Here is a 54,898-nt window from a genome sequence, read left to right as displayed (position 1 = left end):
CTCGTCGGCCGTGTAGGTGTGGGACGTGTTGGTGTTGACCAGGCCGAACCGGGTGTCGGCGCGGCGCAGTCCGTCGCCCGCCGCGTAGAGCGACGGCTTGCCCACGCCCGGGTGGGCGTCACCGGCGAGCACGGTGGGCCGGCCGTCCAGGGCGCCGTCCGCGGAGAGCGGCAACAGGGACTCCGGTCCGCCGCTAACGACGGCGGTCGAGGAGACGGGGGCGACGCTCGCCCGGCCGGGACGCTCGGTGCCGGTGGGCGGCTCGTAGATCTCCACCGCCTCCTGGCGCGGGTAGAGGCCCTCGATCTGCACCGGGGTGTCGTCGGCTATGCGGCCACCGGTCATCACCGGGCCGAAGCCGGTGACCCGCTTGTAGCCGGACGCCTCCAGCGTGCGCTTGACCGTGGTGGTGGGGACGTACCCCAACTGGTCCGGGTCCAGGTCGTTGCGGACCACGACGTAGTGCAGACCCGCCCGGTTCAGGTACTCGCTCAGCCCGGGCACCTGGCCGCCGGAGGTCAGCGCCTGCTCGACGGCGTCCATCGCCCGCCGGTTGCCCGGCGTGCCGAAGGGGACGTAGTCGCGCTGGGCGTACGGCGTGTCGGCCAGCACGTCGAGCGGCTGGTCGATGGTGGAGCCCCAGGTGTAGATGCCGTGCGCGGTGGCGGGGACGACCAGGGCCCGGTCGTTCGCCGAGTTCTCCTTCAGCCAGCCCGCGGCCTTGGACCAGTGGTCCGGGATCTCCTTGAACGAACCCGGCTGCAGGATCGACCCGTTGACGTACGGCCAGGCGAGACCCGGCAGTACGAGCACGGCGGCGATCACCGGGGCCAGCCGGCGCGCCCGCACCGGCACCCGCTCGTCGCGCTCCGCCCGCAGCGAGGCGACGGCGGCGATGTGCGCCACGCCGAGCGCCAGGGCGAGGCCCAGACCGGTCTGGAACTTGTAGATGTTCCGGAACGGCACCAGCCAGGTGTCCAGCCACTCCTGCACGGTCCCGTGGAAGAGACCGCCCAGCGCACCGCCGTACCCGGCGAGCGTGATCAGCGCGACGGACAGCACGGTCAGCACCAGCCACCGGCGCTCGGGCACATCGCGCCGGGCCAGACCGGCCAGACCCAGGGCGGCGGCCAGCGCCGAGCCCAGGATGGTGACGGTCGCCGTGGCGACGGTCCACCCGGCGGGCAGCCACGGCTCGCCGAAGTTCAGATAGCCGACCCAGTTGCCCGCGCCGCGCAGCACCTCGGTCGCCGACATGGTCGTCGTCGTGGTGTACGACGACTCCACGTACGGCATGAAGTTCTCACCGAAGGTGCCCAGCAGCAGCAGCGGAACGATCCACCAGGCGGTCGCGAGGATCACGCCCGGGATCCACCAGAGCAGCAGCGCCCGCTTGCGGGGGCCGCCCGGCCGGGACAGCAGATAGAGCCCGACCGGCAGCAGCGAGGCCAGCGTGGACGCCGCGTTCACCCCGCCCATGAGCGGGATCAGCAGCGCGGAACGGGCGGCGGCGATACGCGGCGCGAGGCGCGGGTTCGTCAGCGGCAGCAGCACCCACGGCAGCAGCGCGCCGGGCAGGGCGGCGGCCGAGGTCGAGCCGACCACGATGGTGTACGTCGGCCACAGCGCGTACACGAGCGCGCCGAGCAGCCGGGTGGCCGAGGAGCCCACCCGCAGCCGCTCCGCCAGCCGCAGCGCACCCCAGAAGGCGGCCGCCACGATCAGCGAGAGCCAGAGGCGCTCCGCGAGCCAGGTCGGCACCCGCAGCAGGTCGGCCAGGCCGTAGTACGGCAGCATCGGCACGAGGTAGCCGACGTACTGGTCGGTGATCCCGCCGAAGCCGGACCGGCTGTGCCACAGCTCGCCCAGGTCGCCGAGGAACCGCCCGGGATCCACGACGACCCCGAGCTTGGTGTCGAACGTCACGCGTCCCGGCGACACCGCCAGGAACGCCACGAACACCGTGGCCCAGAACCCCAGCAGCCAGCGCCGCGAACGGGGCGCCGCCGGTTCGTCGACCGGTCTGCCCGGTGGCGGGTCGCCGCCGTCCGGGGACTGGTGGGGTGCGAGGTGGACTGCGCTGGTCATGAACACCGCCGGAGAATGAGAAGGAGGTTCCAGGTGGCGAATTCCCGCAGTCCGGGCACCCGGGTAACAAGTTCGGGCAGGACCGGCCAGTACCGCGACCGGGCGGACACGATGTCCACGTCGGTGCGGCCCCGCACATGGCGCAGTGTCGGGCCGACACCGATCCTGAAGAGGTTCTCGCCGAGGCGGTGCTTGGCCGGGTGGCCCGTGCGCCGCTCGTAACGGGCGCGGGCGCGCTCGGCGCCGGCGTAGTGCCAGGGGGCCCACTCGTGGCCGCCCCACGGCGAGTACCAGTTGGTGAACGAGACGTAGATCAGCCCGCCGGGGCGGGTGACGCGCGCCATCTCGCTGATGAAGGTGTGCGGGTCCGCGACGTGCTCCAGCACGTTGGAGGAGAAGGCGACATCGGCCGCCCCGTCCGCCAGGGGCAGCAGATAGCCGTCGGCGACGACCGTGTCCCGCGGCCCCTGGTCGGGCCTGGTGCGCAGCGCACCGCGGTCCGGCTCGAAGAGGTAACTCTGCGCGCCGCGCCGCCGGAACTCGCGGGTGAAGTAGCCGTCGCCGCCGCCGACGTCGACGACGACCTTCCCGTCCAGCGGTATGTACCGCTCGACCTGGTCCGCCGCGTCCCTGGCCAGCAGGGTGTAGACGGTGGCCGGGTCGTCCTCCTCGCGCATGAAGGCGCGGAACAGGGTGAGGGAGCGGCGGAAGGACGGGTCTTTCACGGGCGGGCACCCGCCGGCCAGGACCGCGTACCGCTGATCGCCTCGGCGGCCACGGCCTCCAACTGGGTCACACTGCTGCTCCACCGGTAGGCGGCGGCCCGCTCACGCGCGGCCTTGCCCATCGCCTCGCGGCGCTCCTCGTCGAGCGCCAGCGCGCACCAGGCCGCGGCGAAGGACGACTCGCCCCGGGCGAGGATGCCCGTGACCCCGTCCTCGACGGAGTCGCGCAGTCCGGGGACGTCGAAGCCGAGCGTCGGGGTCGACCGGGTCCCGGCCTCCGTGACGACCAGCCCCCACCCCTCGACGGCCGCCGGGTGCAGCAGCATCCAGGAGGCGCAGAGCAGCCGGTGCTTCTCCGCCTCGGACACATGCCCGGCGAACTCCACATCCGGGCCGGCGAGCTTCTCCAGCTTCTCCCGCTCGGGACCGTCACCGACGATCACGAGCCGGCCGCCGGTGACGGGCCGCACCCGCTCCCAGAGCTGGAGCAGCAGATCGATGCGCTTGTAGTCGACCAGTCGGCCGAGCGCCAGGAAGAGCGGGGTCGAGGACCGTTCGCTCTGCGGCAGCGGATCCTGGACGCCGTTGTTCACCAGCCGGATCCGCTCGTCCGGAACGCCCAGCTCACGCAGGGCGCCCGCGGTGGACGGCGATACGGCGATCATCAGATGGTCCCGGTAGGCCCGGGAGAGGGCCCAGTGTTCGAGCTGACGCCCGGCGCGGGCCACCGGCGCCGGGAACCGCATCTCCCACAGATCGGTGTGGACGTGGTTGACCAGGCACACGGTCGGACCGCGGTGCCACAGGGGCGCCAGGTACGGCATGCCGTTGCAGACCTCGATCAGCAGGTCGCAACTGCCGACCTGCCGGGCGAACGCGGAGCGCGCGCCGAGGTAGTGCCCCAGCTGCGATCCGGCGGAGACGACCCGGTAGGGCCGTCGCGCGGCCTGTCCGCCGCAGAGGAGGGTGACGTCGTGGCCCCGTTCGGTGAGGCCGAGGGCGAGCTGGTCGATGAGCAGCTCGGAGCCGCCCGCGGCCGGGTTGCCCAGGTCGCGGTGGGCGAGGAAGACGATGCGTCTCGGGGAGGCGGAAACCCTGGGGGAGACCTGGCCCTGACCCTGCGGCGCGGCTGCGGGAAGCAGCGGGGGAGGTACGTGCTGGGGCATCGGTGCTCCAACTCGGCTCGGGGAGCGGGGGACTCGGGGCGGGGGCTTGAAGAACACGGAGAAGGGACGGAGAGGGACGGAGAGGTACGGAGGAAGGGTGGAGAACGAACAGAACGAAACGGGAGGGGCTGGGGCACTACGGGAGCGGGACGAGCGGATTCGGGTACGGAAACGGAGAACGCGGCTGTGGGGCGCGCGAACAAGGGATGAGAGACCGGGGGCCGTGCTGTGGTGGGGATAGACAGTTTTCGGTACGGCTACGCCCCCGGCTACTCACCGATGCGACAACTTGCCGGTAACTCAGGTGGGCAAGTTCGTCATCATGTGAGTATTCGAGGCTTCCGGCTCCGTTCTGCGCCCCCGGACGACGAGCACGATGCCCACGGCCGCGAGGACGAGACCCAGTCCGACCGCCCCGGCCGGCGCGGTCCCGGAGAGCAGGGCCAGCCGGTCGCTGTCCGCCGACGCCAGCTCGACCTGCTTGAGCTGGGTCTCCTTGGTGAACTCGACCCGCTTGCTCTCCAGCAGCGTGACGGCGTCCTTCTTGGAGCCCGGTGCCCGCAGCGTCTTCTTCGGGCCGATCGCCGCGTTCATGATGCGGCCGGTCCGCCGGTCCACGACGAGCTCGATGCCGCTGTTGGAGTACCACTCCTCGGCCAGGATCTGCGGCGTACGGGGCCGGCCCACGAGCACGCCCGGCACCTGGCGCACCCCGGTGCGGGTCGGCTCGACGGTGCCCTTGAAGGCGTACCCCTCGTACCCCTGGACCTTCTTCCTGCCGGCGTAGTCCAGCCGGACGACGCCGCCGAGGGTGCCGTCCCACCAGCGGTAAGCACGTCTTTCGACATCGAAGGGGAACTTCAGATACGCCTCCCCGTCGAAGGTCGGCTTCTCCTCGCAGCAGTGCACCGGCTCATTGGTGGTCCGGTCGGTCACCCAGCGCTCCATGGTCCACTGGAGGGCGTCGCGCGGGTCGGAGGCGGGCAGTGTGCCCTCGTGGTCGACGGAGGTGGAGACGTCCCACACGGCGTTGCCGCTCTTGAGGCTGTCGGCCACGTCCCCGCGCACCTGGCGGGTGATCGTGATCTCCTTGCCCTCGACCGTCTCGACCTTCGAGGTGTCGAAGTAGCTGCCGGTCCCGGTGAAGACCGTGGTCGTATCGGTGTCTATGGGGGTGCGCTTCGCCTGCGGCTGGACATACCAGACAAGCAGGGGCGCGAGAACGAGCAGAAAGACCCCTGCACCCAGTAGAAACAGTGACAGAGGTGAAGCATTGCGGCGCATCCGGGCACTCCTGGGTCGAATCTCTTCGCGGGAGGTGCACGGGCCCCGGGCCGGTCAGCCCTTGATTGGCGTGAACAGTAAGCAAGGCCTTGACGGCATGTCAATGGACTACCGACACTGTGTGCCAGCCGGAGGGGCCCGGCCATCACGGAGTAGGGATCGACTCCAGCAAGGAGCTGACCCGATCATGCGCAGACTCATCGCCGCCGCGGCCACCACCCTGGTGGCCGCAGCACTCGCCTTCGGTGCCGCCTTCGGCATCGTGGCCCTGCTCGACGCCACGCCCGAGCAGCCGAACACACCCTTGATCAGTTACGACACCGCACCGGCGGGCTCGTGAAGTCTCATGCCTGGCAGGAGGTGCCCCGGTCGAAGGTCGAGCGGTTCGCCTCCATCGCCCTGGCCGAGGCGCCGGAGATCGCCCAGAAGATCCTCACCGAGATCCGGCAGGACTACCCCTACCTCCAGCTCGTCGAGGACGAGTCCGGTGAGCCGATGGCCCTGGTCGGCATCCGCCGCGCCATCGAGGGCTTCGTACGCCACCTCGCCTCCGGCGCCGCCGACCCGCGCGTGCCACCGGAGGTGTTCCAGGAGTTCGGCCGGGGCGAGGGGCTGCACGGCCGCAGCCTCGACTCGCTCCAGGCCGTCTACCGGCTCGGGGTGCGCCTCACCTGGCGCCGGTTCGCCGAGATCGGCCAGCAGGTCGACATCGCCGCACCCGCCATGTACGAGCTGGCCGAATCGGGTTTCGAGTATCTGGACGGCCTCGTGGAACAGTCGGTCCTGGGCTACGCCGAGGCGGCGGCCCGCCGCGCCAGTGAGCGGCTGCGCCTCCAGCGCCAGCTCATCGACCTGCTCCTGATGGAGCCCCGCGGCGACTCGGCCCGGACGCTCGCCGAGCGGGCCGCCCGGATCGGCTGGGAGCTGCCGGAGACCATCGCGGTGGGCGTGCTGATGCGCCCCGCCCGGGAGGCCGTCGCCCCGGCGGTCGGACAGGGGATCCTGCTGGAGACGGAGAGCGAGCAGCCGCGCATCGTCATCCCCGACCCGGAGACGGCGGGCCGGGCGGACACCCTGCGCCGGGCCACCGCCGGCTGGTCCGGCGCGATCGGCCCGTCCGTGCCGCTGGCCGCCGCCGCGACCTCGCTGCGGTGGGCCGAGACCGCCGTCCAGCTGATCAAGAAGAACCTGCTGCCGCAGGGCGAGGTGCTGCACTGCACCGAGCGCACGGAGGAGCTGGTGCTCCTGCCGTCCCGGGAGCTGATCGACGCGGCCGCCCGCCGCTGCCTCGCCCCGCTGGACGGCCTCGGCGCGACCGCGGCGAAGCGGCTGGCCGAGACCCTGCTCGCCTGGATCGAGACGCCCGGCGGCGCGCCCGAGGTGGCCCAGCGGCTCGGCATCCACCCGCAGACGGCGCGCTACCGGCTGCGCCAGATCCGCGAGCTGTGGGGCGACGCGATCGACGACCCCGACCAGCGCTTCGAGATGCTGCTGGTCCTCCGCTCGCAGCGGCTCAGAGGGGCGCTGGCGCAGGGGGCGGAGTAGGAGCTGTGCCCCCTGCGCGTACGGGTTGCTAGACCGGGGTGACGTACGCCCCGGCGATCCCGCCGTCCACCAGGAAGTCCGTCGCGTTGACGAACGATGAGTCGTCGCTCGCCAGGAACGCCACGGCGGCCGCGATCTCGGTCGGCTCGGCGAACCGGCCCACCGGGATGTGCACCAGCCTCCGCGCCGCCCGTTCCGGGTCCTTGGCGAACAGCTCCTGGAGCAGCGGGGTGTTGACCGGACCCGGGCAGAGCGCGTTGACGCGGATGCCGTCCCGCGCGAACTGCACCCCCAGCTCACGCGACATCGCCAGCACCCCGCCCTTGGACGCGGTGTACGAGATCTGCGAGGTCGCCGCCCCCATCCGGGCCACGAACGAGGCCGTGTTGATGATGGAGCCCCGGCCCTGGGCACGCATGTACGGGATGGCCGCCTTGCAGCACAGGAAGACGGAGGTCAGGTTGACCTCCTGCACCCGGCGCCAGGCCTCCAGGCCGGTGTCCAGGATCGAGTCGTCGTCGGGCGGCGAGATCCCCGCGTTGTTGAAGGCGATGTCGACCGAACCGTAGGTGTCGAACGCCGCCTTGAAGAGCGCCTCGACCTCCTCGGCGTCGGTGACGTCGGTACGGACGAAGAGCCCGCCCGCCTCCTCGGCGGCGGCCTTGCCGCTCACCTCGTCCACATCGGCGCAGACGACCTGGGCGCCCTCGGCGGCCAGCCGCCGCACGGTGGCCAGGCCGATGCCGCTGCCGGCTCCGGTGACGACGGCGGTGCGGCCGACCAGGCGGCGGCAGACAGGGGAAGTGTCGGTCATGGTGCTCAGGCCTCCGTGCTGATGAAGATGTTCTTGGTTTCGGTGAAGGCGGCCAGGGCGTCGGGCCCGAGCTCACGGCCCAGACCCGACTGCTTGTAGCCGCCGAAGGGGGTCGAATAGCGCACGCTGGAGTGCGAGTTGACGGAGAGGTTGCCCGCGCTCAGGCCCTGCCCGACGCGGAGGGCGCGCCCGATGTCCCGGGACCAGACGGATCCGGCCAGCCCGTAGTCGGTGGCGTTCGCCAGGCGCAGGGCCTCCTCCTCGCCGTCGAACGGCAGGACCACCGCGACCGGCCCGAAGACCTCCTCGACGGCCACCGGCGCGTCGGCGGCCACCCCGGCGAGCACGGTCGGCGGATACCAGAACCCGGGACCCTCAGGGGAGTTGCCGAGAATGGCCTGTACGCCGTCGGCTTCCCGTACGCCGTCGGTGAAGCCCCGCACCCGGTCGAGCTGGAGGGCGGAGATGAGTGGGCCCATCTGCGTCTTCTCGTCGGCCGGGTCGCCCACCACCACGGCGGCGACCGCCGGGACGAGCAGGTCGAGGAACCGGTCGTACACGGACCGCTCCACCAGGATCCGGGTCCGGGCGCAGCAGTCCTGGCCCGCGTTGTCCAGGAAGGACATCGGGGTGGCGGCCGCCGCCGCCTCCACATCAGCGTCGGCGAAGACGATGTTCGGGCTCTTGCCGCCGAGTTCGAGGGTGAGGCGCTTCACCCGCTCCGCGCACCGGGTCATGATGTGTTTCCCGGTCCGGGTGGAGCCGGTGAACACGATCTTCGCGACGCCCGGATGGTCGACGAGCGCGCTCCCGGCCACCGGGCCCTCGCCGGGCAGGACGTGGAACAGTCCCTCGGGAAGGCCTGCCTCCAGGGCGAGTTCGGCCAGCCGCAGAGCGGTCAAGGGGGTGGTCTCGGCCGGTTTGAGGAGGACGGCGTTGCCTGCGGCGAGCGCGGGGGCCAGACCCCAGGCGGCGATGGGCATCGGGAAGTTCCAGGGCGCGATGATCCCGATGACGCCCAGCGGCTCCAGGATCGTGAAGTCGATGCCGCCCGCCACCGGGATCTGCTTGCCGAGCAGTCGCTCCGCGCCGCCCGCGCTGTAGTCGAGGAGGTCGCGGACGTTGCCCGCCTCCCAGCGGGCGTTGCCGATGGTGTGTCCGGCCTCCCGGACCTCCAACTGGGCCAGTTCCTCGATGTGTTCGTCGACGGTGGCGGCGAAGCGGCGCAGCAGCCTGGCCCGGTCGGCGGGCGCGGCGGCCGCCCAGGGGCGCTGCGCGGCGGCGGCGCGGACGACGGCCGCGTCCACGTCGGCGGCCGAGGCGGCGGGCACGGTGGCGATGACCTCGGCGGTCGCCGGGTTCAGGACGTCCAGGGCGGACGCTGCGGGGTGCTGTGACACGTACGGACCTCGATCGGGGAAGCAGGCAGGGGGTGGTCGGAGCCGTTCTCGTGGTCAGAGGCGCTCGAAGGAGCGGCGCAGCTCCCAGTCGGTCACCGCGGAGTCGTAGGCGGCGAGTTCGACCTTCGCCATGTTCAGGTAGTGCGCCACGACCTCCTCGCCGAACGCCTCCTTCGCGATGGGGCTGGCCTCCCACAGCTCGGCCGCCTCGCGCAGGGTCGTCGGCACCTGGTCGTACGCGGAGGTGTAGGCGTTGCCCGTACACGCCTCCGGCAACGGCAGCCGGTGCTCGACTCCGTACAGACCGGCGGCGACCAAACCGGCGACGGCCAGGTGCGGATTGACGTCGCCGCCGGGCAGCCGGTTCTCGAAGCGCATCGAGCGGCCGTGGCCGACGACCCGCAGGGCGCAGGTGCGGTTGTCGACGCCCCAGGCGACGGCGGTGGGGGCGAAGGAGCCCGGCTGGAAGCGCTTGTAGGAGTTGATGTTGGGCGCGTAGAGGAGGGAGAAGTCGCGCAGGGCGGCGAGCTGACCGGCCAGGAAGTGGCGCATCAGCTCGGACATGCCGTCCGGCCCGTCCCCGGCCATCACGTTCTCGCCGTTCTCGTCGGTGAGCGAGAGGTGGATGTGGCAGGAGTTGCCCTCGTTCTGGTCGTACTTGGCCATGAAGGTCAGCGAGACACCCTCCTGGGCCGCGATCTCCTTGGCGCCGGTCTTGTAGACGGCGTGCTGGTCGCAGGTGGTCAGCGCCTCGTCGTAGCGGAAGACGATCTCGTGCTGGCCGGGATTGCACTCGCCCTTGGCGGACTCGACGGTCAGCCCGGCCTGCTGCATCTCGTTGCGGATGCGGCGCAGCAGCGGCTCGATGCGCCCGGTGCCGAGGATGGAGTAGTCGATGTTGTACTGGTTGGCCGGGGTCAGCCCGCGGTAGTCGCGGTCCCAGGCCTCCTCGTAACTGTCCCGGAAGACGATGAACTCCAGCTCCGTGCCGACCTGCGCCGTACAGCCGAGCGAGGCGAGCCGGTCGAGCTGGCGGCGCAGGATCTGGCGCGGTGCGGCCACGACCGGGCTGCCGTCGTGCCAGGCGAGGTCGGCGATCAGCAGGGCGGTGCCCTCGTGCCAGGGGACCGGGCGGAGCGTGGCGGGGTCGGCGACCATGCCGAAGTCGCCGTAGCCGTTCTCCCACGACGACATCGCGTAACCGTCGACGGTCCGCATCTCGGTGTCCACGGCCAGCAGGTAGTTGCAGCCCTCGGTACCGTGCTCCAGCACCTCGTCGAGGAAGAACCCGGCTGCGAACCGCTTCCCCTGGAGCCGGCCCTGCATATCGGGGAAGGCCAGCACCACGGTGTCTATCGACCCGTCCGCGACGCGTGAGCGGAGCTCGTCGACGGTGAGCGGGGGTGTGCGGTCTGCCACGGGATTCCTCCTTGGGTGAACCGGGAGGCTTAAGGTATGACAGAGAACCATTGATTGGGAAGGGAATCCGCGCGTGGTCACCAGAAGGAGAACCGACGGCACCCGCCCGGTGGCGGCGGAAGGTGCCCCGGATGCCGTGGGCGAGGAGGCGGCGGGTGGCGAGGTTGCGGCTGCGGAGGGCTCCGCGCCGCCGGTCTCCGTCCTGCGCCCCGTCCGCGCCGGCAACGGCTTCGAGGAGACCCTGGAGCAGGTCCTCCAACTGCTCCGCCTCGGCCTCGTCCCGCCCGGCGACCGGCTGCCCGCCGAGCGCGAGCTCGCCCAGCACCTGGGCGTCAGCCGGGTGACCCTGCGCGAGGTGCTCAAGGTCCTCCAGGACCAGGGCATGGTGGAGAGCCGGCGCGGCCGCTACGGCGGAACGTTCGTCCTGCCGCGCGCCTCCGCCGCCGACGGCAGCGACGAACTGCGGCGCCGGGTGGCGGCCGTCGACGTGGAGGACACCCTGCGCTTCCGCGAGGTGCTGGAGACCGGGGCCGCCGGGCTCTGCGCCGACGGGCTCGCGGCGGAGGGCGAAGGCCGGCTGCGGGCGGCGCTGGAAGCCACCCAGGGGGCCCGGCTGGAGGACTACCGCCGCCAGGACACCCTGCTCCATCTCACCCTCGCGGAACTTTCCGGCTCCGTGTCGCTCGCCGCCGGGTACGCCTCCGTACGCGCCACCCTCAACGAACTCCTCGACTGCATCCCGCTGCTGGTCCGCAACCTGGAGCACTCCCAGCAGCAGCACGCGGCCGTCGTCGAGGCCGTGCTCGACCGGGACGCGGAGGCGGCGCGCGAGATGATGCGCGAACACTGCGCCGGTACGGCGGCGCTGCTGCGGGGCTTCCTGGCCTGAGGTTCCGGGGGCCGGGTCCGGGCGGTGGCCGCGAGGGTGAATCCGTAACCACTCTTTAACGCAGGCCCCTTGCCTTTCGCGTCGACGTTCCACAAAGGTGTGCCGACGAACCTTTGATCGAAGCATCGAGGTATCGAAGCATCGCAGCAGTTCCATCGACGACGTCGACAGACATCTGGAGCGCCTCATGGCTCAGGGCACCGAAACCCCCGCCGGACCACCCGATTCCCCGAGCCCGGGGGCGACCGGCTCGGCCGCGTACCTGCGCCGCCGGACCCTGAGGCGCGGCAGCGCGGGCTGGCTGCTGCTGACCGGACTCGGCGTCGCCTACGTCGTCTCCGGCGACTTCTCGGGCTGGAACATCGGCCTCTCGAAGGGCGGCTTCGGCGGACTCGCCGTGGCCATGGTCCTGATGGGCGTCATGTACGCCTGTCTGGTCTTCGCGCTGGCCGAACTCTCCGCCATCCTGCCGACCGCGGGCGGCGGTTACGGCTTCGCCCGGCGTGCGCTCGGCACCTGGGGCGGCTTCCTCACCGGCACGGCCATCCTCATCGAGTACATCCTCGCCCCCGCCGCCATCTCGATCTTCATCGGCGACTACGTGGAATCGCTCGGCCTGTTCGGGCTGACCTCTGGCTGGCCGGTCTACCTCGCCTGCTTCGCGATCTTCATCTCCATCCACCTCTGGGGCGTCGGTGAGGCGCTCCGCTTCAGCCTGGTCGTGACCGCCATCGCGGTGGCCGCCCTCCTCATCTTCGCCGTGGGCGCGTTCACCGAGTTCGACGCGGGCCGCCTCAACGACATCCCGGCCGACCCCAGCGCCTTCGGCTCCAACTCCTGGCTGCCGTACGGGCTCCTCGGCATCTGGGCGGCGTTCCCGTTCGGCATGTGGTTCTTCCTCGGGGTGGAAGGCGTACCGCTCGCCGCAGAGGAGGCCAAGGACCCGGTCCGCTCGATGCCGAAGGCGCTGGCCATCTCGCTCGCCGTACTGGTCTTCCTGGCGCTCATCACCTTCGTCTCCGCCACCGGGGCCCAGGGCGCCGACGCCATCAAGGAGGCCGGGAACCCGCTCGTGGTCGCCCTCCAGGGCACCGGCGAGCCGACCGCCCTGAGCCGCTTCGTCAACTACGCGGGCCTCGCGGGCCTGGTCGCCTCCTTCTTCTCGCTCATCTTCGCCGGCTCGCGCCAGCTCTTCGCCCTCTCCCGGGCCGGGTACCTGCCGCGCTTCCTCTCGCTCACCAACCGCCGCAAGTCCCCCTACCTCGGCCTGCTGATCCCCGGCGTCATCGGCTTCACCCTGGCCGCCTGGAGCGGCAACGGCGGCCGGATGCTGAACGTCGCCGTCTTCGGGGCCACCATCAGCTACGCCCTGATGGCCCTGTCCCACATCGTGCTGCGCCGCCGTGAGCCGGACCTGCCCCGGCCCTACCGCACCCCCGGCGGCGCGGGCACCTCGGGTGCCGCCTTCGTTCTGGCATGCTCGGCGCTGGTGGCGACCTTCCTGGTGGACCGGGACGCGGCGTTCATCGCGCTCGGTGTGTACGCGGTGGCGCTGGCCTACTTCGCCTTCTACAGCCGCCACCGGCTGGTCGCGGCGGCCCCGGAGGAGGAGTTCGCCGCACTGGCCGCGGCGGAGGCCGAACTCAAGCGCGACTGACCGCCCCGCACAGCCCCGCCCCGCACCGTCGCGGATCCATGAGCAGGACAACCGTCCGTAACGAGACAACCGAAGGAGCCGTTCCATGTCCCGGCCCGTCATCGGCATCAGCACCTACCAGGACCCCGCCCGCTGGGGTGTCTGGGAGATGCCCGCGGTGCTCCTGCCCGCCGCCTACCCCCGCCTGGTCCGGGCGGCGGGCGGACTCGCGGTGCTGCTGCCGCCGGACGAGGCCGCGGACGCGGCCCGGGAGACGGTGGCCGCCCTGGACGGGGTGGTGATCGCCGGGGGAGCGGACGTCGAGCCGACCCGTTACGGAGCCACTCCCGACCCCCGTACGGGGCCTCCGGCCCGCGAGCGTGACGCCTGGGAACTCGCCCTGATCGAGGCGGCGATCGAGCTGCGCGTCCCTCTGCTGGGCATCTGCCGGGGCATGCAACTGCTGAACGTCGCCCTCGGCGGCACCCTGCACCAGCACCTGGACGGCCACACCGGCGGGCACGCGGTCTTCGGCGGCCACGCGGTGGACCCCGTGCCCGGGACGGCGTACGCGGCGGCCGTCCCGGAGCAGACCACGGTGCCCGCCTACCACCACCAGGCCGTCGACCGCCTGGGCACCGGCCTGATCGCCTCCGCCCACGCCCCCGACGGAACGGTGGAGGCGCTGGAACTCCCGGACCACGAGAGCCTGGTGCTCGGGGTCCAGTGGCACCCGGAGATGGGCGACGACCCCCGCGTCATGGCCGCGCTGGTCGACGCGGCCCGCCACCGCTCGCGGGTATCAGCGCCGGGCGTCGGGCAGCGGGGGTGATCCGGCGCCAGGAGTCCCGTGACCGGGCCCGGAGAAGCCCGGACCGGAGAAGCCCGGACCGGTGAAGTCGGGGCCGCTGAAGCCGGGGCGGGTGAAGTCGGGGGCGCTGAAGTCGGGGCCCGCGAAGGCCGGCGGGGTGAAGCGCGGGCCGCCGGGCGCCGCCGCCCGCCCCGCCTCGGCGAGTTCCCCGAGCAGGAACGGGCGGATTCCCTTGTCCCGCAGGGCGGTCCGCCAGGTCTCCCGGGCACGGTCCAGGTCGGCCGAGCGGTCCACCCCGGGCGGGGAGCCGGGCAGGGAGCCGGGCGCCGGCCGGAGGGCGGCGGTCCGGTAGACGGCGATGAGGCTGATCAGGGAGGTGGCGGCCGCGATGGCCAGACTGACCCAGCCCACCCGGACCAGGGTGTCGGCCAGGGCCGCCATGCTGTCGGTCAGGCGGAGCCCGTACCCCAGCAGGAGGAAGGTCGCCGCGGCGACGGCGGCCAGGATCGGGGTCAGTACCCCGAGGACCGCCAGGGCTCCGGCGCCCGGCCGCTCCTGGTCCCCCGGCCCGGACAGGGGAGCGGGGCCGCCGTCGCCGCGCCGGCCGTGCGACGCGCGCCGCAGGGCCGCGTACGCCCGGTACTCCGCCGCGGCGGCCGGAGCCGTACGCCCCACCGCGGCCAGGGCCCGGATCCGCAACCGGCCGCCGCTGACGCCGGATTCCTCCAGCAGCCGCCGGATCTCCGCCGAGGCGAGCACCTCGTCGACCACCTCCGCGTAGGCGGATCTGTCCTCGTCCCCCAGCGGGGAAGGCCTGCCCATACTGTCCCTCGATCGATGTGTCGCCGCCGTGTGGGGCACGGGGCTCCCGCGCCCCCACGCGGCGGTCACGGCGTTGGTGTCGTCACAGGTGCTGGGCGACGGCGGGCATCAGGTCCTGGAACGTACGCCCGTCGGCCGCGGCGCCGATGGCGGTCATCTGCCACCCCGAACCGGCCCGCTGGACCTTGGCCATGATCTGCGCGGTGTGCCGCCCGCCGCCGGTCAGCGTGTACCGCGCGAGCTCCTGGCCGGTGCTCTCGTCGACCAGACGGCAGAAGGCGGCCTCGACCTCCTCGAAGGTCTGGCCGGTGAACGAGTTGACCGTGAAGATGATCTGGTCGACGTGGACGGGCACGCGCCGCAGGTCGACGACGATGGACTCGTCGTCACCGCCCTCGCCCGCACCGCCGACCCGGTTGTCACCGGTGTGCTGGACCGAACCGTCGTCGCTGGTGAGGTGCTGGAAGAAGACGACGTCCTGCGGGTTCTGGCCGGCGAAGAGCACGGCCGAGGCGTCGAGGTCGATGTCCCGGGCGGTCAGCCGGGCCAGGAAGCCCTTGCGGGGCGCGGACTTCCAGCCCAGCCCCATCCGGACGACGCCGAGTTCGCCGCCGCCGGACTTGGTGAGGCTGACCTGCTGGCCCTTGGAGAGGTTGATCGTCATGGCTTCCGCCTTCGCTGTTTCGGTGAGGTGAGGTGAGGTGAGGTGAGTGCGTCCGGGCGGTGGGGCGGGGTCAGAGACCCACGCCGAAGTCGGCGACGATGCCGCTCAGCCCGGATGCGTAACCCTGCCCGACCGCACGGAACTTCCACTCGGCGCCGTGCCGGTACAGCTCGCCGAAGACCATCGCCGTCTCGGTGGAGGCGTCCTCGCTGAGGTCGTAACGGGCGATCTCCGCGCCGCCCGCCTGGTTCACCACGCGGATGTAGGCGTTGCGGACCTGGCCGAAGCTCTGGCCGCGGCCCTCCGCCTCGTGGATCGAGACGGGGAACACGATCTTGGCGACGGAACCCGGCACGGCGGAGAGGTCGACCTTGACGATCTCGTCGTCCCCCTCGCCCTCGCCGGTGAGGTTGTCGCCGGTGTGCTCGACCGAACCGTCCGGGCTCTTCAGGTTGTTGTAGAAGACGAAGTGCGCGTCGGAGAGGACCTTGCCCGACTCGTCGCAGAGCAGCGCGCTCGCGTCGAGGTCGTAGTCGGTGCCGGTGGTCGTACGGACGTCCCAGCCGAGGCCGACAAGGATCGCGGTCAGCCCCGGAGCCTCCTTGGTCAGCGAGACATTTCCGCCCTTGGCCAGGCTCACGCCCATGGTGTTCTCCCTACTGTGCGGTGACGGTGCGGGCACTCTGCGGCACCGCTGTAAAATCTACAACACTGTAGATTTTCCGGGCCAGGTGGGAAGCGGTCGGAGGTGTCACGGGAGGGTCGGTGGCTGGATACGATTTCCCGGTCGCCCGGCGGATGAACGGCAGGGACCGGGCGGCTGAGCGAAGCGGAACGAGAGGGGGGCCTGACGGTGGACACCGAAGGAGCCGGTGGCGAACGGGAAACGCCCGCTCGCAGGCGGGGCCAGGGCGAGCTGGAGGCCCAGGTGCTGTCCGTGCTGGGCGAGGCGACCGAACCGGTGACCGCCGCCTGGGTGCTGCAACGGCTCGGCAGCGGGCTGTCGTACAGCACCGTCATCACGATCCTTACCCGCCTGCACGCCAAGCAGGCCGTCACCCGGACCGGGCGGGGGCGCCCCGTCCTGTGGCAGCCCGTGGCGAACGAGGCCGGTCTCGCCGCGCTGCGGATGCGCAGCCTCCTCGACAAGCAGCGCGACCGGGACGCGGTGCTCGCCGGCTTCGTCTCCGTCCTGTCGGCGGACGACGAGGAGCTGCTGCGCTCGCTGCTCGCGGAGAGCGAGCCCGGGGGCGGGGGCGGGGGCGGGGGCGGGAGCGTGCCGGGGGGCGGCCCCGGCGATGGGCCTGATGGGCCTGGTGGGCCTGGTGGGCCTGATGGACGTGGTGGGCCTGATGGGCCTGGCGCGGCGCCCACGGACCGGCCGGAGGGCTGACGATGGGCGTCTTCGTGTATCTGCCCCTGGTCCTGCCCCTGACCGCGCTGCCGATCGCGCGGCTGGCCGAGCAGCACCTGCACCCAGGGAGAGCCGCACGCCTGCTGACCACCGTCGCCGTGATCCTCGCCTCCTGCAGCCTGGTCTGTCTGGGGCTGCTGGTGGTGGTCGGCACCGCGCAGCTGCCCGGCAACCCGCTGCCCGACGGCTGGTCCGACGACGAGGTACGGGAGGCCGTCCCGCACGACGCCTTCGCGGGCAGGGCCTCCATCCTGGCGCTCGTCGCCGTGACGATGGCCTGCGGGTTCACCCTCCACCGCCACTACCGCTTCCGCGCCCGTGCCCACCGCACCCTCGCCGGACTGCCGGGTGGCGGCGACCTCGCCGTACTCCCCGACGACCTGCCGTACGCCTACGCGCTGCCCGGTTCGCCGGGCCGGGTCATGGTCTCCACCGCCATGCTCGCCGCCCTGGACCCGGCGGAGCGCCGGGCGCTGCTCGCCCACGAACGGGCCCACCTGGACGGCCGCCACCACCGGCTGCTGCTCGCGACCCGGCTGGCCGGATGCGTCAACCCGCTGCTGCGGCCCCTGCAGGAGGCTCTCGTCTACTCCACCGAGCGCTGGGCGGACGAGGAGGCGGCCCGGGTCACGGGCGACCGACGGCTGACGGCCCGTGCGGTCGGCAAGGCGGCGCTCATCTCCGCCCCGGGCCCCCGGGCCGCCGCCGTGGCGGGCTTCGCCGCCGCGGGCCCGGTGCCGCGCCGGGTGGCAGCGCTGCTGGGTCCGGTGCCACCGGACCGGGGCTGGCCGCCCGCGCTCACCCCGGCCGGCGCCGCCGCGTTCGTCGCCGCCGCCGGCACGACCGTCTCCGCGCTCTCCGCGCTCAACGCGGCCGTCGCGCTCTTCCTCGTACTGGAGGCGGCGACGACGCCGCTGTGACCCCCGCGGAGAAGCCTCAGGGAGTAGGGGTGTCCCGCTCGGTCGTCTCCCCGCGGATCACGCGGGGAGCGGTCCGGGACGGGCCGCCACCCGCGCTCTCGTCCTTGCCCTCGTTCTTGAAAGCCTGCTTCTCGCTCTTGAGGATGCGCGCGGCCTTTCCGGCCGACCGTACGAGATCGGGGAGCCGTTTCACGGCCAGCACTGCCACGACGACCAGGAGAAGGATGGTGAGCTCGCCGATCCCGAACATGGCTGCTGCTTTCTCTGGGGCGGATGTGACGAGAAATCACCCGGATCCCTGACGGGCGGCCGGCAGAGGGCAATCTACAGGGCTGTAGAGTACTGGTTCCCCGGGTTCCCGGATCAGGCCGGTCCGGGCAACACCCGCACGGTGGCGTCCGGGAGGCGGCTCCACCAGTGGCCGTAGCGCCGGTAGACCTCCGGTTCACGGCCGGCGAGGAACCCCACCAGCGACCGGGCCTCGGCGGCGAGCCCGTCCCAGACCTCCTCGGGCAGGGGGTGGAACGCGGTCGCTTCGATGCCTCCGGCCACCGGGCGCCACACCCCGGCCACGTACCCGTCGACCAGCAGCGTCGGCAGCACATCGCCGTTCGCGCGGATCACGGTCCTGCGGTATGCCTCCGGGAGGACCCGGCCGCGATCCGCGTACGCCAGCAGGACGCTGTCCCACATCGCCATCAGCCGGGGCGATGCCGGCTCCGCCCCGTCCGGCCGCGGAGCCCCCGGCAGGTCGAACAGCTCCACGTTCTCCGGCCCCTCCAGCCGCTCCAGCCGCTCGGCGAGGTCCACCAGCGCCGCCCGCGCCCTGGTCCGCGTGACCATGGCGAACTGCGCCACGTCCGCTACCGAGGCGGGTCCGAATCCTGAGAGGTAGCGCAGGACCAGCGTGCGCAGGGACGCGGCCGACGCCGCCGGATCCGTACGCAGGGGTCCGGTCCGGGGCGCTATGTACGAGGGACGGTGGCCGAACGACCAGGGCGGGGCGGTGGGAGCGTGGAGCAGCGGCGTGTACTGCCGCAGCCCCCACCACGCCCCGGCCTGCGGCGGCGCCCCCAACTGCTCGCCCAGCCAGGCCTCGCACTCGGCGGTGGTCCGGGGCCGGTCGGCGAACTGCAGCAGCCGGGGGACCAGCGCGTCGGCGTCCGCCGCCGTCAGCCCGGACGCGGTGAACCGGCTCCCCAGTCGGGAGGCGCGCACCACCGGGTGCATGGCCTCCCGGAAGGCCGGGTGGTCGTCCGCGTGCACGGCGTGGAGGGTGAGCCGCATCATGGTCGCCTTCACCACACGGTGATCCGCGAACGCCGTGTCGAGTCCGGCCGGGTCGAAGGCTGTGAGCCGGTTCCACAGCGCGACGTACGGCGAGGCCGGCTGCTGGGCCTGGAGCGCGACCACACGCCGTACGCCCTCGGCCGCGCCCAGGGGCTCGCGCCGCAGCAGCAACTGCCGGGCGAGCGTGGAGCGGTTGAGCCCTCGCGCGGTGATCCTGGTGCCCGTCATCGGTGCGTTCCTCCGGTGGTCGTCCGCGATCCGTCCTCCGCCCGCCGTGCGGCGGTGGGGGCGGCGAACGACGAAACCGTACGCTGCCCATCCCGCCGGCCGGACGGCGCGGTCCGGGGCCTGCTTGGCGCGGGGGACCGCCGGGACCGCGGACACTTCACCGCGCCGCTCTCCTGAACCGTCCGGGGACGCGTCCCGGCCGCGGCGCCGGGACGATGCGGAACGCGGTGTTGAGGACATGGTCGATCACATCGCGTGAGGGCTTGTCCGTGAGGTCGGTGAGCAGCCGGGCCAGGGTGTTCAGGAGGAACGGCGAGTTCATGACGTACCGGTTGAGCACGGGCTGGAACCCGGAGCGGCTGAAGACCAGGTCGGCGGCCGCGTTGCCGAGGCGGTAGTAGCGGCCCCAGCGGCGGTTCATCTCCACCGGGTAGCCGCGCAGCACCTGTTCGCGGCGCGGGCCCTCGGGGTGGGCCAGGGCGAGTGCGGCCGTCTCCGCGGCGACCTCGCCCGCCTCCAAGGCCTGGCCGATGCCCTCGCCGTTCCACGGGCTGACCATGCCGCCGGAGTCGCCGACCAGCAGGAGTCCGCGCGCGTACAGCGGATGGCGGTTGAAGCCGAGAGGCAGTGCGGCGCTGCGGACCGGGCCCTCGGCGTTCTCCTCGCGCAGCCCCCACTCCGGCGGCGTCCGTGCCAGCCACTGGTCCAGGGTGGCCCGCAGGTCCGCCGTGCCGTGCCGGCGGTGGGGGAGCGCCCCGAGGCCTACGTTGACCCGCCCGTCGCCCATCGGGAAGATCCAGCCGTACCCGGGGAGGTACGGTCCCCTGTCGGGGAAGCGGAGGTCGGCCCAGAGCTCCAGGTACTCCTCCCGCGAGCGCTCCGGGCTGCGGTAGTAGCGGCGGGCCGCCGTGGCGATCTGCCGCCGGGGGTCCCGCTCCAGGCCGAGCGCCAGGGCGAGCCGGGCGGAGGCCCCGTCGGCGGCGACGACGACCGGCGCGCGGAAGTCGACGGGGCCCGGTATATCCGGCGCGTCCGAGGTCGCGGCCACCCCGATGACCCGGCCCGCCCGGTCGGTCAGCGGCCGCTCCGCCTTCCAGCCGCTGTACAGCCGCGCCCCGGCCGCCACCGCGTGGTGCGCCAGGATGTCGTCGAAGTCGTGGCGGCTGCGGGAGAGTCCGAAGTCCGGGTAGCGGCCCAGCGCGGGCCAGTCGATGTGCACCCGGTGCTCCCCGGCCACCCAGCGCATCCCGCGCGAACGCGTCCACCCCGGCGCGGAGATGTCCACGCCCATCCGGATCAACTGGTGCACCGCGCGCGGGGTGAGCCCGTCGCCGCAGACCTTCTCCCGGGGGAAGCGGGCCTTCTCCAGCAGGATCACGTCCACACCCGCCCGGGCCAGGTGGTACGCGGCCGACGAGCCGGCCGGGCCCGCCCCCACCACGATCACCTGGGCGTCCTCGCCCGCGCGCCCGTCCGCCGCTGCCGGATCCGCTGACATCTCCCGCATCACAACCCTTCTCGCCTGTTCAGGGACGGCCGGTGCTCTGCCCGGGGCGGTGGCCCCGGTCGACGAACATCATCGACCAGGAGGGGCCGGGGCGGAACCAGGCCTAGGGTCGCGGCGGTTGGCGGTGCAGGCCGGGGCAGAGGCAGGCCTCGTGCCTGGGTGGTTAGTTGTGTGGGCCGGGGCGGAGGCGGGCGTTGGGCGTGGGCGGTTGGTGTGCGGGCCGGGGGTGAAGGCAGGCGGTTGGGTCTCGGCTGTTCGCGGTACGGGCCGGGCCTTGGGCCCCGGCGGTTCGCCGTGCAAGCCCGGCGGCCGGAAACAGGCCCTGGGGTTGCCCGGACCGCCCGACAAGTCCTGTGTCTACGATCCCCGCGTGACCACACCTCCGCAGGAGCTCATCGAGGCCGCCCTCGCCCGCGCCGACGCCGGTCTCCTCGCCCGGCACATCGACGCCCGGACCTGTGCCCCGGAGCTGCTCGGCCGACTGGTCCGCCACGCCGAACCCCGCGTACGCCATCTCGGCCTCGCCCTCCTCGCCGAGCGCACGAGCACCCCGGCCGCCGGTTCCGGTTCCGCCGCCGGTTCCGGCTCCAGCTCCGGTCAACGGGAGCTGCTGGTAAGCCTGTTGCCCGGCTCCTCGGGGGCGACGCCGGAGGAGTCCCTCGCCCTGGCGGAGCTCCACGGGCGGCTACGGCCCGAGCCGGACCCGGCGTACGCGGCCCGCTCCTCGACTGGATGACCGCGCTCCAGCCGCTCGACGCACCGCCGTGGACCGTCGGCGAGACCCGGTCGGCGCCGGACAGGGGGAGGCCCCGCGATCCGGACGGGCCGCACTCCGCCGTCCGGCAGGCCCGGCTGCTGGCCCTGCTGGAGGCGGACGACCCGGACGACCGGAACGCCGCCGCCCGGGCGCTCGGCGGACGGCCCGAGCCGGAGGTGGCGCTCGCCGTCGTCCGGGCGTACCTGCGCGGCCGCGTCGACCAGTTGCCCGACGCCGGGGTCGACCGCCTCGCCCGTACGCCGGCCGGCCTCGGAGTGGCGGAGCTGGACGCCCAAGGGGTGGAGCCGGAAAGGGCGTTGCGTTGTGCCGGGCGCCTGCGCCCCTGGGACCTGCCGCCGCTCGTCCCGATGCTGCTCGACCGGTGGCAGCACGGCCCGCCGGCCGTGCACGCGGCCGCCCGAACGGTGCTGGACCGGGTCCCCGCCGACGCCCTGGCGCACCTGCTGGGCCCGCGCGTCGAGGCGGGCGGCCACGGCCTCCTGGAGCTGCTGGCGGGCCGCCCCCTGCTCCGTACGCCCGAACTGGACCGCGTACGGCGCCGGTTGCGCGACGAGGGCCGCGACGCCCTGGCCGACCGCCTCGTCCTGGTGGCGGGCCCCCTGCGCGGGCCGGACGCCGAGGCCGAGGACGCCGCCGCGCTGGACGCCCTGCGCGCCCCCGCTCCGGGCGTTCCGGCGGCACGGGCGCCCCTCCCGCCCCTGCCGGAGCTGCTCGACCTGGCCCGCACGGGCGCACCTGAGCAGATCCGCCGCGCCCTCGGCCGCCTGGTGGAGGAGCACACACCGCCGCCCGGCGGCGAGCCCGACCCGGCACTCCACGCCGTGATCGAGGAGCTGCTGCGCCACCCGCGCGCCGGGGTGCGCCTGCACGCCCACCGGGCCTCGCGCGCCCTCTTCGGCCGGGCCGGCCACGCCCGGTCCACGGTGATCCTGCTCTCCGACCCGCTGCCGGACGTGGTGCGCATGGCGGTGCGGACCCTCGGCCGGGCCTCGTGGGAGCCCGCTCTGCCGGAGCTGGTCCGCCTCCTCCAGCACCCGAAGCCGGTCGTCCGCAGCGCCGCGCGGGAGGCGGTCACCGGCTTCGGCCAGGCGGCGGTCCCCGTACTGCGCCGGGTGGCGGCCCGCGCCCGCCCCGACCGGCGGTCCCTCTACACGGACCTCCTCGCCCAGGTGGCGGCCTCCGACGCGACCACGTAGACGCGCCCCCCCGGAACCCCCAGCCCCTTCAGTCCCCGTCCCCCCGGGCCGCCGCCACCGCGACCTGGTGCAGCGTCCGACCCGTACGGGCGGACCGGGCGTGGTACGGGTCCGGTGAGCCGGGCCGGTCGCGCACGGCGAGGCGGTCGTTGGCCTTGATCAGCAGCCACGCCTCCTGGCCGCCGCTCTCCGGCTCGTCGCCCACCCGGAAGCGGGTGAGCGCGAACTCGCCGTGCAGTTTGGACCCGTGGAGCCAGAACGTGGCATGGCCGAGGGCGAGCGAATCCGCGAAGGGGACCGCGTCCCCCTCCCCGTCGTGGCCGAGCGGTTCGTACGTGCCCTGGTCCCAGACGATCACCGTGCCGCTGCCGGACTCGCCCTGCGGGATGACCCCCTCGAACTCGCGGTACTCCAGCGGGTGGTCCTCCGTCTCCACGGCGAGGCGCCGGTCGCTCGGGTTCTCCGAGGGGCCTCGGGGGACCGCCCAGGACTTGAGTACGCCGTCGACCTCCAGGCGGAAGTCGAAGTGCATGCGCCGCGCGTCATGGATCTGCACGACGAAATGAGGCCGCGGTACGCCGTCGAAACGGGGCCGCGGTACGCCGTCGTTCCGCATGCCGTGCTCCCTCCGCCCGCACCGCCCGGTCCCGCCGCGCTGTCCGGTGCAGCTCGGCCGGGCCGCCGGGTCGATAACTCCACTCTGCCGCCGTCCGGAAGGAACCGCACGGCGGGCCCTGCCGACTTCAGATGCATATGCCAGAAGCATGGTCCGTTCGCTCTCCGGTCTGGACCAGGTTATTGACGGCTCCTGTGGCACTCCCTTAAATCAAGAATTGAAATATGCACCCGAGGTGTTCGCCCCAACCGTTCACCTCTCGGTGTCGACCTGTCATGCACATGTCCCCCCACGAAGCGATGTGATGACCGTGCACCTCCCGGCCAAAGCCGTACCCAGCCGCTCCCGGCGCCGCCGCCGCACCGCGCTCTACGCGGCCTCCCTCCTCTGCTGCTCCGCCCTCCTCGCCACCCTGCCCGGCGGAGCCTCCGCCGCCCCCGGATCCGTCTCCGCCCCCGGTTCCGCCCCCGCCGTCGGCACGGCGGCCGTCTCCTTCGAGGACACCTTCGACGGACCGGCCGGCGCGGCGGTCGACGGCTCCAAGTGGCAGTTGGAGACCGGCGACAACGTCAACAACCACGAGCGGCAGTTCTACACCGGAGGCAACGACAACGCCGCCCTCGACGGCCAGGGCAACCTGGTGATCACCGCCCGCAAGGAGAACCCCGGCAACTACCAGTGCTGGTACGGCACCTGCGAGTACACCTCCGCCCGGCTCAACACGGCGGGCACGTTCGCCGCCGCCTACGGACACGTCGAGGCCCGCGTCAAGGTCCCGCGCGGCCAGGGCATGTGGCCCGCGTTCTGGATGCTGGGCGACGACTTCGGCGACGTCGGCTGGCCACAGAGCGGTGAGATCGACGTGATGGAGAACGTCGGCTTCGAACCCGGCACCGTCCACGGCACCCTGCACGGCCCGGGCTACTCCGGCGCCGAGGGCATCGGCGCCGGCTACACGCTGCCGGACGGTGAGGCCTTCGCCGACGACTTCCACACCTTCGCCGTCGACTGGGCCCCGGACTCCATCACCTGGTCCGTCGACGGCACCGTCTTCCAGCGGCGCACCCCCGCCGACCTGGGCGGCAAGGAGTGGGTGTACAACAAGCCCTTCTTCCTCATCCTCAACCTCGCGGTCGGCGGTTACTGGCCTGGCGACCCCGACGGCTCCACCCCCTTCCCGTCGCAGCTCGTCGTCGATTACGTCCGCGTGACCACCAGCGACTGACCGCCCGACGGCTGTTGGCGGTCCGCGCGGACGAGGGACGCGATCCGCCGGCTGCGGTGAACGCTGCGCTGAACCAGGTGAATCAGCAGCCCCGGTGCCTGTGCGCGGGGTCCTCCACGCACAGGCACCGGCCCCCACCCGCTCGGCCCCCGAAAGACGGAGACCCCATGACCGCCACCGCCACCGCCACCGCCACCGCCACCGACACCCCGCCCCCCGGACCCGGCGTCCTCGCGCGGCTCCGCAGGCTCGCCCTGCCGGGCCTGTCGCTCATCGCCCTGGCCGCGTTCCTGAGCCCGGGCGCACCCGCGAACGCCGCCGAGATCGCCGCCGTCGGGCAGATCACCGGCATCGGCGGCAAGTGCGTCGACGTGGCGGGTGCCTCCTCCGCCAACGGCACCGCCGTCCAGCTCTACGACTGCAACGGCACGGGCGCCCAGCAGTGGGACGTCCGCTCCGACGGCACCGTACGCGCCCTCGGCAAGTGCCTCGACGCCAAGGACGCGGCCACCGCCAATGGCACGGTCATCCAGCTCTGGGACTGCAACGGCACCGCCGCCCAGCGCTGGGGCATCTCCGCCGCCCGCGACATCGTCTCCGTACCGGCCGACAAGTGCCTCGACGCCACCGGTAACAGCTCTGCCAACGGCACCCGCCTCCAGCTGTGGACCTGCACCGGCGCCGCCAACCAGAAGTGGACCGCCCCGGCGGGCGGCTCCGACCCCGGCCCGGGCGGCCCCCCGATGGCCGTCGCGCCCTACCTCTACAACGGCTGGGGCAGCCCGCCCTCCCCGACGACCGTGATGAACGCGACCGGCGTCAAGTGGTTCACCCTCGCCTTCGTCCTCAGCAACGGCTACTGCAACCCCCAGTGGGACGGCGGCCGCCCGCTCACCGGCGGCGTCGACCAGCAGACGATCAACACCGTACGGGCCGCCGGAGGTGACGTGATCCCGTCCTTCGGCGGCTGGAGCGGCAACAAGCTGGAGAGCTCCTGCGGCAGCGCCGGCGAACTCGCCGCCGCCTACCAGAAGGTGATCAACGCGTACGGGCTCAAGGCCATCGACATCGACATCGAGGCGGCCGCGTACGACTCCCCGACCGTCCAGCAACGTACGGTCGACGCCCTGCGGACCATCCGGGCCGACAACCCGGGCATCAAGCTCTACATCACCTTCGGCACCGGCCAGAACGGCCCCGACAGCAGCCTCATCAACCGGGCGGCCCAGGCCGGACTCACCGTCGACAGTTGGACGATCATGCCGTTCAACTTCGGCGGCAACGGCCAGAACATGGGCACGCTCAGCGTCCGTGCCGCCGAAGGCCTCAAGACGGCTGTCAAGAACGCCTACGGCTACAGCGACGACCAGGCCTACCGGCACACCGGCATCTCCTCGATGAACGGCACCACCGACGTCGGCGAGACCATCACCCTCGCCGACTTCCGCACGATCCTCGCCTACGCCCAGCAGCGCCACCTGGCCCGGCTGACCTTCTGGTCCGTCAACCGCGACCGCCCCTGCACCGGCGGCGGCGCCGACACCTGCTCCGGTGTCGGCCAGCAGCCGTGGGACTTCACCAGGGTCCTCGCGCAGTACCGGGGCTGACAGCCCGGCCCGCCCCTTTCGAGGGCGGCTCAGGACGGTGGACGGCGGCAGAGGTGCTCCTGCCGCCGCCCACCACTCTTCGGCAGGAGAAGCGGAATAGCATGATCCTCATGGAACAGCGCACACTCGGCAGGACCGGCCGTGACGTCTCGGTCGTCGGACAGGGCACCTGGCAGCTCGGAGGCGACTGGGGAGAGGTCGAGGAGAGCGACGCCTTCGACGTCCTCGACGCGGCCGTCGACTCCGGCGTCACCTTCTTCGACACCGCGGACGTGTACGGGGACGGCCGTAGCGAACAGCTCATCGGCCGCTACCTCAAGAACCGCCCCGACGCGGACATCTTCGTCGCCACCAAGATGGGCCGCCGCGCGGACCAACTGCCGGAGAACTACGTCCTGGACAACTTCCGCACCTGGAACGACCGTTCCCGCGCCAATCTCGGCACCGACACCCTCGACCTCGTACAACTGCACTGCCCGCCCAGCAGCGTCTACTCCTCCGATGCCGTCTACGACGCCCTGGACACGCTGGTCGACGAGCAGCGGATCGCCGCCTACGCGGTGAGCGTCGAGACCTGCGCCGAGGCGCTGACCGCCATCGCCCGCCCCGGCGTCGCGAGCGTGCAGATCATCCTCAACCCGTTCCGCCTCAAGCCCCTGGACGAGGTCCTTCCGGCGGCCGCGGCCGCGGGCGTCGGCATCATCGCCCGCGTCCCGCTCGCCTCCGGGCTGCTCTCGGGCAAGTACACCAAGGACACGGTCTTCGGCCCCGACGACCACCGCAACTACAACCGGCACGGCGAGGCGTTCGACCAGGGCGAGACGTTCTCCGGTATCGACTACACGACCGGGATCGAGGCCGCGGCCGAGTTCGCCGCACTGGCCCCCGAGGGTGCCACCCCCGCGCAGACCGCGCTGCGCTGGATCATCCAGCAGCCGGGCGTGACCAGCGTGATCCCCGGCGCACGCTCGGTGGAACAGGCCCGCGCCAACGCGGCGGCCGCCGCCCTGCCGCCGCTGCCGCAGTCCACGCTGGACGCCGTACGGGAGCTGTACGACCGCTCCATCCGCGCGGAGGTCCACGGCCGCTGGTGACCGGTGGTCCGGCGAGCGGGACTCAGTCGTCCTGCTCGTCGTCCTCTTCCTGATGCTGCCCCTGCCCCTGCCCCTGCTCTCCGGGCTGCTGTCCCTGCTGCTGTCCCTGCTGCTCTCCGCCGTCCTGGACCTCCTGCGAGGCCGGTCCGGACGGGGAGGGGCCGGGGGCGGGGGTGCCGGCCGAGCTGGAGTCCGGCGAGAACAGGACCATCCCCAGATAGACGGCCGCCAGGAACGTCGCCGTCCCCGCGATGGCGCTCGCCACCCTCGGACGCCGGCGGATCGCCTCCCGCGTACTGCGGCGGCGGGCCGGCGCCGACCGGGACGGGGTGGAGCGTCTTCGCCCCGTGGGCTGCGGCAGCCGGTACGTCGCGGGGCCCACGGGGGAGGCCGGGGCCGACGGCGAAGGGGCGGGGGAGGGGGCGGCCCGGCGGGAGGCGGGTTTCGGCGTCGGGAGCGGCTCGGAACGGCCGCGCCAGGCGTCGGTGCGGAACCAGTCGGAGACCTGCTGCGCCGTGGGCCGCTCCTCGGGCTTCTTGGCCAGCAGGCCGAGGAGGTACGCGTCGAACGCGGCCGAGATGTCCACGCCGCGCTGCCGTAGCGGGACCGGCGGGGTGTCGACGTGCTGGTACAGCGTGGCGGTCGCGGTGTCGGACTTGAACGGCGGCTGCCCGAGCAGCAGTTGGTAGACGACGCAGCCCAGCGAGTACATGTCGGACGCGGAGTCCGCCGTACGTCCCAGAGCCCGCTCGGGCGCCAGATAGAGGCTGGTGCCCACGATGTGACCGGCCGTCGTCAGCGCCGTCGACGGGTCGTCGACGAACTGGGCGATGCCGAAGTCGCCGATCTTCACCGAACCGTCCGCGTCCAGCATCAGGTTGCCCGGCTTGATGTCCCGGTGGACGATGCCCTGGCGGTGCGCGGCGGCGAGACCGGCCGCGGCCTCCCCCGCGATCCGGGCGACCTGCTCGGGGTGGACGCGCTCCTGGGCGGCGAGCAGATCACCGAGGCTCTGCCCCTCGACCAGCTCCATCACCAGGAAGAAGCGGTCCTCCCAGGCCCCGAAGTCGAAGACGGCCACCAGGTGCGGGTGGCTCAGCCGGGCGGCGGTCTGGGCCTCCAGCCGGAACCGGGCGGTCGACGAGGCGTCCGCCTGGTCCCCCAGCAGCAGCTTCACGGCGACGGCGCGGCCCAGAACCTCGTCCGCGGCGCGCCACACCTCGCCCATACCGCCACGGCCGATGGGGGATATCAACCGGTACCGACCAGCTACCAGCACCTGTTCACCTAACTCGAATCGTGGCCCGCTCCGACTGCCGGTCCATCGCGCGGCGGCCTGCCCCCTGAGGGGGTGCGCACGGCGGAGTGAACGACATGATCAGGATATCGGTCCGCGGAGCCGCCGATGCCCCGACGGCCCTCTGCCGAGGCGGGGCTGACGACCCGGCACGTTCAGGAGCGGCCGCCCGGCGCCGCCTCGCCCCGCAGCCAGCCGTACGCGGCCTCCGCCGAGAACGCCGCCTGGCCCTCCGCGAACAGCAGGTCCGCCGCCGTGAACGCCGGGTCGGAAGCGGTCGCGGGCACGTAGGGGACGGCGATGCACCGCATCCCCGCCGCACGGGCGGCAGCGGCCCCCGGCGGCGCGTCCTCCAGCACCACGCACCGCGCCGGCTCCGCCCCCATCCGCCGGGCCGTCTCCAGGAACACGTCGGGCTCAGGCTTCCCCTGCGCGACCTCCTCGGCGGAGACGTAGAGCGGGATGTACGCCTCCAGCCCCGTGACCGCGAGTACGGCTCCGATCGCGGCCCTGGAGGAGCCGGAGGCCACGGCCATCGGCACCCCGGCGGCGTGCAGGAGCTCCACGAAGGCCCGCATCTGCCCGAACACCTCGGTGGAGGCTCCCGCCAGCTCCAGGTAGAGCGCGTTCTTCCCGGCGAGCAGCTCGTCGACCGGGGCGTCGATCCCGTATGTGGAGCGCAGGGCGGTCAGGGTCTCCCGAGTGCCGATCCCGATGAAGCGGGTGTGGTCCTCCCAGCTGAAGTCGCTCACCCCGTACCGGGCGAGCAGCCGGCGCCCCGCCTCGTAGTAGTTCGGTTCGCTGTCCACCAGCGTGCCGTCGAGGTCGAAGATCACGTGGAGGCCGGGTCGCGGAATCATGGCCTCCAGCATGCCGCAACGGACCTGACGGGTGCCTCAGCCCGCCTGGCCCCCGCCGCCCGTCCGCCTCACCTTCCCTGGCCGCCCGCCCGCCTCACCTTCCCTGGCCTGCCGCCCGCCTCAGCCGGCCTGGCCGCCCGCCGCCCGCCCCACGGACTCGACCAGCGGCAGCACCCGGTGCGCCACCCGCTCGCGCAGCGCCACGTCCGTCCGGGTCCGGACCACGCCCGGCAGTTGGATCAGCCGCTGGATCACGTCCTCCAGGTGCCCGTTGTCCCGGGCCACGACCCGGGTCAGCAGATCCCCGCCACCCGTGGTCGAGAACGCCTCGATGATCTCGGGAACGGCCGCCAGCGCGTCACCGACCTCGTCCAGGCGTCCCTGGGTGACCTCCAGGTGGACGAAGGCGAGGACGGGGTGACCGAGGGCGGCGGGGGAGAGGGCCGGTCCCGTACCGGTGATGACCCCGTCCCGCTCCAGCCGGTCCAGCCGGGCCTGGAGGGTGCCGCGGGCCACCCCGAGGATGCGCGCGTACTCCCGCACGCTGGTGCGCGGCTGCTCGATCAGCAGGCGCAGGATGCGGGTGTCGAGAGCGTCCACGGCCATGATCCGTCGGCCTCCTTCTGGTCCGATGGTCCGTTGGCCTCCTCATGGCCCACGAATCCGGTCGAGAACTATGCCATTGGTCCAGAGGATTCGCGCTCGTTTGATCCACGGGCTCCCAGGATGCTCTGATGGTCCTGTCGATGGCGCCGCGGACTTCCGTGGCGCCTTTTTCATGCCGAGCGCGCGGAGCCCACCGGACACGGCACGGGTGAGGCGGAAGGGGAGCAGTGTGCTGAAGAGGGTGTTCGTGGCACCGGACCCGGGGAGGGTGCGGCTGCGGTTCGCGAGCCGGGCCGTCATCGGGATCGGGCTCGCGGTCGCGCTGTGCGGACTCGTCGGGCACTCGCTCGTCGCCGCCATCACCGGCGGCCTCGCGGCGCTGCTGGCCCTCTTCACGGTCACGGACGCCACGGTGCGGCAGCAGGCGCTCACGACCGCGCTGCTCCCCGCCGTCGGGCTCCCGGTCCTCGCCGCCGCCGCCGTGCTGCACGACCAGCCCGCCGCCCGCGACCTGGTCTTCCTCGCGGTCATGGGCGCGGGCGTCTACGCCCGGCGCTGGGGGCCGCGCGGCCACTCGCTGGGCGTCTTCGCCTTCATGACCTTCTTCGCCGCCCAGTTCCTGCACACGGTGCCGGGGCAGCTTCCCGAGCTGTACGCTGCCGTCCTGCTGTCCCTCGCCGTCTCCTCCACCGTCCGCTTCGGCCTGTGGTGCTACGAGCGGCGGCTGCCCGCCGTGGCCGTGCCCACTGCCCCGGAGGGCCGCGGACTGGCCCGCGTCACCACCCGGCAGGCGGTCCAGGCCACCCTGGGCGGCGCCTTCGCGCTGGGTCTGGGGCAGGTGCTCTCCGACCAGCGCTGGTACTGGGCGGTCGGCGCCACCTGGTGGGTCTTCGTCAACACCACCTCGCGCGGCGAGACCCTCGTACGCGGCTTCCGCCGGGTCCTGGGGACCGTGATCGGCATCGCCGCCGGATTCCTCGTCGCCATCCCGCTGGACGGTGCCGGGGCGCCGACCGCCGTCATCGTCGCGGTGAGCGTGTTCGGGATCTTCTACACGGCGGCGGTCTCGTACAGCTGGATGATGTTCTTCGTGACCGTCATGGTCGGCGTGCTCTACGGGGTCCTGGGCGTCTTGGACGCGTCCCTGCTCTGGCTGCGGGTCGCCGAGACGGCCGTCGGCGCGCTCGGCGCGGTGCTCGCGGTGCTGGTGGTCCTGCCCGTCACGACCCACGCCGTCACCGACGCGTGGATCCGCAAGGCCCTGCGGTGCGTCCACGCCTGCACGGCCGAGGCCGCCGAGCGCCTCGCCGGCTCCCTGAGCGCCGACCCGGCTCCCCGCGTCGCGGAACTCGACGTGCTCCTCAGCCGGGTCCGGCTCTCGCTCGCCCCGCTGGTGCACCCCCTGAGCCCGCTGAAGGCCCGCAAGACGCGGGCGCGCCAGGTGCTGGCCCTGCTGGACGACTGCGTACGGGAGGTGCGCGGCCTGGCCTCCATCGCCGCGGACCCGGCCGCCTCGCACGACGCCCGGCTCTCGGCGGCTTGCTCCCGGGTGGAGGAGGCGGTGGAGGAGCTGCTGCGCCAGGAGAGCCGGGAGGAGCGGGGAGCCGTGCGCGCGGGCGTGCAGTCCGGCGCTGCCGTGGATCACCCCGCCCTGGCCCACCTGCACGGCCTGGAGCGGGCGCTGGCCGACCTCGCCACGCCCCTGCACAGCTCGCCCCGGGCCCCGATCGCCGCCTGAGCCGGTGGCCTCGGGCCCTTGAGCGACCGCCTCGACCGCCTGACGGATTGGTCCAGACCTGAGGTGCGCCGCCTGCTACCGTCGGCCGGAAGATCACGGCGACGGTGAAGTGGGGTAGTGCGATGGGTGGCAGCAGCACCGGACGGGCATTCATGGGGTCGTTCACCTCGGCGGGCGGCCTCGGCGTGACCGTCGCGGAGGTGGACCGGAACACCGGGGCGCTGACCGTGCTCGGCTCTTCGGACGCCCTGCCGGACCCTTCCTTCCTCGCGCTCGCACCGGGCGGAGAGACCCTGTACGCGGTCGGCGAGTCCGCCCCGGGCTCGGTGGCCGCCTTCGACGTCGGCGGCGACGTACCGGCCCTCCTGGGCCCGGTGCGGCCGGTCGACGCCGACGGACCCACCCACCTCGCGCTCGCCGCGGGCCACCTGGTCACCGCCAACTACGGATCCGGCAGCGTCACCGCCCTGCCCGTGCTCGCCGACGGATCGCTCGGCGAGGTCTCCTCGGTCGTCCGGCACGAGGGCGGCGGCCCCGACAGCGAGCGCCAGGAGGGCCCGCACGCCCACCAGGTGCTGCCCGACCCCTCCGGCCGCTGGGTGGTCAGCGTGGACCTCGGCACCGACTCCGTACGCGTCAACGCCCTGGACCCCGCCACCGGCCTCCTGGAACCGCACGGCGAGACCGCCCTGCGCCCGGGCACCGGGCCGCGCCACCTGGCCTTCCACCCCTCGGGCCGCTACGCCTACGTGCTGAACGAGCTGGTGCCGACCCTCACCGTCTGCCGCTGGGACGCCGAGGCGGGCCGTCCGGAGCCGCTGGGGGAGGTTCCGGTGCTGCCCGAGTCCGAGCCCGCGGGTGAGCCCGGCAGTGGTCCCGCGTCCGCCGACGGCTCCGTACGGGCCTATCCGTCCGAGGTGGTCGTCGCGCACGACGGGCGCTTCCTGTGGACCGCCAACCGGGGCCACGACAGCATCTCGGTCCTGACCCTCGACGAGACCGGCGAGAAGGCCGCCCTGGTGGCCACCGTCGGCTGCGGCGGCCACTGGCCCCGCGACCTCACCCTCGACCCCAGCGGCCAGTGGCTGTACGCCGCGAACGAGCGCTCCGGGAACGTCAGCTGGTTCGCCGTGGATGCGGAGACCGGCATCCCGCGGCACGCGGGCTCCGTCGAGGCCCCGGCGGTCTCCTGCGTCGTCCTCGGCTGACCCGGGGCCGTACAGGCAGCAGGAAAGCCGCGGCCCGGGCCGGAGGGATCCTCATCGATCCTCCGGTCCGGGCCGCGGCTTTCCGTGCGTCCGTGCCGCTTCCGTCGACCCGGGTCAGTGCGCCTGGGCGCCCTGCGGGGTCGCGGGCGTGATGCCCAGCGCCGTGGCGTACAGCGACAGCACGAGCTTGCCGATCGCCGGGTAGGCGCCCAGCGGCTCGGCGGTCGCGCAGCCCGCCTCCTTGGCGGCGGCGTCCAGCAGACCGGGGTCGACCTCCGGGCCCACCAGGTACGGCGCCAGCGCGAGCTGCGCCGAGCCGGAGCCCTGGAGCTGGCGCGCGATCGAGGCGACCGAACCCTCCACGTCCAGCGCGGCGGCCATCACCGGAACGGCCAGCCGGGCGGCCAGCAGCATGCCGGTGATCCCGGCCGCCTGCACGGCCTCCTCGCCGCCCACCGTGGCCAGCACGATGCCGTCGGCGGCGGTGGCGACGGTGAACAGCCTGGCGCGGTCGGCACGCGCGAGCCCGGCCTCCGAGAGCCGGACGTGCAGGGCCTCGGCGAGCAGCGGGTGAGGACCGAGCACGTCGGTCAGCTCCACCTGCGTGCCGCTGTCCATCACGGCCTGCCGTATCCGCCGGATCAGCGCGCTGTCGGGACCCGCGAGCAGCGGGACCACGACGGCGGCCGGACCGGCGGGCTCGGCGGCCTCGCGGCCGGCGGCGACGGCCTGCTCGTAGCGCTGGACACGCTCGGCGGCGGAGTGGGCGAGAACGGTGGCCAGAGTGGGGTACTCGGCATCGTCACCGTCGAGATAGCCGATCCGGGCGTTGAGGCCGGGCAGCTCGGAACGGGCGATGCTGATCACTTCCTCGGCCAGACCGCGCGTAGCCGAGGAAGGGGTGCCGGGAACGGCGAGAACGAGCGCGGCAGCGCCCTCAGGTGCGACCACGGGCTCCGGGCGGCGGTGCCGTCCGGACTGGCGAGGTCGCGGCATTCGTACAGGCAGGCCGGAAGCGGGCCCAGTGGGGGTGCTCATGGCGCCGCATGCTACTGGTTTTGGATGCCCCTCTGTTCGGGGAGGGTCCGGTCGAGCGTTAACTATCCGCTTATGTCCGATGAGTGACCTACTGGTGAAGTGTCCCCGTCTGTCGGTCTGTCCGCCGCCGGGTTCCCCGGCCCCTTCGTCAGCCCTTTCGTCGGTCCTTTCGCCGGTCCTTTCGCCGGTACGCCGCCGGGCTCCGGCTCCCCGTTCCCCACCTCCGCACCCTCGCGTCCGGAAGGTCCGTCCCCGGTCGGAACGAACAGCATCGTCGGGTGGTGCGGCAGCCGCAGATCGTCCAGGGCCAGAGCGCGCGCGATCCGGAGTGCGCCGGTCAGCGGATCGCCCGTTCCGGTGGTCACCCGGGCCTGCGGAACCAGCCGCGCCAGCTCCTCGCGCACGGGTCCGAGCAGGGGCTCGCCCATCCGGAACAGCCCACCGGTCAGGGCCACTTCGCAAGCGTCGCCGTCCTGGGGCCCGGCCGTCGGGCAGACGGCCGCCGCCGCCTCGGCGATATGGATGCCCGCCTCCCGCAGAATGCCCGCCGCGACCTCGTCCGCTCCGGCGCACGCCGCCACCTCGGGGGCGAACGAGGCGAGCACGGCCGGGCGGTCGGAGCGCGGGTAGAGCAGCCCCGGCAGACCCTCGGCGGCTCCGAACACGGCATGCAGCCGGGCCAGCAGGGCGGGGGAGCCGCCGCGCCGCCCGTCATGGGCGCGCATCGCCGCGTCGAGCCCCGCCCGGCCGATCCACGCACCGCCGCCGCTGTCACCCAGAAGATGACCCCAGCCGTCGGCCCGGTGCCACGACGTGAGGTCCGTACCGAGCGCGATCATGCCCGTGCCGCCCGCGACGACCGCCCCGGGGCGCTGTCCCACCGCGCCCGCGTACGCCGTCACCGCGTCGGCGGCCAGCGCCATCCGGCGTACGCCCAGCGCTTCCGCGAGCGCACCCGGCAGCTCCGCTCGCAACCGCCCGCCGAGCGTGGCCATTCCGGCGGCCCCGACCGCCGCGGCGGCGACCGTCGCGGGGCCATCGCCCGTACGCCCACCGTCACTTCGGGCTGCCCGCTCCAGCAACTCCGCCACTGCGGGCAGCAGTTGCTCCAGCAGGTGAGCCGCGTCGATCCCCCCGGCCCCCGTCCGCACCGGCTCGGCGCAGACGGCCGTGAAGAGCGGCCCCTCCGTGTCCACCCGGCCGAGCGCCACCCGCAGCCCCGACCCGCCGGAGTCGACCCCGAGGACATACGCCTCAGGGGTGGCCGCGGGGGGCGGGGCGTCGGTCACGGCAGACGCCAGTCGACCGGCTGCGCCCCTTGGCGCTCCAGCAGTTCGTTGACCCGGCTGAACGGCCGCGAGCCGAAGAACCCGCGGTCGGCCGACATGGGTGAGGGGTGCGAGGACTCGATCGCGGGGAAGTCGCCCAACTGCGGGCGGAGGTTGCGGGCGTCCCGCCCCCACAGGACCGACACCAGCGGTGTGCCCCGGGCCACGAGCGCCTTGATCGCCTGCTCGGTCACCTCTTCCCAGCCCTTGCCCCGGTGCGCGGCGGGCCGCCGGGGCGCGGTGGTCAGCGCCCTGTTCAGCAGCAGCACCCCCTGCCGGGTCCACGGAGTGAGGTCGCCGTTGGACGGCCGCGGCAGGCCGAGGTCCGCGTGTAGCTCCCGGAAGATGTTCTCCAGGCTGCCCGGCAGCGGCCGGACGTCGGGCGCCACGGCGAAGCTCAGCCCGATCGCGTGCCCGGGGGTCGGATAGGGATCCTGGCCGACGACGAGGACCCGGACCTCCTCGAACGGCTGCTGGAACGCCCGCAGTACGTTGGCCCCGGAGGGCAGGTACGTACGTCCCGCGGCGATCTCCGCGCGGAGGAAGTCGCCCATAGCGGCGATGCGTTCGGCGACGGGTTCGAGGGCGTCGGCCCACCCCGGCTCGATGATCTCTTTCAACGGTCGTGCTGCCACGCGCCGCACTCTACTGGTGATACGACCACTCCGATCAACTGCCGTCGGCCGAGAGCCACCACCCCCCGCCCGGCCACTCTGCCGAGAGTCCCCTGCCCAGTCGCTCGGCTGCCCAGTCGCTCGGCCGAGGGCCGCTGCCGCCCCCCCGCTCGGCCCCTCAGTCGAGAGCCACTGCCCGTACGCAGAGCACGTCCGGCAGATGCGAGGCGAGCTGCTGCCAGCTGTCGCCGTCGTCCGCGCTCGCGTACAACTCGCCGTTGCGGTTGCCGAAGTAGATCCCGGCCGGATCCGCGTCGTCCGTGCAGAGCGCGTCGCGCAGCACCGTGCCGTAGTGCTCCCCGCCCGGCAGCCCCACCGTGAGCGGCTCCCAGGTGCGCCCCGCGTCGGTGGTCCGGAAGACCCGGCAGAGGTGCTCCGCCGGGACCCGGTCGGCGTCGGCGTTGATCGGGAAGACGTACGCCGTGTCGCCGCGGTGCGGGTGCGCCACAGCGGCGAACCCGAAGTCGGAGGGCAGGTCCGCCCCGATGTCGCTCCAGCTGTCGCCCGCGTCGTCGCTGCGGAAGACACCCCAGTGGTTCTGGAGGTAGAGGCGGTCCGGATCGGCCGCGTCCCGGGCGACCTTGTGGACGCACTGGCCGAACTCCGGGTCGGGATCCGGCAGGAAGACCGCCGAGACGCCCTTGTTCGCCGGCTCCCAGCTCTCCCCGCCGTCCTTCGTCCGGAACACGCCCGCCGTCGAGACCGCGACGGTCACCGCACGCGGGTCCCGCCGGTCGGTGAGGATGGTGTGCAGCCCCTCCCCGCCGCCGCCCGGCTCCCATTTCGAGCGCGTCGGGTGCTCCCAGAGCGGGCGGATCAGCTCGAAGGACTCGCCCCGGTCCTCGGAGCGGAACAGCGCGGCGGGCTCGGTGCCCGCGTAGACCACGTCCGGCGCCTCGGGACCGGCCGGCTGCAACTGCCAGACCCGCTCCAGCGACGCCCCGGTGAACTCGGGGAACTTCACCGCCGGACGCTGCGGCTCGACCCAGCTCTCGCCCAGGTCGTCGGAGTGGAAGACGGACGGCCCCCAGTGCGCGCTGTCACCGCCCGCCAGCAGCCGGGGCGTGGTTCCACGGGTGTCGATGGCCACCGAATAGATCGCCTGCGCGTTGAAGTGCGGCCCTTCGATCTTCCAGTTCCCCTCGCGCCTGCGGCCGATGAAGAGACCTTTGCGGGTGCCCACGGTGAGGAGTACGTCGGTCATGGCGGAGACCTCCAGATACGCCGTTGTTTCCGGATGTGAGCCAGTCTGCACCCGACCACTGACAGTGGCTCGCGGACGCTCCCGGCGGGTCAGGTCATCGGCCCGCACGCGTACCCGCGTCGCCCCTCGTACGGACCTCACGGCGACGGCTCCCTTGACCGCCGTCCGGCGGCGGCCCTAGCGTTCACTGGCTGTAGAAAGCGCTTGCAGTCTCCTGGCGAGCCCCGAGACCCTGGAGCACCCGTGGTGACCTTCGAAGGACTGCCCGGCGCCGTCGCCGTCTCGCACCTGACCGTCTACGACTGGCCCGCCGCCGACGGTCTGCGCGGCGGCACCCCGCACCTGCACCTCACCTGTTCCGAGGGGTACGTGGTGGTCGGCGGCACCGGCTCCGTACAGACCCTCACCGCCACCGGATTCCGGCAGACGCCCCTGGCACCCGGGGCGCTCGTCTGGTTCACCCCGGGCACCATCCACCGGCTGGTCAACGAGGACGGGCTGCGTGTCGTCGTGCTCATGCAGAACAGCGGACTGCCCGAGGCCGGTGACGCCGTCCTCACGCTGCCGCCCGCCCTCCTCGCCGGCCCGGAGGTCTACGGCGCCGCCGTGGCGCTGCCCCCGGACGGCACGGAGGCCGAGCGGGAGCACGCCGCCCGCGCCCGGCGCGACCTCGCTGTGAAGGGGTTCCTCGCCCTGCGCGAGGCGGCGGACGCGGGCGATCGGGAGCCCCTCGCCGCGTTCCACCGCGCCGCCGCCGCGCTCGTCCGGCCCCGCGTCGGGGAGTGGCGCGCCCGCTGGGAGCAGGGTGCCGCCATGGCCGCCGCCGCGACCGCCGCCCAGCTCGACGCGCTGGGGCGCGGCGAGCGGGACCACCTGGCGCAGGCGCGGGTGCACGGGCAAAGCCCGGTGGAGCGGGGGCGGTTCGGGATGTGCGGCCGCCTGGACGTCTACCAGGTCTGAGCGGCGGCGGTCCGAACGCCGGCGGCCTGAGCCTCTGCGGTCCGAACCGCGCGCCCGGCGGCGGGCGCGGAGACCCGCGGGCGGGTCAGCAGCCGTGTGGTGCTGCCGTCGTCCTCCTGGATGTCACGCACGTGGACGAAGCCGATCCGGCCCAGCACGGTCAACGAGGCGGCGTTCTCGGCGGCCACGGTCGCGTGCACCTCCGCCAGTCCGAGGGTGTCGAACCCGTGCCCGACGAGAGCGAGCGCCAGCTCCGTACCGAGGCCCCGGCCCCAGGCCCCGGGGGCGAGCGCGTAGATGATCTCGTGCCCGCCGGATGCCTCCGTCGGCTTGATCTCGGCGTGCCCCACGAGCTCGCCGTCGACCTTCACCGCCCAGACCTCGAAACGGTTCTCGGCGTAGACCTTGGTGAAGATCCGGCCGAAGAGAGCCCGGTCCTCGCCCTCCGTGGAAGGCCCGTCGCCCATCCACCGGGACACCGAGGCGTCCTGGAACAGGGCGACGAACTCCTCCTCGTCGGCAGGCGTGTACGGGGTGAGCAACAGGCGGTCGGTACGTAGCAAAGGGTTCACAGGGGGTGAAGCTACGGGCGACCGGATTCCCCGCACAACCGAATTCCGCTGGTCAGCGGTCCGCGGCTCAGCTGAGATGCTGGAACGGCACACACCACAGCAGCACGCACCAGGCACACACCACAGCGGCACACACCGCACGGCCGGGCACGAGGAGCAGACGATGCACAGCGGGATCACGGACGCCGACGGTCACGACGTGCCGGTGGCGGTGGTCCCGGGGGAGGCCGGACCCGATCCCCGTGTCTCCGTGACGCTGACGCCCCCGGCGGGCGAGCTGCGCTGGTCGTGTACCCCGGCCGCCGCCCGGGAGCTGGCGGCCGCGCTGGTCCGGGCGGCCGAGGAGACGGAGAACGCGTCCGACGTAGGGCCGGTCACGGTCCCTGCGGGCGAGCTGCGCCGCGGCGACGTACGGGACGGTGACCGTTCCATGACCGTGGACGGCGTACGGGTCGACGGCTCCACGGCCCACGTCACCTGGAGGTCCGGCGCGGGCCGTATCTGGAGCCAGAGTTACGACGTCAACACCGCGATCACCCTCAAGCGCCGGCTGCCCGGCAGCCGCTGAAGCCCCCCAGGCCTGTCGTGATGCCGTTCGGAGCGGCGACTCCGGTCTCCGGCCCGCCCTCCGCCTCGCTAGGCTGACCGCGATGTTCACCGACCAGGGACCCACCCTCCGCGAACTGGCCGTCCAGGCGCTCTCGTCGACCGAGCGCGGCTACGACCTCCTCGCCCCGAAGTTCGACCACACGCCCTACCGGACCCCGGGCCGGGTCCTCGACAGCGTCACCCGGGCGCTGGAGCCGCTCGGCCCCTTCGGCACCGGCCTCGACGTCTGCTGCGGGACCGGCGCGGGCGTGGGCGTTCTGCGGCAGGTGTGCCGGGAGCGGGTCGCCGGGGTCGACTTCAGCGCGGGCATGCTCGCCGAGGCCCGCGCGGCGCTCCCACCGATGGACGGCGGACCGGCGGTCGACTGGGTACGGGCCGACGCCTTGGCGCTCCCGTTCGCCCCGGCCTTCGATCTGGCCCTGAGCATCGGCGCGTTCGGCCACTTCCTGCCCGCCGACCGCTTCGGGCTCTTCGCCGAGGTGTACGGGTCGCTCCGGCCGGGCGGCCGCTTCGTCTTCCCGATCGGCGCCCCGCCGGCCGTGGGGTCGCGGGCCTACTGGTCGCTCCTCGGCTTCGACGCGGCGATGCGGGTGCGCAACGCCTTGTGGCGCCCGAAGTTCATCATGTACTACCGCACGTTCCGGCTCTCCGACGTGCTCGACGACCTCACCGACGCCGGATTCAGCGTGCGGCTGATGGCCCTGACCGACCTGGGGCAGCGCCCCGACGGCTCACCGCGCGCCCGCCTGGTGGTGGCGACCCGGGAGTGACGCGGGGGCCTTCGCCGCCCGACCGGAGTGACTCAGGGGGCTCTCACCCCTCCTCGCCGCGCGCCGCCGCCAGCAGCCCCTGCCAGTCGGGGATCTTCACCGGACCCCGGTCCAGCGAACGCCCCAGGGCCGCCTCCGCGCGCTCGATCGCCAGCCAGCCGTCCCACTCCACCGGCCGCAGCCCCCATGCCCGCAGCACGGCCAGCGGGTCCTCAGCGGCCGGCCGGAGGGCGAGCAGGTGCGCGTCCTCGATCAGCGAGGCGACGGTCTCCTTGGCGCAGGACCGGTTCGAACCGATCACCCCGGTCGGCCCCCGCTTGATCCACCCCGCGACGTACTCTCCGGGCGAGGGCACCCCGTCCCTCAGGACCCGCCCCGCCGCGTGCGGCACCGTCCCGTGCACCGGGTCGAAGGGCAGGCCGGGCAGCTCCACCCCGCGGTAGCCGACGGCCCGCAGCACGAGCTGGGCCTCGACGTCCTCGTACGCACCGGTGTCCTGTACGCCCCCGGCCCCGTCCGGAGCCGTACGCGCGAACCGCACCCCGGCGACCCGCCCGCCGCGCTCCAGCAGCTCCACCGGCCGCAGGAAGAACCGCAGCCGGATCCGGCGTACGGCATCGGCCACGGCGCTCTCCCCATGCCCCGGCACCACGGGCTCGCCCAGCGCCGACCAGCCGCGCAGCACGTCCAGGTTCCGCCGCACCACCGCGGGCAGCGGCAGCCCCTCCTGGGCCGCGTACGCCGGGTCCATGGCCAGCTCCGCCGGGTCGACGACGACCCGTGCGCCGGGCAGCGCCCCCAGCTCCCGCAGCTCCTTGGTGGTGAACCGGGCCTGGGAGGGGCCGCGCCGGCCCGCGATGTGCACCTCGCGCACCCGGCTGCCGGCGAGCGCCCCGAGCGCGGCCCTCGGCACATCGGTGGCGCGCAGTTCGTCCGCGCCGCGCGCCAGGATCCGGGCCACGTCGACCGCCACGTTGCCGACCCCGATCACCACGGCCGAGCGGGCTTCCAGGGCGAAGCCGTCGGGGGCGATGTCCGGGTGGGCGCTGTACCAGGAGACGAACCGGGTGGCGGACCAGCTCCCCGGCAGATCCTCGCCCGGCACCGCCAGCGGGCGGTCGGCGGCGGCCCCCACGCAGTAGACGACCGCGTGGTACAGCTCCGCCAGACGGGCCGGGGGAACGCCGTCCGCCCCGCCGATCTGCACATGGCCGACGAAGGTGACCCGCTCGTCCTCCAGGACGGCCCGCAGGCTGTTCTGGAGCGACTTGATCTTCTCGTGGTCGGGGGCGACCCCGTACCGCACCAGGCCGTACGGGGTGGGCAGCCGGTCCAGGACGTGCACGCGGACCTCGGGCACGCGCGACTGGTTCAGCAGGGCCTGGGCGGTGTAGACCCCGCTGGGACCGGAACCGACGACGGCGACACGGAGCACGGCGCACCTCTTCCCGGAGGGTGCCTTCCAGCATCGCACCGACGGCCGGAACACGAGAGGTCCGCGGTCGGGTCCCCTGCTCCTCAAGGGCAGGAGGCTCGTCGCTCACGTCATCAGCGTGCGCATCCGGTTGATCTCCACCGTCTGCTGCGCGGCGACATCGCTCGCCATCTCCTCGACGAAGACGTCGTTCCCCTCGGAGAGCGCCTCCGTGGCCATGGTGACGGCTCCTTGGTGGTGGGTGATCATCAGCTCCAGGAAGAGCTGGTCGAACGCCTTGCCCTTCGCCGTGCGCAACTCCTTCAGCTGCGCCTCGGTCGCCATTCCGGGCATTCCGGCATGGTCGTGGGGCTGCTTGCGGTCCTCACCACCGTTCTTTTTCAGCCAACCTTCCATTGCGCCGATCTCCGGCTTCTGCCCTGCGGATATGCGCTCGGCCAGCCTCTTCACGGCTGCGGCGGAGGCCCGTTCCGGGGCGAGTTCGGTCATCACGAGGGCCTGGGAGTGGTGCTCGATCATCATCTGCGCATACCGGAAGTCGGCGGAGTTCGCGGTGTCCCTGCTCGCCTCCTTCGCCGCCTCCTCGGCGGTGAGCGTCCGGGCGGGCTCGCCCGGTCTGCCGGGGGCCACCACCCCCGGACCTGCGTCCTTGCCCGCGGCCGGTTTCGTGTCGCCGCCGTCGCCGTCGCAGCCGCCCAGGGCGAGAACGGCGGCAACCACCGCTGCCGCGAGGACGGTTGCGCGCGGACGGGCGGACGGGCGGTGGATCAACACGGGGACCTCCTGTGCCACATGGGTGTGTTGCAGACCGTTCCTAGCACGCTTCCGAGGGCGCAAAGATCAAAAACTTCATTACGTCTCTGTTGCCATCTGTTGATGTGTACATGGGAGGGACGATACTGCCGGGGTCCGAGAACCGTTCGAACCCCGAACGGATACAAGGGAGGACGCAGTGATCTCGTTGCACACCACCCGCGTGCGGCGCAGACGTCTGGGCGTGGCAGCAGCCGCGGCCGGGCTCTTCGCCGCGCTGCTGACGGCCGTACCCGCAGCGGCGACGCCCGACCCGGGCGACGCCCCGGTCGACCGCGGCTCCGTGACCACCAGTCAGCAGGCCGAGGCCCGCGCCGCGATCCGCGGCGGTGACATACCCGGCGTGGACGAGATCGTCCACAGCTCCAACATCAAGCACGTGACGAACGTCCCGAAGGGAGCCCTCCAGGGCCTCAACACGGACCTCGCGTTCCAGGGCAAGTACGCCTACGTCGGCAACTACGACGGCTTCGTCATCTACGACATCAGCAACCCGAAGAAGCCGAAGACGGTGTCCGAGGTCCTCTGCCCGGGCGGGCAGAACGACATCTCGGTCTCCGGGAACCTGCTGTTCCTGTCCACCGACTCCTCGCGCAGCGACGACTCCTGCTCCAGCACCTCCCAGCCCGCCACGGAGAAGTCCTCCTGGGAGGGCATGAAGATCTTCGACATCAGCAACAAGCGCCACCCCCGGTACATCGCGGCTGTCGAGACCGCCTGCGGCTCGCACACCCACACCCTGGTGCCGGACGGCAAGAAGAACATCTACGTCTACGTCTCCTCGTACTCGCCGAACGAGACGTTCCCCGACTGCCGGCCGCCGCACGACGGCATCTCCATCATCAAGGTCCCGGTCAAGAAGCCGCAGAAGGCCAAGATCGTGGACTTCCCGGTGCTCTTCCCGGACGGCGGCAACCCGGGTGCGCCCACGAACCCGGGCGTCACCAAGACGTCGGGCTGCCACGACATCACGGTCCTGCCCTCCAAGGACCTGGCCGCCGGTGCCTGCATGGGTGACGGCATCCTGTTCTCCATCAAGGACCCGGCGCGCCCGAAGATCATCGACCGGGTCCAGGACAACGTGAACTTCGCGTTCTGGCACTCGGCCACCTTCAACCAGGGTGCGAACAAGGTGGTCTTCACCGACGAGCTCGGCGGCGGCGGCGCGGCCACCTGCAACGAGGAGATCGGGCCCAAGCGCGGTGCCAACGGCATCTACGACATCGTGGGCAAGGGCGACAACCGCAAGCTGGTCTTCCGCAACTACTTCAAGATCGACCGCCACCAGGCCGACGTCGAGGTCTGCGTCGCCCACAACGGCTCGATCATCCCGGTGAAGGGCAAGGACCTGATGGTCCAGGCCTGGTACCAGGGCGGCATCTCCGTCTGGGACTTCACCGACTCGGCCAAGCCGAAGGAGATCGCCTTCTTCGAGCGCGGCCCGGTCACGCTCGACCAGGTCACCACGGCCGGCCCCTGGTCGACGTACTACTACAACGGTCACATCTACTCCAGCGACATCGCCAAGGGCTTCGACGTGCTGAAGCTGAACGACCGGCGGACCGACCCGGCGGACCGGGTCAAGCTGGACGAGCTCAACGTGCAGACGCAGCCGGACTACTTCGCCCGCTGATCCCGTCGGCAGGCAGAGTTCTCCGGTTCGTCGCGCGCTCACAGGGCCGGCGTGCGCGTGCAGGCGTGCGTGTGCGGGCGCGTGGGTGCGTGGGTGCGTAGGACACGTGCGTACGGGCGTCGCAGATTATTCATTGACCGATGAGCCGGGCCGGGACATGCTGTATGCCGCGCCTGGATCCGGCGACGCGGGGGATCGCCGGAGTCAGGTGTGTTTCCCGGAGAGCGGCTCCGCCCCCGGGCTCGGACGGCGTTACGGGCTCAGACAGAGGGACGGGCGTTGCCGCCGGTCGCGGCGGCCCACTCCACGAGCAGACGCTGGTACTCCGCCTCGTCCTGCGGGGACAGGTAGCCGCCCGAGCGCTGCCACAGGCCGCGGATGTCCGCGTTGACCTCTGTGGCGGAGCGCGTGGAAACGGACGACGACGACATCGGGGACATGCATACAAGGCTACGGCCCCGATCCGATGATCCGACCCCGTACGGGACGGGATATCCCTCACACGGCGGGGGTTTCGGGCGGGATTTCGGTCACACTCCGGGCTCCGGCGCCTTGCGGGACACGCTCCGGGCGTATCCGGCGACGGTGAACGCCACCACCGCCACCCCCAGCAGCGTCCCGCCCACCACGTCGGTCAGCCAGTGCACGCCCAGGTACACCCGGGTCACCGCCACCCCGATCACCGAGACCACCGCCACGGCCACCGCACCGGCCCAGAGCGCCGGCCCCGCTCCGTACAGCCGCAGCAGCCACAGGAGCAGCCCGCAGCTCACCACCGCCGTCATGGCGTGCCCCGAGGGGAAGGCCGCGAAGTGGGCCGAGTCCACCGGGTCCGGCCAGCGGGGGCGCTCGCGGTCCACGGCGGCCTTCACCCCCTGCGAGAGGAGGGAGCCGAGCAGACTGGCGGCGGCCACCCACAGGGCGAGCACCCGCGCGCCGCGCCACCACAGGGCCACCACGGCCACCGCGACCAGCGCACGCATCGTCCACGGGTCCCAGAACCAGTCCGTCAGCACCCGGTTGGCGTGGACCAGTCCCGGCTCGGCCACGGCGTGCCGGTGCAGGGAATCGGCGACCGTACGGTCCAGGGACATCAGGGGCGACCACTGCGCCGCGACCAGGGCGAGAAGCACCACGAACAGGGCGAGGACCACGGTGCCCGCTGCCAGGGCGGCCGCGGGGCGGGGGGAGTGGTCGTCCGTCGGGGTGATGTGGGGGGAGCGCATGGGGTGATCCTCGCGGACACCACCGCCGGGTGGCTAACCCAGAGCGCGGAGTCCCGGGACGAAGGCCACCACGAGCGGGACGACCGGGACCAGTGCGGCCGCCGCCGTCAGGCGCAGCCGACGGCCCGCCGTCAGCCGGTCGACCGGGGCCAGCAACCGGTTGACGCGGAGCGGGACTTGGGCGTCCGGGGTGGGGCAGGGGCCGAAGACCCCGCGATCCTCGTTCAGTCCGACGAGGGCGAGCGCGGTCGTCAGCCGGCCGAAGCGGCGTGAGGCCACGTCGTCGGCCGCCAGCTCGACGAGCCGGTGCATCTCGTCGCGGAACGCGGCGAAGACCGGGATCTGCGGGAAGCCGATGGCCAGCGCCGATGAGCAGTGCAGCAGCCAGTCGTGCCGGGCCTGCGCGTGGCCCTGCTCATGGGCGAGCACGGCATCGAGCTGACGGCCCTTCAGCCGTCCGAGGGCGGCGGTGGTGATGACGAGCTGGGGCGCCGAACCCGGCAGCCACCAGGCGTCCGGGCGCTCACCCTCCAGCACCACGAGGCGGTCGGCGCCGGGCTCCTCGCCCGGCAGCAGGGGGGAGCGGACCAGCAGTTCCGCCCGGCGCTGCTTGCGGCGCCGCCGCGCGCGCCGGATCTCCCGCAGGAGCATCGCGCCGCTCCACAGGCCGCCCAGCGCCAGCAGTACCGCGATGACCGCCGACCAGGGTCCGTACGCGGCCAGGGCGTACGCCTCGACCACGGCGTGCGGAGCGGGGGCGAAGACATGGCCGCGCACCGCCTGCCAGGCGGCGGCCGCGCTGAACGTCATGGAGAGCGCGAACGACACGAGCACCCCGGCCACCACGCACTGCCACACCCACAGCGCGACCACCGGTTCGCGCTCCGGCCACCGGGCCCGAGCCATCAGGCGCGGGGTCACCAGAGCGGTCAGTGCACCGAGCAGCAGCAGCGCGAGGGAGACCAGCATGGCGCCAGCCTATGAGGGGCGGGCGATCCGAGGGTATGGCTGCGCCCGGCAAGTGACGTAGACCACGGTTTGGAGGGCCCCTGTCTCGCGATCTGTCTCACAGAGTGAGAAGCATGGCGAACATGGCGATCCCCATCGTGAGCCGGCAGGCCATCGTCAGCTCGGTCCCCCCGCCCACCGCGCCGCCCCCGACACCACTCCCGACGACGCCCCCGACACCACGCCCGACCACGCCCCCACCGCCCCGTACGACGCCCTCCGTGCTGCCGCCCGCGAAGCTCGCGACGCCCGTACCCGCCGGTATGAGGTGACCGGCGGCGCGCAGCACGTACAGCGCGTAGTAGAGGAGCAGCATCCCCGTCAGCAGCGGGATGCCCCCCGCGCCTCCCGCCGCCGCCCCGTGCCCGGTGTGTCCGCCCGCACCCGCCGCGCCCGGAGCCATCGCCACGGCCATGTAGACCATCGCCAGCGAGCCGACCAGGTGGTGCAGATGGTGGGCGCCGCGCCGCGCCGACCGGAGCGCCCGCAGCGCGGCGGCGCCGAACACCGCTCCGTACACCGCCCAGGTCCACTCCGGGAGCGTCAGCACCGCGGCGGGTACGGCCATCGCCGCCATGCCGAAACCCATCAGCGCCTCGCCGCGCGCGGTGCCGCGCTCCTGCGGGGTGCCGGTGCGGGTGCGCAGCAGGCAGTAGGCACCGCTCACCGCGCACAACGCCATCAGCAGCCAGCCGGCCAGGGCCCCTCCGTGCACGGCGAACCTCCCCCTCGGATGTACGGCCAGGTGCGGCGTACGACGGCGTACGGCACCGCTCTAGTCGATGCCCAGGCCCGGGTCGCCGAACCCGGCGCGCAGGGGCGTGAAGGGGGTGCGCCGGGGCCCGGAAGGGGCGCTCCGGGTCGCGTTACTCTCGACCCGCACGCGTGCACGGCACGTGGAGAGCAGCAGAGCAGTCAGTAGAGAAGCAGCAGAGAACGGAGCGTTCCCCATGGACACCGCCACGCCCCCCGGCTCGGCCCGCCTGACCTTCCGCGACGCGACCGACGCGGACGCACCGGCGCTGGTGGCCCTCATCGAGTCCGCCTACCGCGGCGACTCCAGCCGCACCGGCTGGACCACGGAGGCCGATCTCCTGGAGGGGCAGCGGACCGACGAGGAGGGGGTGCGCGCGGTCATCAACGCTCCGGCGGGCCGGCTGCTCGCGGTCGAGCGCGACGGTGAGCTGATCGCCTGCTGCCAGCTCGAACACCGAGGGGACGCCGCGTACTTCGGGATGTTCGCGGTCCGCCCCGGCGCCCAGGGCGGTGGCCTGGGCAAGGTGATCATCGCCGAGGCGGAGCGCACGGCCCGGGAGAGCTGGGGCGTGGCCGAGATGCACATGACGGTGATCTCGGCGCGCGAGGAGCTGATCGCCTGGTACGAGCGGCGCGGCTACCGGCGTACGGGGCAGCTCACGCCGTTCCCGTACGGCGACGAGCGCTTCGGCATCCCGCAACGCGACGACCTGGCCTTCGAGCTCCTGGTGAAGAACATCGAGGACCGCTAGGCGCACGCCAAGGGGCTTCAGGCGGTGAAGCGGCCCGTGCGGCGGATCTCGGGGAAGTCGGTGGTCGCCCCGTCCAGGTTCAGCGCCCGGGCCAGCCGCAGGTGGTCCTGGGTGTTCACCACCCAGCCGAGCACCTTGACGCTCTCCGCGTGCGCCTGCTCCACCACCTCCAGCGTGAGCCGGCGGATGTTCAGCGCCAGCGTCGGCGCGCCCGCCGCCTTCGCCCGCTCCACGATGTCCCCGCTCCAGCGGCTGGCGATGAGGACCGTCCGTACCCCCGGCACCAGCCGGGCGATCTCGGTGACCGCCTCGTCGTGGAACGAGGAGACCTCCACCCGTCCCACCAGATCGCGCGCCAGGATCACCTCCGCCAGCGCCCGGGCCGCCGCCACGTCCTTGATCTCGGCCTGGAGCGGGGCCTTCACCGCGTCCAGGACCTCCTCGAAGACCGGGATCCGCTCACCCTTCCCGGCGTCGAGTTCACGCAGCTCCGCCAGGGTCTTGCCGGCGATCGGCCCGGTGCCGTCGGTCGTACGGTCCACATCGGCGTCGTGCATCACGGCGAGCGCGCCGTCCTTGCTGAGGTGGAGATCCAGCTCGATGGCGTCCATCCCCGCCTCCTCCGCGCGGACGAAGGAGCGCAGGGTGTTCTCGGGCTCGACGCCCATCACTCCACGGTGACCCAGGGTGAGAAAGGACAAGGCGACCTCGTTCCCGTCGGCGGCTGCCCGCCAACTGCTCCTGCCCGCACGGAGATACGGACGGGGATCCGGCATGTCGGCACCGGTGAGGGTAACGGCCGGGGCCGCGGATGTCTGCCGCCGTGCGGGACCGATGGGCCAGACGACGCAAGGACAGACGTAACTGTGCGCCTACCCGGCGTGCGACAGGAAAAACAGCGGTGACCATAGGGGTTCGGCAGGATAATTTTCAGGACTTCACTTGTGTGAAGTAACCCCGCGCGGCTACGGTGGCTCCACGCGAGGTTCTCCCGTGGAGGAAGTGTTATGACGGAAATTCTTGTGCACGGTGCCACCGACGGCGCGATAGCTACTGCCCCCCGGGTGGTCGAGCACCCGGCCTGGCCCGCGCTCAGGGATGCCGTCGAGGAGATCCGCCCCTGGCAGTCCCAGGACGGCTCCATCGACTTCGAGGCCGAGGGCGCCCCCTCCCCGGCGACCGTCGAGCGCGTCGTCGAGCGCGTGATCGGCGCGGTGGAGGAGCTCTCCCCGCTGCTGCCGCACGACGCCGCCTACCACCGCGCGCTCGTCACCGACCTGCGCCGCTGGGCCGCCGACGGCTTCCGCGTACCCGACTTCCTGGAGGCGCTGCTCGCCTTCCAGCCCGCGCAGAACCGGGTCGACGGCCTCCAGCACCTGGTCGTCTTCCCCATGTACACGCAGAACGGCAACCCGGACCGCAACTTCGAAGCCGTCGTGCTGAAGATGGTCTGGCCCGAGTGGCTCGCCGGCCTGGAAGCCACCCGCTACGACAACCCGCTCTTCTGCGGGATCACCTTCGAGGACTTCACCGCCGGTTACGACACCAACTCCGCGGTCCTCTTCCCCGAGACCATCGCCGTGCGCGAGGCCCCCGAGCGCTTCAGCTGGGGCGGCATCTTCTGCGACCGCGAGGCCGCCCGCTTCCGCCGCGTCACCGAGGCCTCCGTCGAGCTGCTCGGCCTGGAGCTGCCCGAGGACATCCGCGAGATGATCGGCGACCAGACCCGGTGCGAGCAGGCGTTCGTCCTGTGGGACATGGTCCACGACCGTACCCACAGCCACGGCGACCTGCCGTTCGACCCGTTCATGATCAAGCAGCGCCAGCCGTTCTGGATGTACGGCCTGGAGGAGCTGCGCTGCGACCTCACCGCCTTCAAGGAGGCCGTGAAGCTGGAGGCCGAGGGCAATGCCCACGGCCGCGACGTCCAGTACGCCGTCCTCTTCGACCGGATGTTCCGCTTCCCGGTCACCGGCGACCGCGTCCGCAACTACGACGGGCTCGGCGGCCAGCTCCTCTTCGCCTACCTGCACAAGCACGATGTCGTCCGCTGGACCGACAACACGCTGAAGATCGACTGGGAGCGTGCCCCGCAGGTCACCAACCAGCTCTGCGCCGAGATCGAGAAGCTCTACCGCGACGGCATCGACCGCCCCAAGCTGGTGCACTGGTTCGCCGCCTACGACCTGGTCTCCGAGTACCTCGCCCCGCATCCCGGATCCACCTGGGCCAAGGGTCCCGACGCCCTGGACCTCACTCAGCCCCCTCGCAAGCTCGTCGACGACGTGCTTCCGGACGAGTTTCCCCTGAGCATGTTCTATGAGGCGCTCGCCAAGAAGCTGAAGCACGTGATTGCCTCCGCCAAGGGAATTACCGCCGCGAGCGCCGAGCGGGCAGCCGCGTGAACGCATCTCCCGAGGAGACGGTGGCCATGAACGGAAACGGTAAGGGCGAGGGGACGGGCGTGCTCGAAGGTGCTGTGATCGCAGTCGCCGGAGCGGCGGGGCCCGCAGGCCGCGCGACGCTGCTGCGGCTCGCCGAGGCCGGCGCGACCGTCGTCGGCTGCGACGCCAACCCCAAGGGGCTCGCCGAGGCGGTGGACGCCGCCCGCTACGCCCATGGCGGCGCGACCGTCACCGGGGAGACCGTCGACCTGTTCGACCTGGACGCCGCCCGGGACTGGGCCAAGCGGACCGAGGCCGAGTTCGGCCGGATCGACGGCCTGGTCCACCTCGTCGGCGGCTGGCGCGGCAGCCCCAGCTTCCAGGAGACCAGCCTCGCGGACTGGGACACCCTGGAGAAGCTGCTGATCCGCACCGTCCAGTCCACCTCGCTCGCCTTCCAGGAACCCCTCCAGCGCAGCGACAAGGGCCGCTACCTCCTGATCAGCGCCGCCGGCGCCGGCAAGCCCACCGCGGGCAACGCCGCCTACTCCGCCTCCAAGGCCGCCGCCGAGGCCTGGATCCTCGCGCTCGGGGACGCCTTCCGCAAGGCGGGGGGCGAGGACGGGCCCGCCGCCGCTGCTGCGATCCTGGTGGTCAAGGCACTGGTGAACGACGCCATGCGCGCCGAGCGCCCGAATGCGAAGTTCGCGGGCTTCACCGACGTCACGGAGCTGGCCGAGGCCATCGCCGGCGTCTGGGACAAGCCCGCCCCCGAAGTGAACGGAAAGCGCCTGTGGCTGACCCCGCAAACGTGAGGACCGACGCGCGACGCCACCACGACCCGCAGGTGCGCGGGTTCGCCAGCGACAACTACGCCGGCGCGCACCCCGAGGTCCTCGCGGCCATCGCCCTCGCCAACGGCGGCCACCAGGTCGCCTACGGCGAGGACGACTACACCGGCCACCTCCAGCGCGTCATGCACAGCCACTTCGGCCCCACCGCCGAGGCCTTCCCGGTCTTCAACGGCACCGGAGCCAACGTGGTCGCCCTCCAGGCGCTCACCGACCGCTGGGGCGCGGTGATCTGCGCCGAGTCCGCCCACATCAACGTGGACGAGGGCGGCGCGCCCGAGCGGATGGGCGGCCTCAAACTCCTCACCGTACCCACGCCGGACGGCAAGCTCACCCCCGAGCTCATCGACCGGCAGGCGTACGGCTGGGACGACGAGCACCGGGCCATGCCGCAGGTCGTCTCGATCACCCAGAACACCGAGCTGGGCACCGTCTACACCCCCGACGAGATCCGCGCCATCTGCGACCACGCCCACGAGCGCGGCATGAAGGTGCACCTCGACGGGGCCCGGATAGCCAACGCGGCCGCCTCCTTGGACGTGCCGATGCGGACGTTCACCAACACGGTCGGCGTCGACGTCCTGTCCTTCGGCGGTACGAAGAACGGCGCCCTCTTCGGCGAGGCCGTCGTCGTGCTGAACCCGGACGCGGTCCGGGCGATGAAGCACCTGCGCAAGCTCTCCATGCAGCTCGCCTCCAAGATGCGCTTCGTCTCGGTCCAACTGGAGGCGCTGCTCGCCAAGGACCTGTGGCTGCGCAACGCCCGGCATGCCAACGCCATGGCCCAGCGGCTCGCCGAGGGCGTCCGGGCGATCGACGGCGTGGAGATCCTCTACCCGGTCCAGGCCAACGCCGTCTTCGCCCGGCTGCCGCACGCCGTCAGCGAGCGGCTGCAGAAGCGCTTCCGCTTCTACTTCTGGGACGAGAGTGCCGGTGACGTCCGCTGGATGTGCGCGTTCGACACCCACGAGGACGACGTCGACGCCTTCCTCCAGGCGCTGAAGGAAGAGATGGCGCGGTAGCGCAGGATCCCTGATCGTGCATGAATATGCGGCCGACCGGAAATCGATTGATCTCCGGTCGGCCGCTTCGTACGCTCCGGCATAATGGAACTGATCCAGCAGCACCCGGAGATCTTCGCCTATCTCGCAGCCGACGAGGCCATCGACCACGAGCACCCCGTCGTGAGGGAAACCGTGGCCGCCCTGACGCACGAGGGTGACGACGCATACACATACGCCCGTACCGCCTTCGCGTACGTACGCGACACCATTCCGCACTCCGCCGACTCGGGCGATCCACGCGTCACCTGGCGTGCCTCCGACGTCCTCGCCACCCGCAACGGCATCTGCTACGCCAAGTCCATCGCGCTCACCGCGCTGCTCCGGGCCCGCGCCATCCCGGCCGGGCTCTGCTATCAGCGGCTCACCGACGACGGCGGGACGAACCCGGGCGTGCACGGCCTGGTGGCGCTCCGCCTGCCCGGCCACGACCGCTGGGCCCGGGTGGACCCCCGGGGCAACAAACCGGGCGTCGACGCGCAGTTCTCCCTCGACACCGAGAGGCTGGCCTGGGCGGTACGCGAGGAGATCGGCGAGGTGGACTATCCGGCGCTCCACGCCACGCCGCCCGCCGAGGTCCTCCACGCCCTGCGGAACGCCCGGGACCGCGCCGACCTCTGGCGCAACCTCCCCACCCAGCTCTGAGCCCCCCGGGCAGAGCGCGCCGGGAGGCTCGGAGGGTACTCAGGGGTGCGGATCAGCCGAGCTCGCGGACCTGGGCCGGGGTCGGGGCCGTACCGCCGAGATGGGCCGGTACCCACCACGTGTCACTCGCGTCCTTCGGGCGCACCGGGTACGCCCGCTGGGCGGCCTCCAGCAGCTCCTGCACGCGCTCGCGCAGCCGCCGGGTGATGGCACCCGCGTACTGGTCGGCGGGCGCCTCCAGGGGCTCGCCGACCCGGATGGTGATCGGGATGTGGCTGCGCCTGAAGTTGCGCGGCCGCCCTTTGGTCCAGATCCGCTGCGTGCCCCACAGCGCCATCGGGATCAGCGGGACTCCGGCCTCCTGGGCGAGGCGCGCGGCACCCGACTTGAAGCTCTTCAACGTGAACGACTGCGAGATGGTGGCCTCGGGGAAGACGCCGACGATCTCACCGGAGCGCAGCGACTCCAGCGCGTGCGCGTACGCGTGCTCGCCCTGGTTCCGGTCGACCGGAATGTGCTTCATCCCGCGCATCAGCGGGCCGGAGACCTTGTGCCGGAAGACCGATTCCTTCGCCATGAAGCGGACGAGCCGCTTCTGCGGAAGAGCGCCGAGGCCGGTGAAGATGAAGTCGAGGTAGCTGATGTGGTTGCTGACCAGCACCGCGCCACCGGTCTTCGGGATGTGCTCCGAACCCTGAGTGTCGATCTTCAGGTCGAGCGCCTTGAACAGGGTGCGAGCGGCGCCGACGACCGGTCGATAGACGAGTTCTGCCATCTGGGGAAGACCCTTCTTCAGCGCCTGGGGAGGGTTCTCCCGGCGGAAGTTACGCAGCCGTAGGTTTTCGGCATTGTGGCGATGGTGCCCCATGCGCGGGCCCGTGGCCAGTCCCGGTGGGCCCGGGCGGCGAGATTCTCGTCACGTGCGCGCCGCCTCCAAGCTGCGGGAATGTCCGGAGGCCGGCCGGTGCTGACTCCTTGCGAGGAGCTCTGATCAGGAGGCGACAGTGGACGGCGCAACACCCGGGCAGCGGCTCGACGCGGCCCAACTCGGCGCGGAACTGGGGGAACGGGCGACACTCGTCCAGTTCTCCACCGCTTTCTGCCAGCCGTGCCGGGCCACCCGCCGCACGCTCGCCGACGTGGCCGCCATGGTCGACGGGGTCGCGCACATCGAGATCGACGCCGAGGCGCATCTCACGCTCGTGCGGCAGCTCGACATCACGAAGACGCCCACCGTGCTCGTGCTCGACGGTGCGGGCGAGGTGGTCCGCCGGGCGTCGGGCCGGCCCCGTACCGCCGATGTCGTCGCGGCGCTGGGGCGGGCCATATGACGGACCGTGACGCATCTCCCACATGGCGGAACGCCCTTGACTGCACCCACCACGCATCGTCAGTCTGACGCTATGCCGCCAGAACTCCTTCTCTACGGCCGGGTCCACGTGGACCTCGTACGCCACGCGAGTGCGCGCTGTCCGGGTGCCTGAGCAACCACGGCCCCGTACGCCTCTCCCGCAGAAGGACACCTCCATGACGGCCTCACCCGAACTCGCCCCCTCCCTCACGGCATCGCCCGAGCTCCTGCGCTCCGTCTTCCGCCGCCATGCCGCGGGCGTCGCGGTGATCACCGCAGCCGGGGAGCGGCCGGCCGGATTCACGGCCACCTCCCTCAACTCCGTCGCGGCCGAGCCCCCACTGGTCTCCTTCGGCATCGGCACGTCCTCATCGAGCTGGCCGGTGCTGGCCGAGGCGGAGCACGTCGGCGTCCACATACTCGGCGAGCACCAGCAGGAGCTGGCCGCCACCTTCGCCCGCAGCGGCGCCGACCGCTTCGGCCCGTCCACCGACTGGAGCAGCGGCCCCGAAGGCGTCCCGCTGCTCGCCGGCGTCTCCGCCTGGCTGGTCTGCCGGGTCGTCGCCCGTATCCCGGCGGGCGACCACCGCATCGTGATCGCCGAGGCCGTGGCCGGCGACCCGTCGGGGGCCGGGCGGCCGCTGGTCTACCACCAGGGACGGTTCACGGCTCTGCGAGACTGAGGGCGAGCAGGCGGGGGCTTGCAGGGCTTGCAGGGACGTTTCCTCCGTTGGCAAGGTCACAGTGCGGACCGCTTGCTCAGGGGTAAGAGACTGGGTGTACTGGCGAGTAATATCGGCCGGGAGCCCGGTCGGCCCGACCGGAAACGGCCCGGTAAGGCGCCTATGCTGCGTGCAGCAAGGCAGCCCGGAAATGACGATGCAGTAGGAGAGCCGGCGTGAGCTTGAGGATCGTTGTCTGTGTGAAGTACGTGCCCGACGCGACCGGTGACCGGCATTTCGCCGATGACCTGACGCTGGA

The 54,898-nt window shown here is 72.5% G+C and carries 55 protein-coding genes and 1 pseudogene (1 of these 56 cut by a window edge); 26 read left to right on the top strand and 30 right to left on the bottom strand.

Annotated features, from left to right (window positions below):
• From ACFWRT_RS28085 to ACFWRT_RS28070, 4 genes are all read right to left on the bottom strand, one after another.
• Positions 1 to 2,088, bottom strand: partial view of an alpha-(1->3)-arabinofuranosyltransferase gene (locus ACFWRT_RS28085; protein ID WP_380953245.1) — the beginning only. The gene continues 2,274 nt to the left of window position 1, outside the view; only the first 2,088 of its 4,362 coding nucleotides appear in the window; its start codon is at positions 2,086 to 2,088; its stop codon lies off the left edge, out of view.
• Positions 2,085 to 2,813: a class I SAM-dependent methyltransferase gene (locus ACFWRT_RS28080; protein WP_380953246.1), complete on the bottom strand. Its 729-nt coding sequence runs from the start codon at positions 2,811 to 2,813 to the stop codon at positions 2,085 to 2,087. The genes ACFWRT_RS28085 and ACFWRT_RS28080 overlap by 4 nt, the downstream gene beginning before the upstream one ends.
• Positions 2,810 to 3,979 (bottom strand): glycosyltransferase family 4 protein, encoded by a 1,170-nt coding sequence (locus tag ACFWRT_RS28075; RefSeq protein WP_380953247.1) that lies wholly within the window; start codon positions 3,977 to 3,979, stop codon positions 2,810 to 2,812. Before ACFWRT_RS28075 ends, ACFWRT_RS28080 begins: the two co-directional genes overlap by 4 nt.
• Before the next feature lie 300 nt (positions 3,980 to 4,279).
• The gene (locus ACFWRT_RS28070) at positions 4,280 to 5,263 is read right to left on the bottom strand and encodes a cell envelope lipid trafficking protein PgfA (protein ID WP_380953248.1); all 984 of its coding nucleotides are present in this window, start codon (positions 5,261 to 5,263) and stop codon (positions 4,280 to 4,282) included.
• Positions 5,264 to 5,450: 187 nt separating this feature from the next.
• On the opposite strand from ACFWRT_RS28070, the gene ACFWRT_RS28065 reads away from it, so the two are divergent.
• Complete coding sequence (locus tag ACFWRT_RS28065) at positions 5,451 to 5,603, top strand: hypothetical protein (RefSeq protein ID WP_356750899.1); 153 nt, start codon at positions 5,451 to 5,453, stop codon at positions 5,601 to 5,603.
• Positions 5,600 to 6,808, top strand: coding sequence for a helix-turn-helix domain-containing protein (locus tag ACFWRT_RS28060; RefSeq protein ID WP_380953249.1), 1,209 nt, complete (start codon positions 5,600 to 5,602; stop codon positions 6,806 to 6,808). Before ACFWRT_RS28065 ends, ACFWRT_RS28060 begins: the two co-directional genes overlap by 4 nt.
• 28 nt (positions 6,809 to 6,836) lie before the next feature.
• Here ACFWRT_RS28060 and ACFWRT_RS28055 read toward each other — a convergent pair whose 3' ends face one another.
• The 3 genes from ACFWRT_RS28055 to ACFWRT_RS28045 are packed head-to-tail and all read right to left on the bottom strand — an operon-like array spanning position 6,837 to position 10,441.
• A complete protein-coding gene (locus ACFWRT_RS28055; protein WP_326707183.1) occupies positions 6,837 to 7,622 on the bottom strand; it encodes a 3-oxoacyl-ACP reductase in 786 nt (261 codons plus the stop codon).
• 5 nt (positions 7,623 to 7,627) lie between these two features.
• Positions 7,628 to 9,022, bottom strand: coding sequence for an aldehyde dehydrogenase family protein (locus ACFWRT_RS28050; RefSeq protein WP_380953250.1), 1,395 nt, complete (start codon positions 9,020 to 9,022; stop codon positions 7,628 to 7,630).
• 54 nt (positions 9,023 to 9,076) lie between these two features.
• Complete coding sequence (locus ACFWRT_RS28045) at positions 9,077 to 10,441, bottom strand: glutamine synthetase family protein (protein ID WP_380953251.1); 1,365 nt, start codon at positions 10,439 to 10,441, stop codon at positions 9,077 to 9,079.
• 73 nt (positions 10,442 to 10,514) lie between these two features.
• On the opposite strand from ACFWRT_RS28045, the gene ACFWRT_RS28040 reads away from it, so the two are divergent.
• The 3 genes from ACFWRT_RS28040 (at position 10,515) to ACFWRT_RS28030 (ending at position 13,798) form a co-directional block, all read left to right on the top strand.
• Entirely contained in the window at positions 10,515 to 11,330 is an 816-nt protein-coding gene (locus tag ACFWRT_RS28040; protein ID WP_380953252.1) for a FadR/GntR family transcriptional regulator, read from the top strand.
• Positions 11,331 to 11,517: 187 nt separating this feature from the next.
• Positions 11,518 to 12,987: an ethanolamine permease gene (eat, locus tag ACFWRT_RS28035; protein WP_380953253.1), complete on the top strand. Its 1,470-nt coding sequence runs from the start codon at positions 11,518 to 11,520 to the stop codon at positions 12,985 to 12,987.
• An 85-nt stretch (positions 12,988 to 13,072) separates the two neighbouring features.
• Positions 13,073 to 13,798, top strand: coding sequence for a gamma-glutamyl-gamma-aminobutyrate hydrolase family protein (locus ACFWRT_RS28030; RefSeq protein ID WP_380953254.1), 726 nt, complete (start codon positions 13,073 to 13,075; stop codon positions 13,796 to 13,798).
• Here the strand turns inward: ACFWRT_RS28030 and ACFWRT_RS28025 are convergent.
• The 3 genes from ACFWRT_RS28025 to ACFWRT_RS28015 form a co-directional block, all read right to left on the bottom strand.
• On the bottom strand, positions 13,769 to 14,599 hold the full coding sequence (locus tag ACFWRT_RS28025; protein ID WP_380953255.1) for a hypothetical protein: 831 nt from the start codon (positions 14,597 to 14,599) through the stop codon (positions 13,769 to 13,771). The two genes, ACFWRT_RS28030 and ACFWRT_RS28025, sit on opposite strands and share 30 nt — an antisense overlap.
• 82 nt (positions 14,600 to 14,681) lie before the next feature.
• The gene (locus ACFWRT_RS28020) at positions 14,682 to 15,263 is read right to left on the bottom strand and encodes a TerD family protein (protein ID WP_380953256.1); all 582 of its coding nucleotides are present in this window, start codon (positions 15,261 to 15,263) and stop codon (positions 14,682 to 14,684) included.
• Positions 15,264 to 15,333: 70 nt separating this feature from the next.
• On the bottom strand, positions 15,334 to 15,909 hold the full coding sequence (locus ACFWRT_RS28015) for a TerD family protein (protein WP_380953257.1): 576 nt from the start codon (positions 15,907 to 15,909) through the stop codon (positions 15,334 to 15,336).
• A 207-nt stretch (positions 15,910 to 16,116) separates the two neighbouring features.
• On the opposite strand from ACFWRT_RS28015, the gene ACFWRT_RS28010 reads away from it, so the two are divergent.
• The gene (locus ACFWRT_RS28010) at positions 16,117 to 16,656 is read left to right on the top strand and encodes a BlaI/MecI/CopY family transcriptional regulator (protein ID WP_380953258.1); all 540 of its coding nucleotides are present in this window, start codon (positions 16,117 to 16,119) and stop codon (positions 16,654 to 16,656) included.
• A 2-nt stretch (positions 16,657 to 16,658) separates the two neighbouring features.
• Positions 16,659 to 17,597 carry a M56 family metallopeptidase gene (locus ACFWRT_RS28005; RefSeq protein WP_380953259.1) on the top strand — a complete coding sequence of 313 codons (939 nt, stop codon included), beginning with the start codon at positions 16,659 to 16,661 and terminating at the stop codon, positions 17,595 to 17,597.
• 16 nt (positions 17,598 to 17,613) lie between these two features.
• Here the strand turns inward: ACFWRT_RS28005 and ACFWRT_RS28000 are convergent, their stop codons facing one another.
• The 3 genes from ACFWRT_RS28000 to ACFWRT_RS27990 all read right to left on the bottom strand — a co-directional run bounded on the left by ACFWRT_RS28000 (position 17,614) and on the right by ACFWRT_RS27990 (position 20,622).
• Positions 17,614 to 17,847, bottom strand: a complete 234-nt coding sequence (locus ACFWRT_RS28000) for a twin-arginine translocase TatA/TatE family subunit (protein ID WP_380953260.1) — start codon at positions 17,845 to 17,847, stop codon at positions 17,614 to 17,616.
• Positions 17,848 to 17,960: 113 nt separating this feature from the next.
• On the bottom strand, positions 17,961 to 19,115 hold the full coding sequence (locus tag ACFWRT_RS27995) for a winged helix DNA-binding domain-containing protein (protein WP_380953261.1): 1,155 nt from the start codon (positions 19,113 to 19,115) through the stop codon (positions 17,961 to 17,963).
• A 157-nt stretch (positions 19,116 to 19,272) separates the two neighbouring features.
• Positions 19,273 to 20,622 (bottom strand): geranylgeranyl reductase family protein, encoded by a 1,350-nt coding sequence (locus ACFWRT_RS27990; RefSeq protein ID WP_380953262.1) that lies wholly within the window; start codon positions 20,620 to 20,622, stop codon positions 19,273 to 19,275.
• A gap of 370 nt (positions 20,623 to 20,992) precedes the next feature.
• Here ACFWRT_RS27990 and ACFWRT_RS27985 point away from each other — a divergent pair, with 370 nt between their 5' ends.
• Positions 20,993 to 21,358, top strand: a complete 366-nt coding sequence (locus ACFWRT_RS27985) for a hypothetical protein (protein ID WP_380953263.1) — start codon at positions 20,993 to 20,995, stop codon at positions 21,356 to 21,358.
• Positions 21,355 to 22,596 carry a HEAT repeat domain-containing protein gene (locus ACFWRT_RS27980; protein WP_380953264.1) on the top strand — a complete coding sequence of 414 codons (1,242 nt, stop codon included), beginning with the start codon at positions 21,355 to 21,357 and terminating at the stop codon, positions 22,594 to 22,596. Before ACFWRT_RS27985 ends, ACFWRT_RS27980 begins: the two co-directional genes overlap by 4 nt.
• 28 nt (positions 22,597 to 22,624) lie before the next feature.
• Here the strand turns inward: ACFWRT_RS27980 and ACFWRT_RS27975 are convergent, their stop codons facing one another.
• Positions 22,625 to 23,212, bottom strand: a complete 588-nt coding sequence (locus ACFWRT_RS27975) for a DNA polymerase ligase N-terminal domain-containing protein (RefSeq protein WP_380953265.1) — start codon at positions 23,210 to 23,212, stop codon at positions 22,625 to 22,627.
• A 304-nt stretch (positions 23,213 to 23,516) separates the two neighbouring features.
• On the opposite strand from ACFWRT_RS27975, the gene ACFWRT_RS27970 reads away from it, so the two are divergent.
• The 3 genes from ACFWRT_RS27970 (at position 23,517) to ACFWRT_RS27960 (ending at position 27,138) form a co-directional block, all read left to right on the top strand.
• On the top strand, positions 23,517 to 24,437 hold the full coding sequence (locus ACFWRT_RS27970; RefSeq protein WP_380953266.1) for a glycoside hydrolase family 16 protein: 921 nt from the start codon (positions 23,517 to 23,519) through the stop codon (positions 24,435 to 24,437).
• 167 nt (positions 24,438 to 24,604) lie between these two features.
• Positions 24,605 to 26,044, top strand: coding sequence for a ricin-type beta-trefoil lectin domain protein (locus ACFWRT_RS27965; protein WP_380953267.1), 1,440 nt, complete (start codon positions 24,605 to 24,607; stop codon positions 26,042 to 26,044).
• Between the two features lie 101 nt (positions 26,045 to 26,145).
• Positions 26,146 to 27,138 (top strand): aldo/keto reductase, encoded by a 993-nt coding sequence (locus tag ACFWRT_RS27960; protein WP_380953268.1) that lies wholly within the window; start codon positions 26,146 to 26,148, stop codon positions 27,136 to 27,138.
• 22 nt (positions 27,139 to 27,160) lie between these two features.
• On the opposite strand, the gene ACFWRT_RS27955 is transcribed toward ACFWRT_RS27960, so the two are convergent.
• From ACFWRT_RS27955 to ACFWRT_RS27945, 3 genes are all read right to left on the bottom strand, one after another.
• Positions 27,161 to 28,417, bottom strand: a complete 1,257-nt coding sequence (locus ACFWRT_RS27955; RefSeq protein WP_463288385.1) for a serine/threonine-protein kinase — start codon at positions 28,415 to 28,417, stop codon at positions 27,161 to 27,163.
• Positions 28,418 to 28,590: 173 nt separating this feature from the next.
• Complete coding sequence (locus tag ACFWRT_RS27950) at positions 28,591 to 29,307, bottom strand: HAD family hydrolase (protein ID WP_380953269.1); 717 nt, start codon at positions 29,305 to 29,307, stop codon at positions 28,591 to 28,593.
• Positions 29,308 to 29,415: 108 nt separating this feature from the next.
• A complete protein-coding gene (locus tag ACFWRT_RS27945) occupies positions 29,416 to 29,901 on the bottom strand; it encodes an Lrp/AsnC family transcriptional regulator (RefSeq protein WP_380953270.1) in 486 nt (161 codons plus the stop codon).
• Positions 29,902 to 30,130: 229 nt separating this feature from the next.
• Between ACFWRT_RS27945 and ACFWRT_RS27940 the strand changes: the two genes are divergently transcribed.
• On the top strand, positions 30,131 to 31,639 hold the full coding sequence (locus tag ACFWRT_RS27940; RefSeq protein ID WP_380953271.1) for an FUSC family protein: 1,509 nt from the start codon (positions 30,131 to 30,133) through the stop codon (positions 31,637 to 31,639).
• Positions 31,640 to 31,761: 122 nt separating this feature from the next.
• On the top strand, positions 31,762 to 32,847 hold the full coding sequence (locus tag ACFWRT_RS27935; protein WP_380953272.1) for a lactonase family protein: 1,086 nt from the start codon (positions 31,762 to 31,764) through the stop codon (positions 32,845 to 32,847).
• A 114-nt stretch (positions 32,848 to 32,961) separates the two neighbouring features.
• Here the strand turns inward: ACFWRT_RS27935 and ACFWRT_RS27930 are convergent, their stop codons facing one another.
• From ACFWRT_RS27930 to ACFWRT_RS27915, 4 genes are all read right to left on the bottom strand, one after another.
• Entirely contained in the window at positions 32,962 to 33,885 is a 924-nt protein-coding gene (locus ACFWRT_RS27930) for a sirohydrochlorin chelatase (RefSeq protein ID WP_380953273.1), read from the bottom strand.
• A gap of 62 nt (positions 33,886 to 33,947) precedes the next feature.
• Complete coding sequence (locus ACFWRT_RS27925; protein WP_380953274.1) at positions 33,948 to 35,174, bottom strand: N-acetylglucosamine kinase; 1,227 nt, start codon at positions 35,172 to 35,174, stop codon at positions 33,948 to 33,950.
• Positions 35,171 to 35,848 (bottom strand): uracil-DNA glycosylase, encoded by a 678-nt coding sequence (locus ACFWRT_RS27920; protein WP_030570798.1) that lies wholly within the window; start codon positions 35,846 to 35,848, stop codon positions 35,171 to 35,173. Before ACFWRT_RS27920 ends, ACFWRT_RS27925 begins: the two co-directional genes overlap by 4 nt.
• Before the next feature lie 157 nt (positions 35,849 to 36,005).
• A complete protein-coding gene (locus tag ACFWRT_RS27915) occupies positions 36,006 to 37,091 on the bottom strand; it encodes a WD40/YVTN/BNR-like repeat-containing protein (protein ID WP_380953275.1) in 1,086 nt (361 codons plus the stop codon).
• Positions 37,092 to 37,334: 243 nt separating this feature from the next.
• Between ACFWRT_RS27915 and ACFWRT_RS27910 the strand changes: the two genes are divergently transcribed.
• Positions 37,335 to 38,051, top strand: a complete 717-nt coding sequence (locus tag ACFWRT_RS27910) for a cupin domain-containing protein (RefSeq protein ID WP_380953276.1) — start codon at positions 37,335 to 37,337, stop codon at positions 38,049 to 38,051.
• On the opposite strand, the gene ACFWRT_RS27905 is transcribed toward ACFWRT_RS27910, so the two are convergent.
• The gene (locus tag ACFWRT_RS27905; RefSeq protein ID WP_380953277.1) at positions 38,039 to 38,623 is read right to left on the bottom strand and encodes a GNAT family N-acetyltransferase; all 585 of its coding nucleotides are present in this window, start codon (positions 38,621 to 38,623) and stop codon (positions 38,039 to 38,041) included. The two genes, ACFWRT_RS27910 and ACFWRT_RS27905, sit on opposite strands and share 13 nt — an antisense overlap.
• Positions 38,624 to 38,786: 163 nt before the next feature.
• Between ACFWRT_RS27905 and ACFWRT_RS27900 the strand changes: the two genes are divergently transcribed.
• Both ACFWRT_RS27900 and ACFWRT_RS27895 read left to right on the top strand, forming a co-directional pair.
• Positions 38,787 to 39,191, top strand: coding sequence for a hypothetical protein (locus tag ACFWRT_RS27900; protein ID WP_380953278.1), 405 nt, complete (start codon positions 38,787 to 38,789; stop codon positions 39,189 to 39,191).
• Positions 39,192 to 39,273: 82 nt separating this feature from the next.
• Positions 39,274 to 40,002, top strand: a complete 729-nt coding sequence (locus ACFWRT_RS27895) for a class I SAM-dependent methyltransferase (RefSeq protein WP_380953279.1) — start codon at positions 39,274 to 39,276, stop codon at positions 40,000 to 40,002.
• Between the two features lie 43 nt (positions 40,003 to 40,045).
• Here the strand turns inward: ACFWRT_RS27895 and ACFWRT_RS27890 are convergent, their stop codons facing one another.
• Together ACFWRT_RS27890 and ACFWRT_RS27885 are read right to left on the bottom strand one after the other, a co-directional pair.
• Entirely contained in the window at positions 40,046 to 41,437 is a 1,392-nt protein-coding gene (locus ACFWRT_RS27890; protein WP_380953280.1) for an FAD-dependent oxidoreductase, read from the bottom strand.
• A gap of 105 nt (positions 41,438 to 41,542) precedes the next feature.
• On the bottom strand, positions 41,543 to 42,229 hold the full coding sequence (locus ACFWRT_RS27885) for a DUF305 domain-containing protein (RefSeq protein ID WP_380953281.1): 687 nt from the start codon (positions 42,227 to 42,229) through the stop codon (positions 41,543 to 41,545).
• A gap of 160 nt (positions 42,230 to 42,389) precedes the next feature.
• On the opposite strand from ACFWRT_RS27885, the gene ACFWRT_RS27880 reads away from it, so the two are divergent.
• The gene (locus ACFWRT_RS27880; RefSeq protein WP_380953282.1) at positions 42,390 to 43,883 is read left to right on the top strand and encodes an LVIVD repeat-containing protein; all 1,494 of its coding nucleotides are present in this window, start codon (positions 42,390 to 42,392) and stop codon (positions 43,881 to 43,883) included.
• A gap of 260 nt (positions 43,884 to 44,143) precedes the next feature.
• Here the strand turns inward: ACFWRT_RS27880 and ACFWRT_RS27875 are convergent, their stop codons facing one another.
• The 4 genes from ACFWRT_RS27875 to ACFWRT_RS27860 form a co-directional block, all read right to left on the bottom strand.
• Positions 44,144 to 44,323: a hypothetical protein gene (locus ACFWRT_RS27875; protein WP_380953295.1), complete on the bottom strand. Its 180-nt coding sequence runs from the start codon at positions 44,321 to 44,323 to the stop codon at positions 44,144 to 44,146.
• Between the two features lie 90 nt (positions 44,324 to 44,413).
• Positions 44,414 to 45,109 carry a phosphatase PAP2 family protein gene (locus ACFWRT_RS27870; RefSeq protein WP_380953283.1) on the bottom strand — a complete coding sequence of 232 codons (696 nt, stop codon included), beginning with the start codon at positions 45,107 to 45,109 and terminating at the stop codon, positions 44,414 to 44,416.
• A 33-nt stretch (positions 45,110 to 45,142) separates the two neighbouring features.
• A complete protein-coding gene (locus tag ACFWRT_RS27865; RefSeq protein WP_109976709.1) occupies positions 45,143 to 46,078 on the bottom strand; it encodes a M56 family metallopeptidase in 936 nt (311 codons plus the stop codon).
• 97 nt (positions 46,079 to 46,175) lie between these two features.
• Entirely contained in the window at positions 46,176 to 46,832 is a 657-nt protein-coding gene (locus ACFWRT_RS27860) for a DUF5134 domain-containing protein (protein WP_380953284.1), read from the bottom strand.
• 235 nt (positions 46,833 to 47,067) lie between these two features.
• Between ACFWRT_RS27860 and ACFWRT_RS27855 the strand changes: the two genes are divergently transcribed.
• Complete coding sequence (locus ACFWRT_RS27855) at positions 47,068 to 47,625, top strand: GNAT family N-acetyltransferase (RefSeq protein WP_380953285.1); 558 nt, start codon at positions 47,068 to 47,070, stop codon at positions 47,623 to 47,625.
• A gap of 17 nt (positions 47,626 to 47,642) precedes the next feature.
• Here the strand turns inward: ACFWRT_RS27855 and ACFWRT_RS27850 are convergent, their stop codons facing one another.
• On the bottom strand, positions 47,643 to 48,326 hold the full coding sequence (locus ACFWRT_RS27850) for a glycerophosphodiester phosphodiesterase (protein ID WP_327216905.1): 684 nt from the start codon (positions 48,324 to 48,326) through the stop codon (positions 47,643 to 47,645).
• Between the two features lie 306 nt (positions 48,327 to 48,632).
• On the opposite strand from ACFWRT_RS27850, the gene ACFWRT_RS27845 reads away from it, so the two are divergent.
• From ACFWRT_RS27845 to ACFWRT_RS27830, 4 genes are all read left to right on the top strand, one after another.
• Complete coding sequence (locus ACFWRT_RS27845) at positions 48,633 to 50,030, top strand: DUF6421 family protein (protein ID WP_380953286.1); 1,398 nt, start codon at positions 48,633 to 48,635, stop codon at positions 50,028 to 50,030.
• Between the two features lie 26 nt (positions 50,031 to 50,056).
• Positions 50,057 to 50,824, top strand: a complete 768-nt coding sequence (locus ACFWRT_RS27840) for an SDR family NAD(P)-dependent oxidoreductase (RefSeq protein WP_380953287.1) — start codon at positions 50,057 to 50,059, stop codon at positions 50,822 to 50,824.
• A complete protein-coding gene (locus ACFWRT_RS27835; protein ID WP_380953294.1) occupies positions 50,821 to 51,882 on the top strand; it encodes a threonine aldolase family protein in 1,062 nt (353 codons plus the stop codon). Before ACFWRT_RS27840 ends, ACFWRT_RS27835 begins: the two co-directional genes overlap by 4 nt.
• Before the next feature lie 84 nt (positions 51,883 to 51,966).
• Positions 51,967 to 52,566 (top strand): transglutaminase-like domain-containing protein, encoded by a 600-nt coding sequence (locus tag ACFWRT_RS27830; RefSeq protein ID WP_380953288.1) that lies wholly within the window; start codon positions 51,967 to 51,969, stop codon positions 52,564 to 52,566.
• A gap of 52 nt (positions 52,567 to 52,618) precedes the next feature.
• Here ACFWRT_RS27830 and ACFWRT_RS27825 read toward each other — a convergent pair whose 3' ends face one another.
• A complete protein-coding gene (locus tag ACFWRT_RS27825) occupies positions 52,619 to 53,341 on the bottom strand; it encodes a lysophospholipid acyltransferase family protein (RefSeq protein WP_380953289.1) in 723 nt (240 codons plus the stop codon).
• A gap of 229 nt (positions 53,342 to 53,570) precedes the next feature.
• Here ACFWRT_RS27825 and ACFWRT_RS27820 point away from each other — a divergent pair, with 229 nt between their 5' ends.
• From ACFWRT_RS27820 to ACFWRT_RS27810, 3 genes and pseudogenes are all read left to right on the top strand, one after another.
• A complete protein-coding gene (locus ACFWRT_RS27820) occupies positions 53,571 to 53,897 on the top strand; it encodes a thioredoxin family protein (RefSeq protein WP_380953290.1) in 327 nt (108 codons plus the stop codon).
• A gap of 196 nt (positions 53,898 to 54,093) precedes the next feature.
• Positions 54,094 to 54,600: a flavin reductase family protein gene (locus tag ACFWRT_RS27815; RefSeq protein WP_380953291.1), complete on the top strand. Its 507-nt coding sequence runs from the start codon at positions 54,094 to 54,096 to the stop codon at positions 54,598 to 54,600.
• A 215-nt stretch (positions 54,601 to 54,815) separates the two neighbouring features.
• Positions 54,816 to 54,898 (top strand): annotated as a pseudogene (locus ACFWRT_RS27810) (electron transfer flavoprotein subunit beta); the annotation flags it as partial.

It is taken from the genome of Streptomyces cyaneofuscatus (assembly GCF_042718795.1).
Lineage (GTDB): Bacteria > Actinomycetota > Actinomycetes > Streptomycetales > Streptomycetaceae > Streptomyces > Streptomyces cyaneofuscatus_A.
The sequence above is the reverse complement of the archived record's forward strand: the minus strand, read 5'-3'. Positions and strand labels throughout refer to the sequence as shown.

What these genes read in the sequence shown, in the direction of transcription:
- ACFWRT_RS27895 (WP_380953279.1), top strand. Translation starts at nt 39,274, where the DNA reads ATGTTCACCGACCAGGGACCCACCCTCCGCGAACTGGCCGTCCAGGCG.
- ACFWRT_RS27825 (WP_380953289.1), bottom strand. Translation starts at nt 53,341, where the DNA reads ATGGCAGAACTCGTCTATCGACCGGTCGTCGGCGCCGCTCGCACCCTG.
- ACFWRT_RS28065 (WP_356750899.1), top strand. Translation starts at nt 5,451, where the DNA reads ATGCGCAGACTCATCGCCGCCGCGGCCACCACCCTGGTGGCCGCAGCA.
- ACFWRT_RS27815 (WP_380953291.1), top strand. Translation starts at nt 54,094, where the DNA reads ATGACGGCCTCACCCGAACTCGCCCCCTCCCTCACGGCATCGCCCGAG.
- ACFWRT_RS27935 (WP_380953272.1), top strand. Translation starts at nt 31,762, where the DNA reads ATGGGTGGCAGCAGCACCGGACGGGCATTCATGGGGTCGTTCACCTCG.
- ACFWRT_RS27915 (WP_380953275.1), bottom strand. Translation starts at nt 37,091, where the DNA reads ATGACCGACGTACTCCTCACCGTGGGCACCCGCAAAGGTCTCTTCATC.
- ACFWRT_RS28020 (WP_380953256.1), bottom strand. Translation starts at nt 15,263, where the DNA reads ATGACGATCAACCTCTCCAAGGGCCAGCAGGTCAGCCTCACCAAGTCC.
- ACFWRT_RS27950 (WP_380953269.1), bottom strand. Translation starts at nt 29,307, where the DNA reads ATGCTGGAGGCCATGATTCCGCGACCCGGCCTCCACGTGATCTTCGAC.
- ACFWRT_RS27865 (WP_109976709.1), bottom strand. Translation starts at nt 46,078, where the DNA reads ATGCTGGTCTCCCTCGCGCTGCTGCTGCTCGGTGCACTGACCGCTCTG.
- ACFWRT_RS27980 (WP_380953264.1), top strand. Translation starts at nt 21,355, where the DNA reads ATGACCGCGCTCCAGCCGCTCGACGCACCGCCGTGGACCGTCGGCGAG.
- eat (WP_380953253.1), top strand. Translation starts at nt 11,518, where the DNA reads ATGGCTCAGGGCACCGAAACCCCCGCCGGACCACCCGATTCCCCGAGC.
- ACFWRT_RS27975 (WP_380953265.1), bottom strand. Translation starts at nt 23,212, where the DNA reads ATGCGGAACGACGGCGTACCGCGGCCCCGTTTCGACGGCGTACCGCGG.
- ACFWRT_RS28070 (WP_380953248.1), bottom strand. Translation starts at nt 5,263, where the DNA reads ATGCGCCGCAATGCTTCACCTCTGTCACTGTTTCTACTGGGTGCAGGG.
- ACFWRT_RS27995 (WP_380953261.1), bottom strand. Translation starts at nt 19,115, where the DNA reads ATGACGGGCACCAGGATCACCGCGCGAGGGCTCAACCGCTCCACGCTC.
- ACFWRT_RS28000 (WP_380953260.1), bottom strand. Translation starts at nt 17,847, where the DNA reads ATGTTCGGGATCGGCGAGCTCACCATCCTTCTCCTGGTCGTCGTGGCA.
- ACFWRT_RS28005 (WP_380953259.1), top strand. Translation starts at nt 16,659, where the DNA reads ATGGGCGTCTTCGTGTATCTGCCCCTGGTCCTGCCCCTGACCGCGCTG.
- ACFWRT_RS27900 (WP_380953278.1), top strand. Translation starts at nt 38,787, where the DNA reads ATGCACAGCGGGATCACGGACGCCGACGGTCACGACGTGCCGGTGGCG.
- ACFWRT_RS28025 (WP_380953255.1), bottom strand. Translation starts at nt 14,599, where the DNA reads ATGGGCAGGCCTTCCCCGCTGGGGGACGAGGACAGATCCGCCTACGCG.
- ACFWRT_RS28055 (WP_326707183.1), bottom strand. Translation starts at nt 7,622, where the DNA reads ATGACCGACACTTCCCCTGTCTGCCGCCGCCTGGTCGGCCGCACCGCC.
- ACFWRT_RS28030 (WP_380953254.1), top strand. Translation starts at nt 13,073, where the DNA reads ATGTCCCGGCCCGTCATCGGCATCAGCACCTACCAGGACCCCGCCCGC.
- ACFWRT_RS27970 (WP_380953266.1), top strand. Translation starts at nt 23,517, where the DNA reads ATGACCGTGCACCTCCCGGCCAAAGCCGTACCCAGCCGCTCCCGGCGC.
- ACFWRT_RS27855 (WP_380953285.1), top strand. Translation starts at nt 47,068, where the DNA reads ATGGACACCGCCACGCCCCCCGGCTCGGCCCGCCTGACCTTCCGCGAC.
- ACFWRT_RS27990 (WP_380953262.1), bottom strand. Translation starts at nt 20,622, where the DNA reads ATGCGGGAGATGTCAGCGGATCCGGCAGCGGCGGACGGGCGCGCGGGC.
- ACFWRT_RS27930 (WP_380953273.1), bottom strand. Translation starts at nt 33,885, where the DNA reads ATGAGCACCCCCACTGGGCCCGCTTCCGGCCTGCCTGTACGAATGCCG.
- ACFWRT_RS27960 (WP_380953268.1), top strand. Translation starts at nt 26,146, where the DNA reads ATGATCCTCATGGAACAGCGCACACTCGGCAGGACCGGCCGTGACGTC.
- ACFWRT_RS27840 (WP_380953287.1), top strand. Translation starts at nt 50,057, where the DNA reads ATGAACGGAAACGGTAAGGGCGAGGGGACGGGCGTGCTCGAAGGTGCT.
- ACFWRT_RS28015 (WP_380953257.1), bottom strand. Translation starts at nt 15,909, where the DNA reads ATGGGCGTGAGCCTGGCCAAGGGCGGAAATGTCTCGCTGACCAAGGAG.
- ACFWRT_RS27945 (WP_380953270.1), bottom strand. Translation starts at nt 29,901, where the DNA reads ATGGCCGTGGACGCTCTCGACACCCGCATCCTGCGCCTGCTGATCGAG.
- ACFWRT_RS27965 (WP_380953267.1), top strand. Translation starts at nt 24,605, where the DNA reads ATGACCGCCACCGCCACCGCCACCGCCACCGCCACCGACACCCCGCCC.
- ACFWRT_RS28075 (WP_380953247.1), bottom strand. Translation starts at nt 3,979, where the DNA reads ATGCCCCAGCACGTACCTCCCCCGCTGCTTCCCGCAGCCGCGCCGCAG.
- ACFWRT_RS27875 (WP_380953295.1), bottom strand. Translation starts at nt 44,323, where the DNA reads ATGTCCCCGATGTCGTCGTCGTCCGTTTCCACGCGCTCCGCCACAGAG.
- ACFWRT_RS27870 (WP_380953283.1), bottom strand. Translation starts at nt 45,109, where the DNA reads ATGCGCTCCCCCCACATCACCCCGACGGACGACCACTCCCCCCGCCCC.
- ACFWRT_RS27830 (WP_380953288.1), top strand. Translation starts at nt 51,967, where the DNA reads ATGGAACTGATCCAGCAGCACCCGGAGATCTTCGCCTATCTCGCAGCC.
- ACFWRT_RS27845 (WP_380953286.1), top strand. Translation starts at nt 48,633, where the DNA reads ATGACGGAAATTCTTGTGCACGGTGCCACCGACGGCGCGATAGCTACT.